The 57,671-nt window shown below is 65.2% G+C and carries 45 protein-coding genes (2 of these 45 cut by a window edge); 28 read left to right on the top strand and 17 right to left on the bottom strand.

Going from position 1 to position 57,671, the window contains the following annotated elements; translation table 11 throughout:
• The 6 genes in view from HNE05_RS15000 to HNE05_RS14975 are tightly spaced (at most 6 nt apart) and all read left to right on the top strand, a layout consistent with a single transcriptional unit that may run on beyond the window.
• Positions 1 to 2,894, top strand: partial view of a type I polyketide synthase gene (locus HNE05_RS15000; protein ID WP_173208819.1) — the 3' portion only. Its footprint begins 1,750 nt before the window's first position; only the last 2,894 of its 4,644 coding nucleotides appear in the window; its start codon lies beyond the left edge, outside the window; its stop codon occupies positions 2,892 to 2,894.
• Complete coding sequence (locus HNE05_RS14995) at positions 2,887 to 3,201, top strand: acyl carrier protein (RefSeq protein WP_173208817.1); 315 nt, start codon at positions 2,887 to 2,889, stop codon at positions 3,199 to 3,201. The genes HNE05_RS15000 and HNE05_RS14995 overlap by 8 nt, the downstream gene beginning before the upstream one ends.
• Positions 3,198 to 4,808: an alkaline phosphatase family protein gene (locus HNE05_RS14990; RefSeq protein WP_173208815.1), complete on the top strand. Its 1,611-nt coding sequence runs from the start codon at positions 3,198 to 3,200 to the stop codon at positions 4,806 to 4,808. Before HNE05_RS14995 ends, HNE05_RS14990 begins: the two co-directional genes overlap by 4 nt.
• Positions 4,809 to 4,812: 4 nt before the next feature.
• On the top strand, positions 4,813 to 5,886 hold the full coding sequence (locus HNE05_RS14985; RefSeq protein WP_173208813.1) for an alpha/beta fold hydrolase: 1,074 nt from the start codon (positions 4,813 to 4,815) through the stop codon (positions 5,884 to 5,886).
• 6 nt (positions 5,887 to 5,892) lie between these two features.
• Complete coding sequence (locus HNE05_RS14980) at positions 5,893 to 7,407, top strand: hypothetical protein (RefSeq protein WP_173208811.1); 1,515 nt, start codon at positions 5,893 to 5,895, stop codon at positions 7,405 to 7,407.
• Positions 7,404 to 9,917, top strand: coding sequence for an HlyD family secretion protein (locus tag HNE05_RS14975; RefSeq protein ID WP_173208808.1), 2,514 nt, complete (start codon positions 7,404 to 7,406; stop codon positions 9,915 to 9,917). The genes HNE05_RS14980 and HNE05_RS14975 overlap by 4 nt, the downstream gene beginning before the upstream one ends.
• A 146-nt stretch (positions 9,918 to 10,063) precedes the next feature.
• Here the strand turns inward: HNE05_RS14975 and HNE05_RS14970 are convergent, their stop codons facing one another.
• Positions 10,064 to 11,326 carry an NAD(P)/FAD-dependent oxidoreductase gene (locus HNE05_RS14970; protein WP_173208806.1) on the bottom strand — a complete coding sequence of 421 codons (1,263 nt, stop codon included), beginning with the start codon at positions 11,324 to 11,326 and terminating at the stop codon, positions 10,064 to 10,066.
• A 171-nt stretch (positions 11,327 to 11,497) separates the two neighbouring features.
• On the opposite strand from HNE05_RS14970, the gene chrA reads away from it, so the two are divergent.
• Both chrA and HNE05_RS14960 read left to right on the top strand, forming a co-directional pair.
• On the top strand, positions 11,498 to 12,853 hold the full coding sequence (chrA, locus tag HNE05_RS14965) for a chromate efflux transporter (protein WP_420827010.1): 1,356 nt from the start codon (positions 11,498 to 11,500) through the stop codon (positions 12,851 to 12,853).
• Positions 12,854 to 12,928: 75 nt separating this feature from the next.
• Entirely contained in the window at positions 12,929 to 14,506 is a 1,578-nt protein-coding gene (locus HNE05_RS14960; RefSeq protein WP_173208802.1) for a sensor domain-containing diguanylate cyclase, read from the top strand.
• Here HNE05_RS14960 and HNE05_RS14955 read toward each other — a convergent pair.
• Positions 14,503 to 15,210, bottom strand: coding sequence for an aspartate/glutamate racemase family protein (locus HNE05_RS14955; RefSeq protein ID WP_173208800.1), 708 nt, complete (start codon positions 15,208 to 15,210; stop codon positions 14,503 to 14,505). The genes HNE05_RS14960 and HNE05_RS14955 overlap by 4 nt on opposite strands.
• A 187-nt stretch (positions 15,211 to 15,397) precedes the next feature.
• On the opposite strand from HNE05_RS14955, the gene HNE05_RS14950 reads away from it, so the two are divergent.
• On the top strand, positions 15,398 to 16,285 hold the full coding sequence (locus HNE05_RS14950) for an RluA family pseudouridine synthase (RefSeq protein WP_173208798.1): 888 nt from the start codon (positions 15,398 to 15,400) through the stop codon (positions 16,283 to 16,285).
• Here HNE05_RS14950 and HNE05_RS14945 read toward each other — a convergent pair whose 3' ends face one another.
• The 4 genes from HNE05_RS14945 to HNE05_RS14930 form a co-directional block, all read right to left on the bottom strand.
• Positions 16,286 to 18,553 (bottom strand): ankyrin repeat domain-containing protein, encoded by a 2,268-nt coding sequence (locus tag HNE05_RS14945; RefSeq protein ID WP_180889164.1) that lies wholly within the window; start codon positions 18,551 to 18,553, stop codon positions 16,286 to 16,288.
• 82 nt (positions 18,554 to 18,635) lie between these two features.
• Positions 18,636 to 19,550, bottom strand: a complete 915-nt coding sequence (locus tag HNE05_RS14940; protein WP_173208794.1) for an AraC family transcriptional regulator — start codon at positions 19,548 to 19,550, stop codon at positions 18,636 to 18,638.
• A 146-nt stretch (positions 19,551 to 19,696) separates the two neighbouring features.
• Complete coding sequence (locus tag HNE05_RS14935) at positions 19,697 to 20,284, bottom strand: hypothetical protein (RefSeq protein WP_173208791.1); 588 nt, start codon at positions 20,282 to 20,284, stop codon at positions 19,697 to 19,699.
• 200 nt (positions 20,285 to 20,484) lie between these two features.
• On the bottom strand, positions 20,485 to 21,231 hold the full coding sequence (locus tag HNE05_RS14930; protein ID WP_173208789.1) for a substrate-binding periplasmic protein: 747 nt from the start codon (positions 21,229 to 21,231) through the stop codon (positions 20,485 to 20,487).
• 283 nt (positions 21,232 to 21,514) lie between these two features.
• Here HNE05_RS14930 and HNE05_RS14925 point away from each other — a divergent pair, with 283 nt between their 5' ends.
• Both HNE05_RS14925 and HNE05_RS14920 read left to right on the top strand, forming a co-directional pair.
• Complete coding sequence (locus HNE05_RS14925; protein WP_173208787.1) at positions 21,515 to 22,252, top strand: SDR family oxidoreductase; 738 nt, start codon at positions 21,515 to 21,517, stop codon at positions 22,250 to 22,252.
• A gap of 110 nt (positions 22,253 to 22,362) precedes the next feature.
• Positions 22,363 to 22,683, top strand: a complete 321-nt coding sequence (locus tag HNE05_RS14920; RefSeq protein ID WP_173208785.1) for a putative quinol monooxygenase — start codon at positions 22,363 to 22,365, stop codon at positions 22,681 to 22,683.
• On the opposite strand, the gene HNE05_RS14915 is transcribed toward HNE05_RS14920, so the two are convergent.
• The 3 genes from HNE05_RS14915 to HNE05_RS14905 all read right to left on the bottom strand — a co-directional run bounded on the left by HNE05_RS14915 (position 22,659) and on the right by HNE05_RS14905 (position 24,905).
• Positions 22,659 to 23,108, bottom strand: coding sequence for a hypothetical protein (locus tag HNE05_RS14915; RefSeq protein WP_173208783.1), 450 nt, complete (start codon positions 23,106 to 23,108; stop codon positions 22,659 to 22,661). The two genes, HNE05_RS14920 and HNE05_RS14915, sit on opposite strands and share 25 nt — an antisense overlap.
• Positions 23,109 to 23,112: 4 nt before the next feature.
• Positions 23,113 to 23,454 (bottom strand): I78 family peptidase inhibitor, encoded by a 342-nt coding sequence (locus HNE05_RS14910; protein WP_173208780.1) that lies wholly within the window; start codon positions 23,452 to 23,454, stop codon positions 23,113 to 23,115.
• 152 nt (positions 23,455 to 23,606) lie between these two features.
• Positions 23,607 to 24,905 carry an ABC1 kinase family protein gene (locus HNE05_RS14905; protein ID WP_173208778.1) on the bottom strand — a complete coding sequence of 433 codons (1,299 nt, stop codon included), beginning with the start codon at positions 24,903 to 24,905 and terminating at the stop codon, positions 23,607 to 23,609.
• A gap of 180 nt (positions 24,906 to 25,085) precedes the next feature.
• Here HNE05_RS14905 and HNE05_RS14900 point away from each other — a divergent pair, with 180 nt between their 5' ends.
• The 6 genes from HNE05_RS14900 to HNE05_RS14875 all read left to right on the top strand — a co-directional run bounded on the left by HNE05_RS14900 (position 25,086) and on the right by HNE05_RS14875 (position 31,848).
• Positions 25,086 to 25,751 (top strand): ABC transporter ATP-binding protein, encoded by a 666-nt coding sequence (locus tag HNE05_RS14900; RefSeq protein WP_173208776.1) that lies wholly within the window; start codon positions 25,086 to 25,088, stop codon positions 25,749 to 25,751.
• Positions 25,751 to 28,222 carry an FtsX-like permease family protein gene (locus HNE05_RS14895; protein ID WP_173208773.1) on the top strand — a complete coding sequence of 824 codons (2,472 nt, stop codon included), beginning with the start codon at positions 25,751 to 25,753 and terminating at the stop codon, positions 28,220 to 28,222. The genes HNE05_RS14900 and HNE05_RS14895 overlap by 1 nt, the downstream gene beginning before the upstream one ends.
• On the top strand, positions 28,212 to 29,282 hold the full coding sequence (locus HNE05_RS14890) for a lipocalin-like domain-containing protein (RefSeq protein WP_173208771.1): 1,071 nt from the start codon (positions 28,212 to 28,214) through the stop codon (positions 29,280 to 29,282). The genes HNE05_RS14895 and HNE05_RS14890 overlap by 11 nt, the downstream gene beginning before the upstream one ends.
• A gap of 124 nt (positions 29,283 to 29,406) precedes the next feature.
• Entirely contained in the window at positions 29,407 to 29,715 is a 309-nt protein-coding gene (locus tag HNE05_RS14885) for a putative quinol monooxygenase (RefSeq protein WP_173208769.1), read from the top strand.
• Between the two features lie 239 nt (positions 29,716 to 29,954).
• Complete coding sequence (locus tag HNE05_RS14880; RefSeq protein WP_173208767.1) at positions 29,955 to 31,055, top strand: NADH:flavin oxidoreductase/NADH oxidase; 1,101 nt, start codon at positions 29,955 to 29,957, stop codon at positions 31,053 to 31,055.
• A 136-nt stretch (positions 31,056 to 31,191) separates the two neighbouring features.
• Positions 31,192 to 31,848: a cupin domain-containing protein gene (locus HNE05_RS14875; protein ID WP_173208764.1), complete on the top strand. Its 657-nt coding sequence runs from the start codon at positions 31,192 to 31,194 to the stop codon at positions 31,846 to 31,848.
• Here the strand turns inward: HNE05_RS14875 and HNE05_RS14870 are convergent.
• A complete protein-coding gene (locus HNE05_RS14870) occupies positions 31,845 to 33,074 on the bottom strand; it encodes an NADH:flavin oxidoreductase/NADH oxidase family protein (protein ID WP_173208762.1) in 1,230 nt (409 codons plus the stop codon). The two genes, HNE05_RS14875 and HNE05_RS14870, sit on opposite strands and share 4 nt — an antisense overlap.
• A 77-nt stretch (positions 33,075 to 33,151) precedes the next feature.
• Here HNE05_RS14870 and HNE05_RS14865 point away from each other — a divergent pair, with 77 nt between their 5' ends.
• Positions 33,152 to 33,568, top strand: a complete 417-nt coding sequence (locus HNE05_RS14865; RefSeq protein ID WP_173208760.1) for a MerR family transcriptional regulator — start codon at positions 33,152 to 33,154, stop codon at positions 33,566 to 33,568.
• A 447-nt stretch (positions 33,569 to 34,015) separates the two neighbouring features.
• Positions 34,016 to 34,429, top strand: coding sequence for an HPF/RaiA family ribosome-associated protein (locus HNE05_RS14860; RefSeq protein WP_173208758.1), 414 nt, complete (start codon positions 34,016 to 34,018; stop codon positions 34,427 to 34,429).
• A gap of 161 nt (positions 34,430 to 34,590) precedes the next feature.
• On the opposite strand, the gene HNE05_RS14855 is transcribed toward HNE05_RS14860, so the two are convergent.
• Both HNE05_RS14855 and HNE05_RS14850 read right to left on the bottom strand, forming a co-directional pair.
• Positions 34,591 to 35,244 (bottom strand): peroxiredoxin, encoded by a 654-nt coding sequence (locus HNE05_RS14855; protein WP_173208756.1) that lies wholly within the window; start codon positions 35,242 to 35,244, stop codon positions 34,591 to 34,593.
• Positions 35,245 to 35,314: 70 nt separating this feature from the next.
• Complete coding sequence (locus HNE05_RS14850) at positions 35,315 to 36,214, bottom strand: LysR family transcriptional regulator (RefSeq protein ID WP_173208755.1); 900 nt, start codon at positions 36,212 to 36,214, stop codon at positions 35,315 to 35,317.
• Positions 36,215 to 36,333: 119 nt separating this feature from the next.
• Between HNE05_RS14850 and HNE05_RS14845 the strand changes: the two genes are divergently transcribed.
• Positions 36,334 to 37,299 carry a DMT family transporter gene (locus HNE05_RS14845; protein ID WP_173208754.1) on the top strand — a complete coding sequence of 322 codons (966 nt, stop codon included), beginning with the start codon at positions 36,334 to 36,336 and terminating at the stop codon, positions 37,297 to 37,299.
• Between the two features lie 160 nt (positions 37,300 to 37,459).
• On the opposite strand, the gene katG is transcribed toward HNE05_RS14845, so the two are convergent.
• The 3 genes from katG to HNE05_RS14830 all read right to left on the bottom strand — a co-directional run bounded on the left by katG (position 37,460) and on the right by HNE05_RS14830 (position 44,275).
• A complete protein-coding gene (katG, locus tag HNE05_RS14840) occupies positions 37,460 to 39,670 on the bottom strand; it encodes a catalase/peroxidase HPI (RefSeq protein ID WP_173208753.1) in 2,211 nt (736 codons plus the stop codon).
• Between the two features lie 314 nt (positions 39,671 to 39,984).
• On the bottom strand, positions 39,985 to 41,766 hold the full coding sequence (locus tag HNE05_RS14835) for a sensor domain-containing diguanylate cyclase (protein ID WP_173208752.1): 1,782 nt from the start codon (positions 41,764 to 41,766) through the stop codon (positions 39,985 to 39,987).
• Between the two features lie 223 nt (positions 41,767 to 41,989).
• Positions 41,990 to 44,275: a heavy metal translocating P-type ATPase gene (locus tag HNE05_RS14830; RefSeq protein ID WP_173208751.1), complete on the bottom strand. Its 2,286-nt coding sequence runs from the start codon at positions 44,273 to 44,275 to the stop codon at positions 41,990 to 41,992.
• 263 nt (positions 44,276 to 44,538) lie between these two features.
• On the opposite strand from HNE05_RS14830, the gene HNE05_RS14825 reads away from it, so the two are divergent.
• The 7 genes from HNE05_RS14825 to HNE05_RS14795 all read left to right on the top strand — a co-directional run bounded on the left by HNE05_RS14825 (position 44,539) and on the right by HNE05_RS14795 (position 55,017).
• Positions 44,539 to 44,979: a YqaA family protein gene (locus HNE05_RS14825; protein ID WP_173208750.1), complete on the top strand. Its 441-nt coding sequence runs from the start codon at positions 44,539 to 44,541 to the stop codon at positions 44,977 to 44,979.
• 174 nt (positions 44,980 to 45,153) lie between these two features.
• Positions 45,154 to 46,173 carry a hypothetical protein gene (locus HNE05_RS14820; RefSeq protein WP_240008765.1) on the top strand — a complete coding sequence of 340 codons (1,020 nt, stop codon included), beginning with the start codon at positions 45,154 to 45,156 and terminating at the stop codon, positions 46,171 to 46,173.
• Between the two features lie 540 nt (positions 46,174 to 46,713).
• On the top strand, positions 46,714 to 48,027 hold the full coding sequence (locus HNE05_RS14815; protein ID WP_173208749.1) for an NAD(P)/FAD-dependent oxidoreductase: 1,314 nt from the start codon (positions 46,714 to 46,716) through the stop codon (positions 48,025 to 48,027).
• A gap of 305 nt (positions 48,028 to 48,332) precedes the next feature.
• Complete coding sequence (locus HNE05_RS14810; RefSeq protein ID WP_173208748.1) at positions 48,333 to 48,866, top strand: hypothetical protein; 534 nt, start codon at positions 48,333 to 48,335, stop codon at positions 48,864 to 48,866.
• 158 nt (positions 48,867 to 49,024) lie between these two features.
• Positions 49,025 to 50,944, top strand: a complete 1,920-nt coding sequence (locus tag HNE05_RS14805; protein WP_173208746.1) for a DUF1302 domain-containing protein — start codon at positions 49,025 to 49,027, stop codon at positions 50,942 to 50,944.
• 31 nt (positions 50,945 to 50,975) lie between these two features.
• Positions 50,976 to 52,349, top strand: a complete 1,374-nt coding sequence (locus HNE05_RS14800) for a DUF1329 domain-containing protein (protein WP_173208744.1) — start codon at positions 50,976 to 50,978, stop codon at positions 52,347 to 52,349.
• Positions 52,350 to 52,590: 241 nt separating this feature from the next.
• Positions 52,591 to 55,017: a LuxR C-terminal-related transcriptional regulator gene (locus HNE05_RS14795; protein WP_173208742.1), complete on the top strand. Its 2,427-nt coding sequence runs from the start codon at positions 52,591 to 52,593 to the stop codon at positions 55,015 to 55,017.
• Positions 55,018 to 55,055: 38 nt separating this feature from the next.
• On the opposite strand, the gene HNE05_RS14790 is transcribed toward HNE05_RS14795, so the two are convergent.
• Both HNE05_RS14790 and HNE05_RS14785 read right to left on the bottom strand, forming a co-directional pair.
• Positions 55,056 to 55,772, bottom strand: coding sequence for a substrate-binding periplasmic protein (locus tag HNE05_RS14790; protein ID WP_173208740.1), 717 nt, complete (start codon positions 55,770 to 55,772; stop codon positions 55,056 to 55,058).
• Positions 55,773 to 56,048: 276 nt separating this feature from the next.
• Positions 56,049 to 56,978 carry a LysR family transcriptional regulator gene (locus HNE05_RS14785; protein ID WP_173208738.1) on the bottom strand — a complete coding sequence of 310 codons (930 nt, stop codon included), beginning with the start codon at positions 56,976 to 56,978 and terminating at the stop codon, positions 56,049 to 56,051.
• Positions 56,979 to 57,100: 122 nt separating this feature from the next.
• On the opposite strand from HNE05_RS14785, the gene HNE05_RS14780 reads away from it, so the two are divergent.
• On the top strand, positions 57,101 to 57,671 hold the 5' portion of the coding sequence (locus HNE05_RS14780; RefSeq protein WP_173208736.1) for a 2Fe-2S iron-sulfur cluster-binding protein. Its footprint extends 548 nt past the window's final position; the window shows 571 of its 1,119 coding nt (coding positions 1-571); it begins with the start codon at positions 57,101 to 57,103; its stop codon lies beyond the right edge, outside the window.

Raw genomic sequence — 57,671 nt, 5'->3', positions numbered from 1 at the left:
TGAACATGTTCAGCGACCTGGCCCAGCAGTTCGGCGAAGTGCGCGAGTGGTTCGATTTCTGGCAGGGCCTCTACGACGAGCAGGCCGGCTCGGGCCGCAGCGACATCCTGTTCCCGCCGCAGAGCGAGCTGAACGATGCGCTGCGCGGCCAGCTGGAGGCGCGCCTGTTTGATATGGATGTCGGCTCGGAAGCCATCTTCGTCGCCAGCCAGGCCATGTTCAGCCTGCTGCGCGCCCTGGCCGTGGAGCCGGACGTGATGCTCGGCCACAGCACCGGCGAGTCTTCGGCGCTGGCTGCTTCCGGCACCATGGCTTTCAGTGACCGCCAGCAGCTGGCCGACTTTATCCGCGAGCTGAACAAGGTCTACCGTGGCGTGCTGGATGCCGGCGACATCGCCACCGGCGCGCTGCTCACCGTCGGCGCCATGAGCCGCGCGCAGGTCGAGCAGCACATTGCCGCCAGCGGCGAGGCGGTGGTGGTGGCGATGGACAATTGCCAGAACCAGCTGGTGCTGTTCGGCAGCCAGGAAGCGATTGCCGGTTTGCTCAAGACCTTGAGCGAGGAGGGCGGCATCTGCGCCCTGCTGCCATTCGACCGTGCCTATCACACGCCGCTGTTCGCCCCGGTCAGCACGGCCTTCCTCAAGTACTACCAGGCGGTCGGCCTGCAGACGCCGAAGACCCCGCTGTATTCCTGCGCCAGCGCCGACCTGTTCCCGGCGGCGGCGGAGCAGGTCTGCGAGCTGGCGGCGGCGCAGTGGTCGAATACCGTGCGTTTTCGCGAAACCATCGCCAACATGCACCGCGATGGCGTGCGCTACTTCATCGAGGTCGGCCCGTCGGGCAACCTCACCGGTTTCGTCAACGACATCCTCGGCGGCAGCGAGTACGTCGCGCTGGCCTCCAACGCGCGCAAGCGCAGCGGCATCGAGCAGTTGTTCAGCGTGCTCGGCGCGCTGTTCGTCAACGGCAAGACGGTCGATCTGGGCAAGCTGTTCCGCGGCAGCAACTGCCGGGTGCTCGACCTTGAGCAGCCGCTGGTCGAACCCAAGCGTGGCCTGCTGATCAAGAACACCATGCCTTTCGTCCATGTGGATGCCGAGATCGCCCAGGTGCTGCGCGAAATCATGGCCCCCACGGCGGCGCAGCCTGTCGCTCTTGCGCCCGTGTCTGTGGCGGGGGCGCCGATCGCCACGCCGCTGCTCGGCGAGATCCAGCAACTGGGCACGGACAAACTCATCGCGCAATGCCCGCTGTGGTCGACCGATCGCTTCCTCGCCGACCATGTATTGTCCGGCCCGTCTTCCTACCATCAGCCCGAGCTGCAAGGCCTGGCCTGCGTGGCGATGATGGCCAGCCTGGAGATCATGGCCGAGGCATGCGCCGTGCTGGCCGGCAGCCGGGCGATCAACCTGATCGAGAATGTCCGCGCTTTCGACTGGGTCGCCCTGGATCGCGGCGAGCTGACCTTGCAGGTCGAGGCCGAGTGCCTGGACGCCCAGGCGCGCCTGTATGGCGCCAGCCTGTTCAACGCCGGCAGCAAGGTGATGAGCGCCGAGTTCCGGATCGCCGCGCCCCTGACCGGCACGCCGCTGGCGCCACTGGCGGCGGCCGAGGCCTACCGCTGGGCGGATGCCGAGCTGTACACCACCGGCATGTTCCATGGCCCGCTGTTCCAGAGTATCGCCGGCATCCACGGCTGGTCGGGCGAAGGCATCGACGCGGCGCTGGCCTCCTGCAGTCTGGAAGGTTTCATCCAGGACGGCGAGCCCTGCGACCTGGTGCTCAACCCGGTGCTGCTGGATGCCCTCGGTCAGCTGGCCGCTTTCTGGCTGGCGCAGCAGGTCGGCACCGACTTCAACAGTTTCCCCTCGCACATTGCCCGCATCGAACTGCATGCAGCGGTGCCGGCCGATATCGCTGGCGCCCAGTTGCGCGGTCGCCAGCAGCCGCAGGGCGGTGCCGAGCAGGGCCTGGGCGCACCACGGGTGTGGGATTTCGACTGCCTGCACGAGGGGCGTCTGCTGCTGCGTGCCAGCGGCTTCTCCAACATCTTCTTCCCGGTGCCCAACGCCTTCTACCAGCTGCGCCGCGAGCCCATGAACGGCTGGCTCGGCGCACCGCTGGCAAGCGGCGCGGCGACCCTGGTCAGTGCCGAAGAGGTGCTGCTGTGGCAGCTCAATTACCTGGCGGATGACTTCTGCAAGCAGTCGGCGGCGATCTTCCTGCGCATCCTCGCCCACGCCATCCTCGCCGAGGACGAGCGTCCCGAGTGGGAAGCCGTGCGTCACACGCGCAAGGCCCGCGAGTGGCTGCACGGCCGTCTGTGCCTGAAGGAAGCGACGCGCTACTACCTCTACCAGCAGACCGGCGAGCTGCTCTGCCCGGCGGATATTTTGGTGTGGCACGACGAACTCGGCGCGCCCTATGTCGACGGCTGGTGGAACGGCCAGTGGCTGGATGCACCGAGCGTGTCGCTGACCCATGACCGCCACGGCTGCCTGGCAGCGCTGGTGCCGGTCGGGCGCATCGGTGTGGATGCCGAACGCCTGGATCGTCTGCAACGACCGGAGCTGGTGGCCGGCTCGTTCAGCGCCTACGAGCAGCAGGCGCTGGAGAGCGTGGCGGGCGAGCAGCGCGGCGAGCTGATTCTGCGCACCTGGTGCGCCAAGGAAGCCGCCGCCAAGTACCTCGGTTGTGGCCTGCAGGGCGCGCCGGAGCGTTTCGAGGTGCTGTTCGGCGACGACTGGACGTTCGCCACGGTGAGTTTCGCGGGGTCTGCCGAGCAGGCGCCCGCACAAATAAGTGTGGCCCTGGAAGTGCAAGGCGATCTGTTGATCTCCCTGGCCGGGGCCGAGTTGGATTATCAGGAATTTGGAGTAGCCAATGGCTGAAGCTGTCGCAGTGGGTCTGGATAAAAGCAGTATCGAGAAGACCCTGATCCACATCGTCGAGGACCTGACCCAGGACTGGGGCATCGAGCTGGATGACGCCGTCAGCAGCCAGACCCGTCTGGTTGCCGACATGGAGTTCGCCTCGGTCGACATCATTCAGCTGATGGTGGCCATCGAAGAGCATTACAACCGCCCGAAAATGGGCTTCCAGGACCTGCTGATGAACGACGGCAGTTACGTCGATGATCTTTCCATTGGCCAGGTGATCGACTTCGTTCACGCAAAACTCACAGGAGTGCCGGCATGACCACACGTACATTGTTCATCGGGATGGATGGGTGCACCTTCACCATCCTCGACGACCTCACGGTAGAGAAGGACGGTCGTCCTGCGGTCATGCCGTTCCTCGGCGGCCTGATGGCCCGCGGCACGCGCAGCGAGCTGCGCTCCACGCCCAACCCGCTGACCCCGCCGGCCTGGGTCTCGCTGATGACCGGGCGCAGCCCGGGCAACCACGGCCTGTTGGATTTCATCCGCGCCGAGGAACGTGGCGAAGACGTGTTCTTCACCCTCTATGATTCGCGCGACAACCTGGCGGAAACCATCTGGTCGATCGCCAGCCGCCAGGAACGCCGCGTCGCCGTGCTCAACCTGCCGTTCACCGCGCCACCACCCAAGGACCTCAACGGTTTCATGGTGCCGGGCTTCATCCCGTGGCGGCACCTGCGCCGCAACACCGTGCCGGCCAACTTCTATGACCGCCTCAAGGAAGAACTGCCGGACTTCAATCCCAAGGAGCTGGCCTGGGACTTCGAGCAGGAGAAGCAGGCAGTCGACCACCTGACCGACGAAGACCGCGAGAACTGGGTGCGTTACCACCTGCCGCGCGAAAAACAGTGGTTCGAGATCGCCAAGTTCCTGCTCAAGGAAGAAGCCCCGGAGCTGATGGCCGTGATGTTCGACGGCGTCGACAAGCTGCAGCACCAGGCGTGGCTGTTCCTCGACCCGGCCCTGCAGCACGACGGTGTCAGCGACTACCACAAGCGCATGCGCGCCCTGTGCCTGGATTACTTCCGCCAGCTCGACGGGTTCATCGAAGAGCTGGTGACCATGGCCGGCCCGGATGTGCAGGTGTTCATGGCTTCCGACCACGGTTTCACCGCCACCACCGAAGTGGTGCGGATCAACGCCTGGCTGTTCGAGAAGGGCTACCTGCACTGGAAGGAAGTGCTCGATCCGGACTCCGAGGCCGCCAAGCGCCGCGAGGACAGCATGTTTGCCAACCTCGATTGGACCAAGACCACCGCCTACTGCCGCACACCGTCGAGCAACGGCATCAATATCCGTGTGGCACGCAATCCGGGCGAGACCGGGATCAAGCCGGAAGACTACGAGGCGTTCCGTGAACAGCTGATCCTCGATATCAAGGCGCTCAAGGACCCGCTCACCGGCGAGAGCATCGTCAGCGAAATCCACCTGCGCGAAGAAGTCTTCGCCGGCCCGGCGATGATGGATGCGCCGGACCTGCTGCTGGTGCTGCGCGACTTCGGCTTCGTCTCGATCAAGAACAAGCTGCCGATCGTCGAGCCGCGTGAAGAACCGGCCGGTACCCACCACCCGGATGGCATCTTCATCGCCTGCGGCCCAGGCATCCGCAAGGGTGTGAAGATCGACCGTCGGCACATCTGCGACGTCGGCGCGACCCTGCTCTACAGCCAGGGCCTGGAAGTGCCCGGTGACTTCGAGGGCAAGGTGCCGGCCGACATGTTCATCAAGCCCTGGCTGAACCAGAACCCGATCCGTATCGGCGAGTCGACCCGCGGGGTGAACAAGGACGAAAACGCCGAAGACATGGCCGACGACGAGAAGGAAAAGATCATGGCCCAGTTGCAGATGCTCGGGTACATGGAATAACGCTATGGCGATGGCCGAGGTCAATGGCATCAAGCTGCACTACCAGCAGCTGGCATGCGAGCGTGAAGGCGGCGAGGTCGAGGATGTGGTGCTGATCCACGGCCTCGCCGCCAACCTGGCATTCTGGTACATGCAGGTCGGCCATGCGCTGGCCCGCAACTACCGGGTGACCATGTATGACCTGCGCGGCCACGGTCGTTCCAGCATGAGCGCAGAGGGCTACACCCCGGCTAACCAGGCCGAGGACCTGCGCCTGCTGCTGGAACACCTGGGCATAGAACGGGCGCACTTCATCGCCCACAGCTTCGGCGGGGTGATTGCGCTGAGCCTGGCCTGTGCCCATCCGCAGCGTATTTCCAGCCTGACCATCGCCGATACCCACATCGCGGCTATCCGCAATGTGGGCAGCGACTGGCGCTATGCCGAGCATATCCAGCGCATCCTCGACGATCACGGGATCGACCTGAATACCCGTGAGCCCTATTTCGGCTACCGCCTGCTCAAAGAGGCGGCAGCCCTGCAACTGAACCGGCAGGAATTGCCCGACGCCCTGCGCGAGCTGATCAACCCCTTGATGGGCAGCTCCGGCAAACGCACCGCCGACCAGTGGGTGAAACTGCTGGAAACCACCACGGCCCAGCATGAGCTGATGGGCGACGACGGCCTGGTGGTGGAGCGCCTGCGTGAGCTGGAGTTCCCCGTGCTGGCCATCTACGGCGAGCGCTCGCAGGCGGTGACTACCGGCGAGCTGCTGCTCAGCGTGTGGCCTGCAGCGGACTTTCGTCTGGTGCGCGGCGCCGGGCATTTCTTCCCGGCTTCGCGGCCGCAGAAGCTGATCCGCTCCTTCGAGTTCTTCCTGCGCAATGCCAGCCAGGCGAATGCACGCCAGCAGCGCTCATGCGATGAACTGCAGCAGCCGTTCTTTCGCAGCGACCGTCTCTTCAGCCAGGATGACCAGTGGTTCTTCACCACCCGCGAGGGCACGGAGGAGGGGCCTTTTGCCCAGTTCGAGGAGGCTCTGGCCCATCTCGACTCCTTCATCTCGCAGATGGTCGCGCGTAAAGCGCGGGCCCGGTAATCCAGCATGTTCAGCAGTACTAGCAAAGTTCGTGTACCGGCCGGCCTGAGCCAGGACGATTTCCAGCTGATCGCCCGCAACGGCTTCGGCGACGGGATCAATGCCTACGCCCATGCCATGGCCTGGTTCAACGACTACCTGTATATCGGCACCACCCGCGGCAACTTCCCGCTGATGAAGGCGCGCCTGCCGATCAGCATGGACCCCTGGCCGGTGGAGTGCCCGGCCAACCCCTTCGACCTCGACCTGCATGCCGAAATCTGGCGCTACGATCCGCGCAAGGACGAGTGGCGGCGCGTGTTCAAGGCACCGACCATCATCGGCAGCGACGGCTCGAAGATTCCTCGCGAGCTGGGCTTTCGCGGCATGTGCGTGTACCCGGGCAGCAAGGGCCGGCCGCCGGGCCTGTTCGTCAGTACCTGGTCGCCGGCCAAAGGCCCAGGCCCGCTGCTGCTGCGCACGGAAGACGGGCTGAACTTCACGCCGACCTGCGAACCGGGCCTGATGGGCCTGCCGGTGACCACCATTCGTACCATGGTGGCCTTCAAGGGTCGTATGTACACCACGCCGGCCGGCTCGCGCGGTGGCAACCCCAACGTCTCCTCGCACTCCATCGTCTACGAGAGCGAGGCGCCGGAGGATGGCCAGTGGCAGGCAGCGAGCGACTTCGGCTTCGGCGACGATGGCAACAAGACCATCTTCGAGATGTGCGCCTTCAATGATCACCTGTACGTCGGCACCTTCAATCTCAAGGGCTTCCAGGTCTGGCGCAGCACCTGCGAGAGCAAGCCCTACCACTGGGAGCGAGTGATAGCCGACGGCGCCGACCGCGGCCCGCTGAACCAGTCGGTGCTGAGCATGTACGCGTTCAAGGGCGCGCTGTATGTCGGCAGCGCCATCCAGGGCGGCGGTATCGATCGGCAGAATGGCGTCGGCCCGGCCGCCCCGGAGCTGATCCGCATCCACCCGGACAACAGCTGGGACCTGCTGGTCGGCGATGCGCGGATGACCGCCCACGGCTGGAAGGAGCCGCTGTCCGGCTACATGCCCGGCTTCGACAACTTCTTCAACGGCTACTTCTGGCGCATGGCCGAGCACGAGGGCTGGCTGTACTTGTCGACCTTCGACTGGAGTGGCCTGCTCGGCTACGCGCGGCGTGACAGCTGGCCGGCGCCGTTCCTCAATATCGTCAACAGCGTCGGCGAGGAGTTCATCTTCAATCGCCAGTCGGGGTTCGACCTGTACCGCAGCTACGACGGCGAGAACTGGGTGCCGGTGACCACCGATGGCATGGGCAACCCCTACAACATTGGCATGCGCACCATCGTTTCCTCGCCCTACGGCCTGTTCCTCGGGGCTGCCAACCCGTTTGGTCCGAAGGTCTGGCCGCTCGGTGGCGACCGTTATATCGACAACCCGCGCGGCGGCTGCGAAGTGTTCTTCGCCCCGCGCAAAGCCATGACCTCCGCCGCGCCCAGCGCCGGGATCCGTGATCGGTCAAAAGGAAGCCCTGCGCTATGAATGGCAATATTTCGGCCAAGCAACAAACCGACCTCGGCGACGCGCGCAAGATCGCCACGCCGCAGCTGCTGCGCAAGGGCCTCACGGTGTACCTGCGCAACGGCAAGCACGAGCCGCTGTATGTGGTGCGTGACCCGTCCAGTGAGCTGCACTGGGAGTTCGAGACCCGGCAGTTCTTCGTCCTCGAGATGCTCCAGGTCGACGAGGAGTTCGACGCCCTGGCGGCCAGCTACGAGCGGCGCTTTTCCAAGCCGTTCAGCCGCGATGATCTGCAAACCCTGCTGGTCAACCTGGTCGACCAGCGCCTGCTGGGGCTAGCGGCGGCGTCCCATCCGCTGATCGAGCCCTACCGCGAGAAGCTGCAGGCCGACCTGCAGCGCCTGCTCGAGGAGAAGGTCGCCAAGTTCCGCGACAAGACCCAGGCGCCGGGGGCCTCGCACGGGGCCAAGGCAGCAGTTGCCGCACCAGCGCCCACAGCGCGTGCGGGCGCCTCGAATGATGGTAAGGGCGCCGACGCCGACAAGCTGCAGGCCGGAGTGCGCGGCTTCGCCGGCATGGATGACACCCTGAAGATCCCGGTGTTCCATCTGTTCAACCCGCGCGCCATGCTCAAGACGCTGCTGGAGTGGGTCGAGCCGCTGAAGTACATGGTCTTCGTCCTGCCGCTGCTGCTGGTGATGGCCCTGGGCATCGTTATCAGCAACTTCAGTCTGGTGCAGAGCGATGCGCTCACCAGGCTCTCCGGGCTGGGGCCGATCGTCCAGCTGCTGTTCAGCCTGTTCACTGTCAACCTGCTGTGTACCCTGACCCTGGCCCTGACCGCGCAGAAGTACCGCGGTACGGTCAACAGCCTGTCCGTGGCGCTGATGCTCGGCTTCCTGCCACGCTTCATGCCGAAGATCAGCAACCTGATCGGCCTGACGCGGCGCGAGCGCCTGTGGCTGCATGCCGGCCCGGTGCTGATGCGCGCGACCCTGTTCAGCCTCGGCACCTTCATCTGGTACCTGACTCGCTCTTCCAGTGGCTCGCTGCCCACCATCGGCCTGGCGCTGGCGGTGGTCAGTGCGGTGGCCCTGCTGCTGACCCTTAACCCGCTGTCGAAAAGCAGTGGCTACCACCTGATCGCTGTCTTGCTGGACGAGCCGCAACTGCGTGGCAAGGCGTTCAAGGCGCTGTTCGGACGGATCAAGGGCAATGCCTACCGCGAGGCCAACGACACCGCGCTGATGGCCTACGGTTTGGCCTCGCTGCTCTATTCCACCCTGCTGTTCGTGGTGGCCGTGCTGATGGTCGGCAGCTGGCTGAAGCTGAATTTCAATGGCACCGGGGTGCTGCTCTGCGTGTTGCTGGTCGGCTACCTGAGTGTGCTGACCTACCGCAAGTTCAGCTCGGCCAACGAGATGTACGAGCGTGCCCTGCAGTACGAGCGCTGGAAGCGCCGCCGCCTGCCGGAAGACGTGGAGAACAAGATCAACCTCAAGCCGGCTAACAAGCTGGTGCGCTACACCCGCCGGGTATTGCTGCTGTCGCTGCTGATTTGTCTGTTCCTGCCCTATCCCTACGAACCGGGCGGCTCCTTCGTGATCCTGCCGGTGGAGCAGCAGCAGGTCGCCACCGATATCGATGGCATCGTCACTGAAGTCCTGTTCAACGGTGGTGAGGAAGTCCAGGCCGGCCAGGTGCTGGCCCGTCTGGCCACCGGCGACTATGAAAGCCAGATGCGCATTGCCGAGGCGCGGATTGCCGAAGAACAGGCCCTGGTCGCCGAGCTGAAGGCGCGCCCGCGTGCCGAGGAAGTCGCGGTGGCCGAGCAGAGCCTGCAGATGGCGCGGACCCAGGCGCAGTTCAGCCTGTCCAACCACAAGCGCCACGCCACCCTGCTGGCCAAGGGCGGGGTGTCTGCGCAGCAGGCCGAGCAGGCCCAGCGTCAGTACGAAGTGGACATCATGGCGATCCGTGTCTCCGAGGCCAACCTGGCCCTGGTCAAGAGCGGTGCCACGCCTGACTCGATTGCCGCCGCCGAGGCCCAGGTACAGCGCTGGCGCAGCGAGCGTGAGATGTACCAGGCGAAGATCGAGCGCTCGCTGCTGCGCGCACCGATGTCCGGCAAGCTGATCACCCTGCTGCTCAAACAGAAGACCGGCAAGTACCTCGGCCCTGGCGAGACCTTTGCGGTGATCGAGAAGTCCGAGCAGGTGTTTGCCGAGATCGAGGTCCCGGAAACCGAGATCGGCTACGTGCAGGAAGGCGCGATGCTCAAGGTCAAGCCGCTGGCCTATTCCGATCGCTATTTCGACGGCAAGGTCACGCAGATTGACGCCAATGTGATCGAGAAAACCGGTGGCAAGTACGTCAAGGTGCTGACCGTGATCGAGAACGCCAAGGGCGAGCTGAAGTCAGGCATGACCGGCTACGCCAAGGTCGGCAGCGAGGAGTTGCCGGTGTGGAAGGCCTTCACCCGGGCGATCTTCCGCTTCATCGATGTCGAGCTGTGGTCGTGGATTCCGTGATGGTTCCAAGCGCCGCGCGATAGGTGTTACACGGGGGCAACAGGCGGCGTAGCCCGGATGCAATCCGGGGAAACCAGCAGCTCCGTTCCCGGATTGCATCCGGGCTACAAAAAACCGGCCAATCGGCCGGTTTTTTCATTCCTGGCTCAGGCCGTCGGGGGCGGCAGCAATTCCTTCAGCGGCTTGCTGTCATCGGCCAGCTGCGCGGCGCTGAGGACGATGCCCTCGGCGATCAGGCGCTTGGCGGCCATGAAGTCCTGCGGGCGGTTGACCGTGTCGGCGGCGATGACCTTGCCGTCCTTCAGGTAGAAGGCCGAGAAGCTGTCGCTGTCCGGCGTGCCGCGCAGCACCAGCTGCTGATAGTCCTGGGACAGGCCGACCATCTTCAGTTTCAGCTCATACTGGTCGGACCAGAACCAGGGCACCGAGGCATAGGCCTTGAGCTTGCCGTTGATCGCGGCGGCGGCGCAGCGCGACTGCTCCAGGGCGTTGGGCACCGACTCCAGGCGCAGGCGGCGGCCGAGCAGGGCGTTGGGGTGGTTGGTGCAGTCGCCGGCGGCGTAGATGTCCGGGTCCGAGGTCTGCGCGTACTCGTTGACCAGGATGCCGTTGTCCACCGCAAGGCCTGCGGCGGCGGCCAGCTCGGTATTGGCGAGCAGGCCGATGCCGACTACCACCAGGTCAGCCGGGATACGCGTGCCGTCGCTGCACAGCACGGCGCTGACGGCCTGGCCGCTGGCGTCCAGCTCCAGGTCACTGACCTGCACGTTGGTGCGGATCTGTACCCCGGCTTCGCGGTGCTTGCGCTCGTAGTAGGCCGACAGCTCGGCGGCGGTGACCCGCTGCAGCACCCGCGGCATGGCTTCCAGGACCTGCACCTGGAGACCCTGCTGCACGGCGCTGGCGGCCACTTCCAGGCCGATATAGCCGCCGCCGACTATCACCAGGCGCTTGCCCGGAGCCAGCTGGCTGCGGATCAGTTCGACATCGTCGAGGGTGCGCAGGTAGTGGAAGTTGCTGCAGGCCTCGGCAGCCTTGGCCTGGGGCACGGCCAGCGGACGCGGGCGGCCGCCGGTAGCGATGACCAGCTTGGCGTAGGCCAGGCTGCGACCATCGGCCAGTTGCACGCGCTTGTTGGCCCGGTCGATGGCTTCGACGCGCACGCCGCTGAGGATTTCCACATTGGCCTTGTCGTAGGCCGCCTGCGGGCGGATGGACAGGCTGCTCTTCTCGACACTGCCGGCCAGGTAGGCCTTGGACAGCGGTGGGCGGTGGTAGGGCAGGTGCGCTTCCTCGCCGATCAGCAGAATGCGTCCGCTCCAGCCTTCGTTGCGCAGGCTGACGGCCAGTTCGCCGCCGGCGTGGCCGGCGCCGATGATGAGGGCGGTGGAGGATGCAGCGTCTGTCATGGAGAACCTCGGGCAGCAGGGAAAGCAGATAGGCGCATAGTTTATGCATCCGCGGCGCTGGCGTCCCTGCCGAACATGCCATTTTCCCGTCCGCACCTGCCGCGTCGAGCGGCTGTCACGGCTTTGTGAGAGCATTTACGGCATCGACTGGTCTGGATGGGGGCAAGGATGATGGGAGAGGCACAAGCGGTGAGCGAGGTTGCCGACAAACCGGCCGAGGTGAGCCTGCTGCAGGCCCTGTGGTTCTGGCTCAAGCTGGGCTTCATCAGTTTCGGCGGGCCGGCCGGGCAGATTTCGCTGATGCACCAGGAACTGGTCGAGCGGCGCCGCTGGATTTCCGAGCGGCGTTTCCTGCATGCCCTCAACTACTGCATGTTGCTGCCCGGGCCCGAGGCCCAGCAACTGGCCACCTACATCGGCTGGCTGCTGCACCGCAGCTGGGGTGGGGTGATCGCCGGGGCGCTGTTCGTGCTGCCCTCGCTGTTCATCCTGATCGGTCTGTCCTGGGTCTATATCGCCTTCGGTGATGTGCCGCTGGTGGCCGGGATCTTCTACGGCATCAAGCCGGCGGTGACCGCCATCGTGGTGCAGGCGGCGCATCGCATCGGTTCACGGGCGCTGAAGAACAACTGGCTGTGGGGCATCGCCGCGGCGTCCTTTGTCGCCATCTTCGCCCTCAACCTGCCGTTCCCCTTGATCGTGCTGGGCGCCGCCGTGCTCGGTTTCCTTGGCGGGCGCCTGGCGCCGCAGCATTTCGCTGTCGGTGGCGGGCACGCGGCGGCCGGCAAGTCCTACGGCCCGGCGCTGATCGACGACGACACACCGGCGCCGGCCCATGCGCGCTTTCGCTGGTCGCGCCTGCTCGCCCTGCTGCTGCTCGGTGCCGCCCTGTGGTTGCTGCCCATGGGTCTGCTGTTCGCGCTGTATGGCTGGGACGGCACGCTGACGCAGATGGCCTGGTTCTTCACCAAGGCGGCGCTGCTGACTTTTGGTGGCGCCTATGCGGTGCTGCCCTACGTCTACCAGGGGGCGGTCAGCCACTATGGCTGGCTGAGCCCGACGCAGATGATCGACGGCCTGGCCCTGGGTGAGACCACGCCGGGGCCGCTGATCATGGTGGTGGCCTTCGTCGCGTTCGTCGGCGCCTACCTGCAGCCGGTGTTCGGCGGCGACTCGGCATTCGTCAGTGGGGCCGTGGCGGCGAGCCTGGTGACCTGGTTCACCTTCCTGCCGTCCTTCCTGTTCATTCTGATCGGCGGGCCGCTGGTGGAATCGACCCACAACGAGCTGAAGTTCACCGCCCCGCTGACCGCGATTACCGCCGCAGTGGTCGGGGTGATCCTCAACCTGGCGCTGTTCTTTGCCTACCATGTGCTGTGGCCACAGGGCTTTGCCGGGGTCTTCGACTGGCCATCGGCGTTGCTCGCGGTGGCCGCCGGGGTGGCGTTGTTCGGCTTCAAACGAGGGGTGATCGAGGTGTTGCTGGCCTGCGCCGCTGCCGGCCTGCTGGTGCATTTGCTGCGGTAGTTCGGTTGACCCGAGGCGACCTTTCCTCTATTCAAACAGTAGCGTTTCACAAACAGGAGCGGCTAGCAGCACCCCATGACTGATAAACACCGCGATACTCCCCATTGGCGCCGCTGGCTGCTCAAGCCGGCCGTGTTGCCGCTGGCGCGGGCTTTCGTGGTGCTGGTCTGCCTGTCGCTGGTGGCCACCGATGCCTGGTTGATCTGGAAAGCGCGCAGTGTGCAACTGCGTGATGCGCAGATCGAGACCTCCAATCTGGCCTCGGCGCTGGCGCGACAGGCCGCCGATAGCCTGAAGAAGGCCGACACCGTGCTGCTCGATCTGGTCGAGCGCTTGCAGGTGGATGGCACCGCTCCGGCGCAGCTGCAGCGCCTCAATGGCCTGATGCGCCAGCATGTCTTCGGCCAGGCCGAGCTGCATGGCCTGTTCGCCTATGATCGCGACGGCAACTGGCTGGTGAGCTCCTTCGGTACTATCCCTGAGGGGGCCAACAACGCCGACCGCGAGTACTTCAGCTTCCACCGCGCCCACCCGGACGACCACGGCCCGCATATCGGTCCGCCGATCCGCAGTCGTACCAACAACCAGTGGATCATCCCGGTATCGCGGCGCCTGGAGGATGCCCAGGGCAATTTCGCCGGCGTGGCGCTGGCGACCATCTCCATCGATTACCTGCTGCAGTTCTATGCCACCTTCGATATCCGCGACAACGGCGCCATCAATCTGGTGTTGAACAGCGGCATCGTGCTGGTTCGCAGCCCCTCCCGGGAATCGGCGATCGGCTCGGATATCAGTCAGGGCCAGATCTTCAGCCGCCTGTTGCCGCAGAGTCCGGCCGGTACGGCGATGCTGCCGTCGCTGCTCGATGGCGTCGAGCGGCTGTTCAGCTACCGGCAGGTTCAGGGCTATCCGCTGGTGGTGGTGGCTGCCCTGGCCAAACAGGACATCCTCGCCGATTGGCGCGCAGACACGACCCGCCAGCTGGTGGTGATCAGCCTGCTGGCCGGTCTGCTATTGCTGCTGGGTTTTTACCTGATCCGCCTGATCAAACAGGGGCAGAAGACCGAAGCCGAGCTGCTGGCCACCCGCGATGCGCTGCGTGCCTTCAACCAGCGCCTGGAAAAACAGGCGTTGGAAGATGAGCTGACTCAGTTGGGCAATCGCCGCCGCTTCATCCGCGCCCTGGACGACGAGTTCGCCCGTGCTTCGCGCTACCAGCGGCCTCTGGCGCTGGTGCTGTTCGATGTCGACTATTTCAAGCAGTACAACGATATCTACGGTCATTCCGCCGGCGATGCCTGCCTGCGTGCCGTGGCCACGTCCATTCGCGGTGGGCAGAAGCGTCCGGCAGATCTGGCGGTGCGCTATGGCGGCGAGGAATTCTGCCTGCTGTTGCCGGAAACCGACGCCGCAGGGGCGCTACAGGTGGCCGAACAGGTGCGGGCCGCGGTGGAGGCGCAGGCCATCGTGCATGCCGGCTGCCCGTGGCTGCGCCTGAGCCTGAGCGCCGGTGTGCATGTGCTGACGCCGCAAGTGGGCGATGGCCCGGAGGCGCTGGTCAAAGGCGCCGACCAGGCGCTGTATGCCGCCAAGGCCGCCGGGCGTGACCGCGTGTTGCTGTTTGACCAGGACGTCGAGCAGCTGATCGGCTAGCTCGCCCCTTGCCCTGCCAGCGCCCACTCGGCGGCCTGCTGCGCGTGCAGGTGGGTGGTGTCGAACAGGGGCACGCTGGCATCCCCGGCGCCGACCAGCAGGCCGATCTCGGTGCAGCCGAGAATCACCGCCTGCGCGCCTCGCGCCACCAGGCCGGCGATGATGCGGCGATAGATCTCTCGCGACTCTTCGCGCACCTGACCCAGGCACAGCTCCTCGTAGATGATCCGGTGCACGTCTTGGCGCTGCGGCTCGTCGGGGATCAGCACGCGGATGCCGTGGCGCTGCTCCAGGTGCTCGCGATAGAAGGCCTGCTCCATGGTGAAGCGAGTGCCAAGCAGGCCGACCGTGTGCAGTCCGGCGGCCTTGATCGCGCCGGCGGTCGGGTCGGCGATATGCAGCAGGGGAATGGCCACCGCCTGCTCGATGGCTGGCGCCACCTTGTGCATGGTGTTGGTACACAGCACCAGCAGCTCGGCGCCGGCGCGCTCCAGGGCCTGCGCCGCAGCCGCCAGCAGACGCCCGGCCTGGTCCCAGTCGCCACTCTGCTGCAGGCGCTCGATCTCGTGGAAGTCGACGCTGAACAGCACCAGTTTGGCCGAATGCAGGCCGCCCAGGCGCGCCTTCACCGCCTCATTGAGGTGGCGGTAGTAGGGGATGGTCGACTCCCAGCTCATGCCGCCGATCAGGCCAATGGTTTTCATCCTGAGTGTGCTCCCGTTGCGTGCAGGTCAGGCCATGCTGCGGCAAACGCCGCGATCGCTGTAGTGACAGTAGCCTGGCGTTTGCGGCCCTGGCTGTACCGGGCCGGCAGCGCATGACGGGTGGCCGGGCATTTGCCGCCGAACTGCGGAATAATGCGCGCCGTCGTGTTGTCAGCCGAGCCCGTCCATGTCCGCCACTGCCCCCAGCATTCGCCCGAGCATCCTGCACCTGCCGGCCGGCAGTTGGCCGACCGTGCTCGACTGCTTGTGCGCGCACTTCCCGGCGATCAGTCGCGACACCTGGCTCGATCGCATGGCCCGCGGCCGCGTGCTGGATGCCGAGCACCAGCCGATCGGCCCCGCGCATCCCTACCGTGAAGGCCTGCGCGTGCAGTACTACCGCGAAGTGCTGGCGGAAACGCGCATCCCCTTCGAGGAAAGCGTGCTGCATGTCGATGAGCATCTGGTGGTGGCGGACAAGCCGCATTTTCTCTCGGTGATGCCGGCCGGCGAGTACGTCGAGGAAACCCTGCAGGCGCGCCTGACCCGGCGCCTGGGCAATCCGCACCTGGTGCCGCTGCACCGCATCGATCGGCACACCGCCGGCCTGGTGCTGTTCTCCGCCAACCCGCAAAGCCGTGGCGCCTACCAGGCACTGTTCCGCGAGCGGCGCATCGACAAGCGCTACGAGGCAATCGCCCCGGCCTTGCCCGAACTGGAATTCCCCCTGCAACGCGCCACCCGCCTGCTCGCCAGCGAGCCGTTCTTCCGCATGCAGGAAGGCGCGGGCGAGGCGAATACCGAGACCCGCATCGAAGTCATCGAACGCAATGGCGAGCTGTGGCGCTACCGTCTGTTCCCGGTGACCGGCAAGAAGCACCAGCTGCGCGTGCATATGGCAGCGCTGGGTGCCGGCATCTGCAACGACACCTTCTACCCCGAGCTTCTCGATGCGCGCGATGCCGCGGACGATTACAGCCGCCCGCTCAAACTGCTGGCCCAGGCCCTGGGTTTCGTCGATCCACTGAGTGGCGTCGAGCGCGCTTTCGAGAGCCGGCTGAGGCTGGACTGGTAACTACTTCCGGTCATCCTGGCGTAGGGCGCAGGCCTGCCCGGCAACCTGGAAGGATTCTTCGTTCATGAACGCCGGACTCTCCAGGACGCTGAGCGTCCATTCGCCCAGCGCCAGGGTGGCAGCTGCGTAAGGGCTTATCCGCTCGTTCTTCAGTTGCCAGGCGATGTCCCCAGCGTTGAACGGGAGGGCGCTGGGGTGCAGGACATACAGGGTTTGCCGAACATAGCCGTGTTCACTCCGGCGGCCATCGCTTTGCCAGACGATGCGTACCTGCTGCTCCCCATAGGCTGCCGTGCAGTGCTTTTGCTGCCTTGAATTCAGGCGCTCCAACAGCCTGGTCTGGCGCGCTGGCGTGGCCCTCAGCGCGGCAGCCCGGTAGTAGGGGTAGAGGCTGCCGCTTTTGCAGTAGTACTTGCCGTTGTAGGACGTCCCGCCGGCAGCATCACAGACCAGGCCCTGGTTGAACCAGGCATTGGCCAGCAGCTTGGCATCCTGGCTGCTGTCGAGCAGTTGCTGGCCGGCTTCCAGGGCCGGTCCGTGTTCGCCCAGCTTGAATGCCACCAGCGACAGATTGCTGAGTATGCGGGCGTCCTGCGGCGCAGCTTCGCGGGCCAGCAGCAGGGTCTGGTAAGCCTGCAGCGAGTTGCCCTGCGCGTAGTCCTTTTCGGATTGCAGGGTCAGTTGTCTGGCACGCTGCTGCAGTTGTTCGGGCGCGGCTACTTGCAGGGCTTGCGCCAGCGCTGCGATACGCGTTGCCGGGATATGCGGATTGGGTTCCTTGGCATCGGCCGTGTTGTGGCGCCTGAGCCAGTCCAGCGGGGTGCCGATGCGGCCGTCCTGGTAGGCAGTGCTGACGCTCTGGATAAAAGGCTCCGCCCCTTTTTCTAGAAGCAGGTCAATTAGCTCCGGCGAGGCATACCGAGCCGCATAGTGCAGAGCCGTCATGTTGCGGGTACTGAGCTGGTAGGTGCATCTGTCCGTGGGCCAGATGGTGGTGGCGTTGGCATTAGCGCCTTTGGCCAGCAGCAGGCGGGCGGACTCCAGTTGGTTGTACTGCGCGGCGTACATCAGCGGTGTCTTGCCGAAGGGGTTGCGCTGGTTCGGGTCGGCACCTTGTTCGAGCAGGTAGCTCAATGCCTCGGGGTAGAGAATGGCAATGCTGAGATCGCTGACCGTGCCTCCCTGGTAGCGGATCTGTGTGATCGGGCGCTTCTCGAGAATGGCCTGGCGCAGTGCGTGTTCGCTGTCGGGGAACGGGTGATAGCCGCCGTTCCAGTGACTAGGGAAAGCCAAGCCGCTACTGACGGCTGATAGCAATGCGGCATGAGCAATCTGCCGGGTCTGTCCCTGCTGCCAACCGAAGTGGGATTGATAGAAATCGGCCAGCACCTGGGTGGTCTGAGTGAGCTGGGCTTGGTAGTTGCGTACTGCCTGGAATTCGAGTGTGCCGGTCAGCGCCCAGCGATTCAGGTTTTCGCTGTCTGTGCGGAACTGCTCCCCCAGATCCTCGGGCGAATGGGCACGGCTGTATTGACCCCACGGCCGGGAGAGTAGTGCTGAAAATGCATCAGCCCTGCTGTTTTCCCGCAGATCGCCTGGGCGCAAGGATCCGCATTCGTTGCCAGAGCCGCCGGATATCGGCCCTAGCGTGGAGCTCAGCTTACTTATTGAACTGAGCGTGGCTTGTAGTTGTTTATCGTCCGAACGTTGTGTCCGAGATGGCGCGACATTAATACGACAGATTTCCTCCCAGCTCAGATCCGCTTTGAGCTTGTGCAGGAGCAGCGTATCCAGCGGTTGCCAGTAATCCGGGGTGCTCAGAACGAATACCTGCTGGTTGGCATCGGCGAACAATCTGGGCTTGCTGCTGGGCGGTGGGGATTTGTCCAACTGCTCCTCGTCGGCCCAATAGGCATGCTCGCGTGGTATAGGGCTGGCAACGATCTGATAGTTCTCACAGCCGCCCCCACAACCGGAATGGGTGTAGGTGTTGAAATAGACCGGCTGACCGTCGAGTTGCAGGCTATTGCTGCTCGGTGACTGCTCCTGCAATCCGTCAGGCATCAGCTCATCTTTGAGCGACTGATTGCTGAAGAAAGCCTGCTCGGTGCTCCGCAGCAGATCGGCACAGACCGGGCTGTGGCTTTGCTCCAGAGTTGGCTTGAACCAGGCGTGGCTGAAATCCAGTGCTGCGGGAAGTGGGGCGCCGGTGTCGGCGAGAGACAGCGAAGAGAACAGGGCGAAGCTGAGCAGCAGGACTCGGGACATACGGCATCCTTGTCGCAAATTCATCCGGGGGTGAGCGCAACCCTAGCCTGTTTCCAGCGCCTGTGCAGTGCTTTCACTCGCCTCAACCGGCGTTGCGCAATCGGGCCAGATCGCGCAGCGGCGGGGCGCCGAACAGGCGGCTGTATTCGCGGCTGAATTGCGACGGGCTCTCGTAGCCGACCCGGTAGCCGGCCGCCGACACTTCGAGGTTTTCACAGAGCATCAGCCGCCGCGCTTCCTGCAGGCGCAGCTGCTTCTGGTATTGCAGCGGGCTCATGGCGGTGACCGCCTTGAAGCGGTGGTGCAGGGTCGAGGGGCTGAGGCTGGCGACCCGCGCCAGGTCCTCGATGCGCAGCGGTTCGTTGAAGTTCTGATTGAGCCAGTCGATGGCGCGGGTCACCCGGTGGGTCTGACTGTCGGCGTTGGCGATATCGCGCAGCACCTGGCCCTGGGGGCTGCACAGCAGGCGGTAGAGGATTTCCCGCTGCACCAGCGGGGCGAGCATGGCGATGTCGCGTGGGCTGTCGAGCAGGCGCAACAGGCGCAGCACGGCGTCCAGCAGCGGCGCATCCAGGCGCTCGACATACAGGCCACGGCCATTGCCACGGCTGGGTACGCCGACCGGACCGGCTTCGGCGATCAGCTTGCCGATCTCGCCGGGGTCGATATCCAGGCGCAGGCTCAGGTACGGCTGCTCCGGCGAGGCGAGGGTGACCTGGCCGGTGACCGGCAGGGTGACCGAAGCCACCAGGTAATGCAGCGGGTCGTAGCAGAAGGCATCATCCTCCAGACGCACAACTTTCTGGCCCTGGGCGATGATGCACAGCGCCGGACGATACAGCGTATGGGTGATAGGTGAAGGTTGGCTGCTGCGAAAGAGTGCCAGACCATTGATGGACGACTCGCTGATGCCTTCATCAGGTGCGAAGTGGGCGATCAGCTGTGCCAGTTCCTGCCGCTCGCCTTCTAAGTCTTGAGGGGTGTCAGGGCATGACATAAGGGCGATTCTCCTCGAATGGCTGCAGCTTAGGTCGAGGGGGGCGAGAAGTCTTGCGCGGCAGGCGGAGTCCGTAGGATCAGGCAAGCCTCAGGAAGGATCGTGCTAGTCGGCGGGTAACCCACCCGCTGACTAGCGTTGTTCGTTCAGGCCGTGCCGGTATTTTCAAGCTGCAGCGGCGTTTCATCGTCCTGCTTGCTCTCGGCGAAAAACATCAGAGCCAGGATGATGTCCGAGGCGATATTGAGCAGCACGGACAGATCGGAGAACAGCACGGTGGCGTTGAACAGGCCCGTTGCTCCTATCAAGTATGCAAAGGCCTTCGTGTAGCCGTTGCTGTCGGTCTTGACATTGAGGATGCGCCAGGCGACCACCATGAGCAGTATGCCTAGGGGAATTATCGGGGCCAGGGCGGCCAGGGAAGTCAGCAGTGAGGTGAGTGGGTCGAGAAAGCTGGCGACGACTCCCACGCCGTAACCCAGTAGCCCCAGGACGATAATGAAGCCAAACAGGATGTTCTGCTTGCCCAGCGCCATGCGGGTTTCTAGATAGCTTCTGAGGTACAGCATCAGCAGGACGAAAAGGGTGGCGCTGATCGACAGTGCGACGAGGTTGGCAAGCGCCAGGGCAGAGTTTTCGCTGAACACGTCGATGAGCATGAGGATCATGCTGGGGATAGCCATGACTGCCGAGGCAATTGCCAGGCATCCTGCGAGCTTGAAATTACTAAACATGCAAAGTTCCTTGTGCTGAAGTTGTAGGTTCCGGGAGCAGGTGTCTGCCCTACGGATCACTGAATTCCCTGTCTTTCCCTACTTGCGGAAGGCATGAATTGGAGGCCGACGCTACTGATTCGCCATCATTCTGTCCAGCAGGTAATGGGCAGGATCGGGCAAGTGCCCAGCCGTTCTGTGTCAGTCCGCTGCGCGCCTGGCTACTGCCCGTAGCGCTGGTACAGCGCCTGGTACTGACCGTTGCTGCGCAGCTTGTCGAGGGCTGCCTGCCAGCGCGCCACGTCATTGGGTGAGGTGTCTTTCGACAGGGCGATAAAGCCCCGGTCATGACCGAGCACCACCGGGGTGGCCCGGATATGCGCGGGGTCGACCTGGGCTTCGGCCAGCTTCTGCTGCAGGCCGCTATCGGCCGAAGCCACCAGTTGCACCCGGCCGGCGGCGAGCATGCGCAAGCAGCCGCTGTAGGAGTTGTGGCGCTTCAGTTGAGTGAAGCTCTGCTGCACCAGCAGTGCATCGTGGGAGCTGCCGTTGAGGATGCACACCGGCAGGTCGCGGGCATCGCTCAGGTGGTGGATGCCGGTAGGCGCGGCGCTGCTCTCGTAGAGGTAGTCGGTTTCCTGCAGGGTCGGGCCGACCCAGTACACCAGGCTTTCGCGCTCCGGCGTGCGGCTGAGGTTGAACAGCACCACGTGCGGTTGTTCGGTGACCAGTTTCAGCCCGCGTGCCAGCGGTACTTCGCTGATCGGCGCGGTGCTGCCCAGTTCAGCCAGCAGGGCATGCACCAGCTCCAGGTAGAAGGCGCGCTTGCCGCCGTGTTCCTTGCCATGCAGGGTGCCGCCACCGGCCACGCCTTGCTCGCCCAGGCTATGGGTATAGACCTGCCAGTGCTCGGCACTGGCGTAGCCAGGCGACAGCAGCAACAACAGGGTGATCAGGGTGACCCTCACTGCTCGGTCTCTCCTCGGGGCGGATGCGCGACGATGGGTTCAGGTGGCTGTTGTGCAGCCAGTCAGCTCAGCATGTACAGGCAAGAATACGGCCAAGTCAATATTCCTCCCGCTAGCCACGGACTGCTTGGACGTGTGCTGAGGCTATGGGCGTTTGTGCAGGATCAGGCAAGACTTCGGCAGCAATCGGATAACGTACAACGACCGCCTGCGTGCAACCTCTGGGCTGTCGCGGTGACCCACAACGGGTCATGGCCAACCCTTCCACGCAGAGGAATGCAGCATGTCCAACATCGCAGAAAAAGTCGTGATCATCACCGGCGCCAGCAGCGGCATTGGCGAGGCCACCGCCCTGTTGCTGGCGCGCCAGGGTGCCAAGGTGGTGCTCGGTGCCCGCCGCAGCGAACGCCTGGAACAACTGGTGGCGCAGATTCGCCAGCAGGGCGGTACGGCCGAGTTCCGCAGCCTGGACGTGAGCAGTCGGGAAGACGTGCAGGCCTTCGTCGACTTCACCCTGGCACGTTTCGGCCGCCTCGATGTGCTGATCAACAATGCCGGGGTGATGCCGCTGTCGCCCCTGGCCGCGCTGAAGTTCGCCGAGTGGGATCGCATGATCGACGTCAACATCCGTGGCGTGCTGCACGGCATCGGCGCGGCCTTGCCGGTGATGCAGCGCCAGCGCAGCGGCCATGTGATCAACGTGGCGTCCCTCGGCGCCTACCGGGTCGTGCCGACGGCGGCGGTGTACTGCGCGACCAAGGCCGCGGTGGTGTCGATCTCCGAAGGTCTGCGCCAGGAGGTGGGGGGTGATATCCGCGTCACCGTGGTCTCCCCTGGCGTGGTCGAGTCGGAGCTGGCCGAGAGCATTTCCGACAGCGCTACCCGCGCGATGATGGAGGAGTTCCGTCAGGTGTCGATCCCGGCCAGCGCGATTGCCGAGACGATCGCCTTCGCCATCGGCCAGCCGCCGCAGGTGGATGTCAGCGAGCTGATCGTGCGCCCCACCGCCAGCGCCTATTGAGTGCTATGCCCGGTGGCGCCGTGGTGCGCCGCCGGGCCTGCCAGAGCCTGTTTACGATCTTCTGGCTCTAATCCAGGAGATCGTAAACAGGCTCTCAGGGAGTGCCTGTGATGAACGATACAACTCTCAGCCTGGCGCAGGTTCGCGCCAGTTTTGGCCGCAGCGAAGAGCTCGGCCTGCGCCTCGGCGAGCTGGTGCTGCGTGCGCGGCACGACAGCGGCTGCCTGGGTTATGAGCTGCTGCGCGATGCGCAGCAGGACGATCTCTGGCACTTGCGCGGTTGCTGGGATTCGCCGGCAGCGCTGCACGCGCACTTGCAGCAACCCCATGTGCAACTGCTGGCACGGCTGGTGGCGTGCGGGCTGATCCGCCAGATGAGCCTAGCTACCGCGCGTGCCGAGACGGCTTATTCGCTGGGGCTGGCCTGGTAACGGTAGGCACCGCTACGGCCGTCCAGATTGATCTGAAAGCGCTGGCGCGAGCCATCGTGGCCGTTTTCGGCGATGCCGCTGATGTGCACGCCGGTCTTGCCGTCGCTGCTGCAGCGCAGCTGCTCAAGGCTCATCTCGGCGTGGTCGTTGTTGAACTCGACGAAGCCGAAGCCGCGCTCGACCTGCAGGTGGGTGCCGTCGGCAGCGGGCTGCAGCAGATCGACGAACAGCAGGTCCTGGCCATACAGGGTAAAGCGCAGCAGGCGCAGTGCCACGCTACGCTCGCCGAGCTGCCAGTCGCCGCAGTGCTGCAGCTCCTGCAGGCTGGCGAAGTGGCCGGCCGCCTCGGCGTAGCCGACCTCGCGGCCCAGGCCCAGGGCCGGCTCGACCAGGCAGGCGGAGAGGGCGCCGCACAGCCAGCGCACGGGCTTAACCGCAGCTGACCTGCAGCACCACGCCGGCATTGTCGATGTCGATGTTCAGGCGCTGCGAGTTGTAGTCCATGGTCACCGGCTGGTTCGGCCGAGTGATGCGCAGGAAGCGCGCATCGGCCTTGTCGCGCGCCTGCACCGCCATCACGTCGTCGAGTTGTTCGCCGATCAGGTCATGCACCGGGTCGGCGTCGCAGCGGCTGTCGAAGTCGGCGGTGGGCTCGCTGAGCATCGCCTTGCTGCTGTCCGGGGCCTTGTTCTGCGGCTTTTCCGGGTTGCTGCTGCAGGCTGCGAGCAGGGCGATGGCGAACAGGGCTGGGAGTTTCAATGTGCCAGTCATGGCGTCTTCCTTGTAGTGCTGTGGCGATTGCGTGGGGCGGTTCGGCCCGTCGGGCCCCGCGATTCTGGAGTATTTGTGGCCGTAGTTGAAGATCGACAGCCATTCAAGCGACACGAGCTCTGTCACGGCCGTGATCGAAACGGCAACCGACCCTAGGCCGATCTGCGCGCTGTCCAGCGGTTGATATGACGCTCCAGCAGGTCGGCCAGGGGCAGACAGGCGCCCAGGCGGTAGAGGTTCCAGTAGTGGCCTTCCAGCGTGCGGTTGACCAGCAGGGTGCCGGAGGCCGGTTGCAGGCTACCGAGGGCGGTCATCATCAGCGGGAACAGTTCCAGCAATTGCTGGTGCAGGGCGGCGCGGTGGAAGTCCCACTGCGCACCGGGTTGCAGCAGCGGGTGGAGCAGTTTGTGGATGCGTTTGTACAGGCCATGCGGGGCCGGGCTGTCGGCCTGGCGCCCGCCGAGGGCCTGGAAGGCCGGCTCCAGGGCGTCGCTGCTCGGCCCGCGCAGGGCGGCGAACAGCTGCACATAGGCATCGAGCACCACCGGTTCGAGGGGCTGCACGCTGCCGAAGTCATACACCACCAGCTCGCCGGCATCGGTCCAGGCCAGGTTGCCGGGGTGCGGGTCGGCGTGCAGCAGGCCGAGAGCGAACACCTGCTCGCCCAGCCAGTCGCACAGGCTCAGGGCCAGGCGTTCACGCACGGCGGCCGGGGCGTGGCCGACTTCGGCCATGGCGTGCCCGGTCACTTCGTGCAGCACCAGCACGCCGGGGCGGCACAGCTCGGGCACCGGCTGCGGCAGGCGCAGGCCTGGCCAGCCAGCGAAGTGCGTGCAGAAGCGCTGCAGGCTGACCTGCTCGGCCTGGTAATCCAGCTCGGCGTGGATGCTGCCGTGCAATTCGCTGTACAGCGCTTCCAGCTGTTCGGCCGGGGCGCGGAACAGGCGGCCGAGCGGCAGTAGGCGGCGCAACTGCTGCAGGTCGGCGGCGCAGATCTCGCTGATGCCCGGGTACTGGATCTTCAGCACCAGGGCCTGGCCCTGGGCATCGCGGGCGCGGTGCACCTGGCCCAGCGAGGCGGCGGCACAGGGCTGGGTTTCGATGGGCTGGAACAGCTGATGCAACCGGCCGTCGTAGAGCTGCTGCAGGTGCTCTTCCAGGGCGCTGAAGGGCAGGGCCGGCACGCGGTTCTGCAGGCGCGTCAGGGCTTGGCTGATCGGCTCGGGCAGCACGCCCTGCCATTGCGAGGCCTGCTGGCCGAGCTTGAGCACCGGGCCTTTCATCTGCCCCAGCACATCGCCGAGCAGATCGCCCACCGGCTGCCAGTCCAGACCGGTCTTGCCGGGCGTCAGGCCTTGCAGCATGAGGTTGCCGGCGATGCGCGCACCGGTGCTACCGAGGCGCAGGAAGCGGCCCAGGGCGGAAACATTCGGTGGCGATGAACGCGGCATGCTGCTGGCCTGTGGCAAGGCAAAGGCTGATCATGGGCCGACTGGTCGGCGCCGCCAAGGTGAGAATGCTTGCCGGCTGTTGCCGTCAGTAGGGGGGGCGTGCACACCAAGGTCCGGCACGGGTTCATCGGCGCCCCCTACGCTGTTATCAACCGCTATTGAGTCGGGGCACTGCTGCCGATGCTGATCGTCGAGAACCTGCACAAGTCGTTCGCCACCGCCCAGGGCAATCTGGCGGTGCTGCGTGGGGTCGATCTGCAGTTGCCTGGGGGCAGCAGCCTAGCGCTGATGGGCGAATCCGGCAGTGGCAAGAGCACGTTGCTGCACCTGGTCGCCGGCCTGGAACGGGCCGACAGCGGACGCATCCTGGTCGACGGCGTGCCGCTGGACGGGCGCCGCGAGGCCGAGCTGGCGCGCTGGCGCCGCGAAGGCATCGGCCTGGTGTTCCAGCAGTACAACCTGATCAGCAGCCTTAGCGTAGCGGCCAACCTGGCCTTCCAGGCACACCTGGCCGGCCGCCATGATCCGGCCTGGGTGGCCTACCTGGCCGAGCGCCTGGGCCTCACGCCGCTGCTGCAGCGCTACCCGGAACAGCTCTCTGGTGGCCAGCAACAGCGCGTGGCCATCGGCCGCGCCCTGGCCTCCCGCCCGTCGCTGGTGCTGGCCGACGAACCCACCGGCAGCCTGGACGAGGCGAGCAGCGAGGCGGTGCTCGACCTGCTCCTGCAACTGGTCGGCGAGGCCGGCAGCAGCCTGCTCATGGTTACCCACAGCGCCCGTCTGGCTGCCCGCCTGGAACGCAGCCTGTACCTGCACCTGGGCCGAGTCGCGGCGGCGCAGGCCTGATGGGCATGTTGCGCATCAGCCTGCAGGCGCTGCTCAGCCACTGGCGCCGCCATCCGCTGCAGTTCTTCAGCATCCTCACCGGCCTGTGGCTGGCCACCGCGCTGTGGACTGGGGTGCAGGCGCTGAACAGCCAGGCGCGGGCCGACTATGCCCGTGCCAGCGCCGTGCTGGCCGGCCCGGCGCAGGCGCAGCTGGTGGCGCGCCAGGGCCCGCGTTTCGCCCAGGCCGCCTATGTGCAGCTGCGTCGCAATGGCTGGCCGGTGTCGCCGCTGCTGGAAGGGCGCCTGCGCTTCGCCGGCGAGGAACCGCTGAGCGTGCAACTGCTCGGTATCGAGCCGCTGAGCCTGCCGCAGGGTAGCGAGGTGGGTGGGCGCCCAGCCGATGGTTTGGATATCGCCAGCTTCCTCGGCAGTCCGGGCCAGGCCTGGATTGCCGCCGACACCCTGCAACGTCTCGGTTTGCGCGTGGGCGAACAGGCGCTCACGGCGGACGGCCAGCGTCTGCCGCCGCTGCAGGTACAGGAGCAACTGGCACCGGGGGTGATCGTGGTCGATATCGGCCAGGCCCAGCGCCTGTTGCAGGCGCCGGGGCAGCTGTCGCGCCTGCTGTTGCCGGCGGATTTCGCTAAGCGCGCGCTGCCAGACGAGCTACAGGCCGTGCTGCAGCTGCAACCGGCGGCGGACGGCGACGACCTGCAGCGCCTCACCGAGAGCTTCCACCTCAACCTCACGGCCCTCGGCCTGCTGGCCTTTATCGTCGGCCTATTCATCGTGCATGCCGCCATCGGCCTGGCCCTGGAACAGCGCCGCGGCCTGCTGCGTACTTTGCGCGCCTGCGGGGTCAGCCTGGGCGGCCTGCTCGGCGCGCTGGCCATTGAGCTGGGCCTGTTCGCCCTGCTCAGCGGCCTGGCCGGGGTGGCCAGCGGTTATGCGCTGGCCAGCCTGTTGCTGGCCGATGTCGCCGCCAGCCTGCGCGGCCTGTATGGCGCCGAAGTGGCCGGCCAGCTGAGCCTGGCGCCGCAGTGGTGGCTGGCCGGGCTGGCCATCAGCCTGCTCGGTGCCTTGCTCGCTGGCGCCAGCAGCCTGCTGCGTGCGGCCAACCTGCCGTTGCTGGCGCTGGCTCAGCCGCAGGCCTGGCGCCTGGCTCAGGGCCTGTGGCTGCGGCGTCAGGCCTGGCTGGCGGCCGGGCTGCTGCTGTTGGCGCTGGCCTGCTGGCGTTTCGGCGACAGCCTGCTGACGGCCTTCGTCCTGCTCGCCGCCTTGCTCCTGGCCGCGGCGCTGCTGTTGCCGGCCTTGCTAGATGGCGCCCTGGCGCTGCTCGCCCGGCGTTGTCGCGGACCGTTGAGTGAATGGTTCGTCGCCGACAGTCGCCAGCAGCTGCCGGCCCTGGCCCTGGCGCTGATGGCCCTGCTGCTGGCGTTGGCGGCCAGCGTCGGGGTGGGCAGCATGACCGAGGGCTTTCGCCAGACCTTTACCGGCTGGCTCGACCAGCGCCTGTCAGCCGAGCTGTACCTGGCGCCGCGCGACACCGAGCAGGCCGAGCAGATCAGCACCTGGCTCGAGGCACAGCCCGGTATCGAGGCGATCCTGCCGCACTGGCGCGTTGACCTGCGCCTGCAGGGTTGGCCGGCGCAGCTGCAGGGCATCGTCGATCACCCCAGCTACCGCCAGCACTGGCCGCTGCTGGAACAGCAGGACGATGTCTGGGCGCAGCTGGCGGCGGGGCAGGGCGTGCTGCTCAGCGAGCAACTGGCGCGCCGACTCAAGCTGCGTCTGGGTGACGCGCTGACGCTGCCGGCGGCGGACGGCGAGCAACGCCTGCCGGTGCTCGGCCTGTACGCCGACTACGGCAACCCCAAGGGCCATCTGCTGGTGAATGCCGCTTGGCTGCGCCGGCACTGGCCGGATGCCAGCCTGAGCAACCTCAGCCTGCGCCTGCCGGCCGCGCGTGTCGCGCCGCTCAAGGCCGAACTGGAGCAACGCTACGAGCTGGACGGCAGCCGGCTGATCGACCAGGCCTCGCTCAAGCGCTGGTCGACCCGGGTGTTCGAGCGTACCTTCGCCGCCACCGCCGCGCTCAACAGCCTGACCCTCGGGGTGGCCGGCGTGGCGCTGTTCATCAGCCTGCTGACCCTCGGCCAGAGCCGCCTGGGCCAGCTGGCGCCGCTCTGGGCCCTGGGCCTGGGGCGGGCGCGCCTGGCCTGGCTGAGCCTGGGGCAGACGCTGCTGCTGGCCAGCCTCACCGTGCTGTTGGCCATGCCGCTGGGCCTGCTGCTGGCCTGGTGCCTGGTGGCGGTGGTCAACGTGCAGGCCTTCGGCTGGCGCCTGCCGCTGCATGTGTTCCCCGCCCAGTTGCTGCAGCTGGGCCTGCTCGGCCTGCTCACCAGCCTGCTGGCCGCCGCCGGGCCGCTGTGGCAACTGGCGCGCAGCCAGCCGGCCGATCTGTTGAGGCAATTCGCCGATGAACGCTAGAAGCCTGTTGCTGCTGGTCGCTGTGCTGCTCGGCGGTTGCGACGAGACGCCCGCGCCGAGCGCCGGTTTCGCCGGGCTCGGCCAGGATGTCGCCGGTTTCAGCGCGGTCGAGCCGGGCCGGGCGCTGCAGTTCCCGGCCGACCACGGTGCCCACCACGGCTATCGCATCGAATGGTGGTACGTCACCGCCAACCTCACCGACGAGCAGGGCCGCGAGTGGGGCGTGCAGTGGACGCTGTTTCGCTCGGCGCTGCGCCCCGGCGCCGAGCAGGCCGGCTGGGACAGCCCCAATCTGTGGCTGGGCCACGCCGGCCTGAGCGGGCCGTTCGGCCACCAGTTTGCCGAGCGCCTGGCCCGTGGCGGCATCGGCCAGGCCGGGGTGGCGGCGCAGCCGTTCCGCGCCTGGATCGACGACTGGTCGCTGCACAGCAGCGGCGGCGAGGGCCTGCAGCAGCTGCAGATGCAGGCCGCCGGCAAGGACTTTGGCTACGACCTGCAGCTGCGCGCCGACGGCCCGCTGGTGCTGCACGGCGCGCAGGGCTACAGCGAAAAGTCTGGCCAGGGCCAGGCCTCCTATTACTACAGCCAGCCGTTCTACCGGGTGCGCGGCGAGATCGAGCGCGCCGGCCAGCGCCATCGGGTCAGCGGCCAGGCCTGGCTCGACCGCGAATGGAGCAGCCAGCCCCTGGCTGCCGAGCAGCAGGGTTGGGACTGGTTTTCCCTGCACCTGGACGGCGGCGCCAAGCTGATGCTGTTCCAGGTGCGCCAGGCCGAGGGCCAACCCTATCGCGCCGGAACCTGGATCGGCGCCGACGGCCGCAGCCAAGCACTGCGCGGCGAGCAGATCCAGCTCAGCCCGCTGGCCAGCACCACCCTGGACAACGGCCGCCGGCTGCCGACCCGCTGGCGCGTGCAGGTGGCGGCCCATGGTGTGGATGTCGAGGTCGAGGCCCTGCAGCCGCAGGCCTGGATGGGCACCACGTTCCCCTACTGGGAAGGCCCGGTGCGCCTGCGTGGCAGCCCCGGTGGGCGCGGCTATCTGGAGATGACCGGCTACTGAACGGTGCTGCCCGCCGGGGCGGACTATTCAATTCATCGATACTGGTCATCAAGACGTTCGAATTATCGCCGTACGGCTCGCTCTCTAAGATGCCCCCACAGATTCCAGCCGTGGGGAAACCGTTATGCCGATTGCCTTGTTTGCCAGCCTGACTGCTCACCCCGAGCAGCGCACCGCCCTTGAACAGGCGTTGCGCCAGATGGTCGATGCCAGCCGCCGTGAGCCCGGCAACCTGCGCTACGACCTGTTCGTACGCGGCGATGACGCGGCGACCTTTGACCTGTTCGAACTCTATGCCGACGAAGCGGCGGTGGCCGCCCACCGTGCCAGCGCCCACTACCAGGCCTTCCGCGAGCAGATCGGCGACTGGCTGGCCGCGCCGGTGGAGGTGCGCAGCGCCGCTGCCCTCGACCTGGCTCCTTTCAATACCTGAGAACCTGTTTACGAACTTCTGAATTAGAGCCAGACAAGGCAAAAATGGCCGAGGAAGTGGAGTTTACGAGCTGTAAATGAGCATGACTCGTTGCACTCGCCCTTCGGGTCGCGCTGAAGCGCGTTAGCCGCAAGCGGCTTGCCGAGGCCGTTTTTAACGCCGTATGGCCGACAGTCAGGAGTTCGTGAGCAGGTTCTGAGGCGCTGTGCGCCCCTGATTCACTCTCGTGAGGATTGACGATGTCTGCTCTGTTTTCCCCGTTCCAGCTCAAGGATGTCACCCTGCGCAACCGCATCGCGGTGCCGCCCATGTGCCAGTACAGCGCCATCGACGGCGTTACCACTGACTGGCACCTGCACCATTACGCCGGCCTGGCCCGTGGCGGCGCCGGCCTGGTAATCGTCGAGGCCACCGCGGTATCCCCGGAAGGGCGCATCAGCCCCGGCTGCACCGGCCTGTGGAGTGACCAGCAGGCCGAGGGCATGGCGCGTATCGCCCAGGCGATCAAGGCCGGTGGCGCGGTGCCCGGCATCCAGATCGCCCACGCCGGGCGCAAGGCCAGCGCCAACCGTCCCTGGGAAGGTGACGACCATATCGCCGCAGGTGATGCGCGTGGCTGGCAGACCATCGCCCCGTCGGCCGTGGCCTTCGGCGCGCATCTGCCCAAGGTGCCGCAGGCCATGAGCCTGGATGACATCGCCCGGGTCAAGGCCGACTTCGTCGCCGCCGCTCGCCGCGCCCGCGATGCCGGTTTCGAATGGCTGGAGCTGCACTTCGCCCACGGTTACCTGGCACAGAGCTTCTTCAGCGCACATTCCAACCGGCGTGACGATGCCTACGGTGGCGACTTCGCCGGCCGTAGCCGTTTCCTTCTGGAAACCCTGGCGGCGGTGCGCGAAGTGTGGCCGGCCAACCTGCCGCTGACGGCGCGTTTCGGTGTGATCGAGTATGACGGTCGCGACGAGCAAACCCTGGCCGAGTCCATCGAGCTGGCCAAGGCCATGCGCCGTGGCGGCCTGGACCTGCTCAGCGTCAGCGTCGGTTTCACCATCGCTGAGAGCAACATTCCGTGGGGGCCGGCCTTCCTGGCGCCGATTGCCGAGCGCGTACGCCGTGAGGCGGAACTGCCGGTGGCGTCGTCCTGGGGCATCGATGCGCCGGCCATCGCCGAGCGCGTGGTGGCCGAGGAGCAGATGGATCTGGTGATGATCGGCCGCGCCCACCTGGCCAACCCCCACTGGCCGTTGCAGGCGGCGCAGCAGCTCGGGGTCGAGCGGCCCACCTGGGTCCTGCCGGCGCCTTATGCGCACTGGCTGGAACGCTACCAGGTCGCGCAATAAGCCCAGAGGGCCCGGCATGCCGGGCCCTTTGTGTTTAACCCGCGTTAACATGCGGCAGGAGCCTTTGCTGGGGCGGATCGATCCGTGCCGGCAAAATGCTCAAGCGCGATCCATCAACTTCAGGTTTCCAGCGCCCATGCAGATCAACGCCGACTTCAGCCAACGCGCCGTTATCCGTCCCGGCGACAGTCCCTGGGTGCCATCGCCGATGGCCGGGGTGGAGCGCATCATGCTCGACCGTATCGGCGAGGAGCTGGCGCGGGCCACGTCCATCGTGCGCTATGCCGCCGGCTCGCATTTCAGCGAGCATCAGCATCCGGGCGGCGAGGAATTCCTGGTGCTGGACGGGGTGTTCTCCGACGAGCGCGGCGACTACCCGGCTGGGACCTATGTGCGTAATCCAATCGGCAGTCAGCACGCGCCGTTCAGTCGGCAAGGCTGCACCCTCTTCGTCAAACTCATGCAATTCGCCGCCGATGATCAGCAACCGCTGGTGATCGACAGCCGCTCGGCCGCCTGGCTACCGGGGCTGGTGCCGGGCCTGCAGGTGCTGCCGCTGCATCAGCACGGCAGCGAACATGTGGCGTTGGTGCGCTGGGCGGCGGGCACGCGCTTCAACCGTCATCGGCACTGGGGCGGCGAGGAAATCCTGGTGCTCGAAGGTACCTTCCAGGACGAATTCGGCGACTACCCGGCCGGCAGCTGGCTGCGCAGCCCGCACCTGTCCGAACACACACCGTTCAGCGATGCGGGCTGTCTGATCTGGGTGAAGACCGGGCATCTATCGGCTTAGCTGGCCGCCATCAAGCGCTTGTACAGGCGGGTGCGCCGTGCGGTTTTCAGCTGTTCCGCGAGCAGCGCACGCAGTGGCGACACGTTGGGCTTGGGCTGGCCGCCATGGCTGAGGCGGTGCATCTGGAACTTCACCATGGCCATGTAGGCCAGCGAGGCCAGGGCCTTGTGCTTCCAGCGGATCGGCGCCAGCTCGGCGCTGATTTGCCGCTCGCCGGCCTGCCAGCGGCGTGGCAGGTTCGGCTCGATGGCCAGGGCGGTGGCGATGCCGGCCATGGCCACGCCGCTTTGCAGCACCTGCTCGACCACCGGCAGGCGGCGGATGCCTCCGGTGACCATCAGCGGCATCGTGGCGGCTTCGGCGATCTCTCCGGCGAATTCGAGGAAGTAGGCTTCGCGCGCCAGGGTGCGGCCGTCGCGGGCATCGCCCTGCATGGCCGGCGCCTCGTAGCTGCCGCCGGACAGTTCAACCAGATCGACCTGCAGCTCGCCGAGCATCTGCACCACGCGCTTGGCGTCGGCGCCGTCGAAGCCGCCGCGCTGGAAGTCTGCCGAGTTGAGCTTGACCGCCACGCAGAAGCCCGGCGCCACCACGGCGCGCACCGCCTTGACCACTTCCAGTAGCAGACGCGCGCGGTTCTCCAGCGGGCCACCCCAGCTGTCCGTGCGCTTGTTGCTGATGGGCGAGAGGAACTGGCTGAGCAGGTAACCGTGCGCGGCGTGAATCTGTACGCCGCTGAAGCCGGCCTGTTCGGCCAGTTGCGCGGTACGCGCGAAGCGCTGGATCAGCGCACCGATTTCCTCGTCGCCGAGCGCCTTGGGCAGTGGGAACAGCTTCGACAGGCCGCCCAGCTCCAGGGCCACGGCCGAGGGCGCAACGGTCTGCTGGCCGAGGTTGGCCTGCATCTGCCGGCCGGGGTGGTTGATCTGCATCCAGAACTGCGCACCCTGGGCGCGGCCGATGCGTGCCCACTCGCGGAACTTGTCCAGTTGGCGTTCGTCTTCCAGCACCACGCCGCCGGGGCCGGTCATGGCGCGGCGGTCGACCATCACGTTGCCGGTCAGCAGCAATCCGGCGCCGCCTTCGGCCCAGGCCTGGTACAGGCGCAGCAGCTCGGCGGACGGACCCTGGCTGGCATCGGCCAGGTTCTCTTCCATCGCCGCCTTGGCGATGCGGTTGGGGATGACGGTGCCGTTGGGCAGTTGCAGGGATTGGAAGGTGGTCATGGCGTACTCCGGGGTAGCAGATGGAGCAAGCCTAAGGTTAAAGTCAACTTTAAGGTCAATAGCCCGGAGCACAACTCATGAAAATCGGTGAACTGGCCAGCCGCACCGGCCTGGCGCCCTCGCGTATCCGTTTCTACGAGGCCAGCGGGCTGATTGCCGCCCAGCGCCAGGCCAACGGCTACCGTGAGTACCCGGAGCAGACGGTGCAGACCCTCGGTCTTATCGCCTGCGCCCAGCAGTCCGGTTTCAGCCTGGAGGAAATCCGTCGTCTGTTGCCGGGCACCGAGCAGCAGGGTTGGGCCCACGCCGAACTGCTGGCCAGCCTGCAGCGCAAGGTCGGCGAGATCGAGGCCATGCAGCAGCGCCTGGCACAGAACAAGGCGCAGCTGCTCAGCATCATCGCCAGCATCGAGAGCAAACCGGAAGGCATGCAGTGCACGGAAAACGCCGAGCGGGTGCTGGCTAGCCTGCGGGACGCCCGGCCGGGCGAGTAGCAGGCTGTTGAAGAACTACCTGCGTTGCCATCGCTGCGTTAAGAGCAGGCTCAGAATGCTCATTTAGGACATCTAAACTGCGCTTCTTCGCCTGCTCTTGCCTTGCGCTGGCTGCCTCGCCAACGTTTTTCAACGGCCTGCTAGGCGGACAATTGCCGACACAGTCTCGGCCCCTTTATGAATACGCCGCGTTTGCCTGGCCGGCGCGACTGTAGTAAGACTTAGGCAAGGACTGAATTCAACCAGCCTTGGCCCACGTGCCAGGGTTGCTTCGATGTGTTGTGGCAGAGCAGGGGGGATGGGCGGTCCAGCCGTTCGCTAACGTGCAGACCTTTTCGCTGCAAGCCCTTGCAGCAGCAGGCGCCACCATGGGAGATGTGTCACACAGCCTGAGCCTTTGCAGTCGCAGTACCTCGAAACAACACCCCAGTAAAACGAGGAAGCCCTATGCAAGTTCAAGTTCACACGAACCAGATTGAAGGCAGTGCTCGGCTTCAGGAGTGGGTCAGCTCCGCCGTATTGGACAAACTCGATCACTTCGACGAGTTTCTCACCCGCGTGGTCGTCCATATCAGCGATGAAAATGCACACAAGGCCGGCGCCGACGACAAGCGCTGCCACATCGAGGCCCGCCCGAAAGGCCATCAACCTATCTCCGTCACCCACAAGTCCGATGAAATGGGCATCGCCGTGGATGGTGCCGTCGAGAAAATGCGTCACGCCCTGGAGCATCTGTCTGGCCGTCTGGAAACCAAGGTGGTCTCCACCGGGCGCATCGGCGAACCCGGCGAAGTAGTCCTCACCGATGCCTTGCTGGAGGAAGAATTCCTGGCCAAGCAGGAGGAGCTGGACCGCGGCTAGGTGGCGATTGCCCCCTCACTGCAATGTGAGCGAACCCGGTAATCCGTAATAGAAAAACCGCCCGATTGGGCGGTTTTTTATTGTTCAGCGTGTATGTCTGAAAAGTGCCTGGGCGCGGCTGCACTCGCCAGCCCGCCATTTCCTCCAGGGCTGGGACTGCCTTACTTCGGTGCCGGGGTGGTGCGCAGGTAAGGCAGCTTGATGTCGATGCTGCCGTACTTCTCACGGGCCTGCTCGTCATTGAGCGCCAGGGCCACGATGACATCCTGGCCCACGGCCCAGTTGGCAGGGGTGGCCAGCGGCACGTTGTAGGTCAGCTGCAAGGCGTCCAGCGCGCGCAACACTTCGGCAAAGTTGCGCCCGACCGACATGGGGTAGGTCATGGACAGTTTGAGCTTCTTGTCCGGGCCGATGATGAACACCGAGCGCACGGTGGCGGTATCCGCTGCGGTACGGCCATCCGGCAGGTAGGCCTCGGCGGGCAACATGTCGAACGCCTTGGAGACGACCAGTCCTTCATCGGCAATGATCGGGAAGCCCGCCGTGGCACCGCAGAAACCTTCGATATCTCCTTTCCATTGCTTGTGCGCGGCGACCCCATCCACCGACACGCCGATCACCTGGGTGCCACGTTTCGCCCACTCGCTCGCCAGTTGGGCGACCGCGCCGAATTCGGTGGTGCACACCGGGGTGAAGTCCTTGGGGTGGGAAAACAGAATGGCCCAACCGGAGCCGATCCAGTCGTGGAAGCTGATGGGGCCCTGATCGGTATCGGCGGTGAAATCCGGTACGAGGTCGTTGATGCGCAGTGCCATGGTGATTCCCTCCAGAAAGATGACGCGTTGCAGTCCTGGCAGAGCTTAGTACGGATAGGCGTGGGTGCTGCTAAGGCAGGTCTGCACCGCTGCCGGTCAGGCAGGCCACCAGGTCGGCGGCAAAGCGTGACAGTTGCTCGCGTTTGCGCACGCAGACTTTCAGGTCGCGCTGGGCCCAGGGCTCTTCCAGCTCGATGACGGCCAGCGGCTCGCGGGGCGGGCCATCGGCCAGGGCGCTGCGCGGCACCAGGCCCAGGCCCACCCCGGCGCTGACCATGCGGCACACCGCCTCGAAGCTGCGCACCTGGATGCGTACTTCGAGGTGCCGGCCCAGTGCGGCGGCGGCGTTCATGGTGAAGGTGTGAATGGCCGAGCCGGAATGCAGCATCACGAAGGGGTAGTCCAGCACTGCGGCGAAGGGCGTGCGGGTGCGTTGGGCAATCGGGTGGTCGGCAGGCGCGATCAACACCAGCCGGTCGGCCCGGTAGGGCAGCAGTTCGACTTCCGCGCCTTCTATCGATTCGGCGACCACGCCGACTTCCACCTCGCCGCGCGCTACGGCCATGACCACTTCCGGACTGGTGTGCTCCTCCAGGGAAATGCTCACCTGCGGGTGGCGTTTCAAGAAGGCCGCCAGGCTGTCCGGCAGGAAGGCATGGGTGGCGTGGGTGTTGGCCCACAGGCTGACATGCCCGCGCACCCCTTTGGCGTAGGGCGTGAGGTCGGCATGCATCTGCTCGAGTTGGGCGAACACCTGGCGTGCATGGCGCAGCAGTGCATCGCCGGCGCGGGTCAGGCTTACCCCGCGCGGCTCGCGAACCAACAGGGGCGTGCCGATCGACGCTTCCAGCAGGCGCATGCGATGGCTGGCCGAGGAGGCCGCCAGGTGCACGCGCTCGGCGCCACGGGTCAGGTTGCGGGCTTCGGCAATCGCCACGAAGAGGCGCAGGTCGGTCAGGTCGTAGTGCATAGTGAATAGTGCATAGCGTTGGTCATATCCGAACGATGCGTTATGGAAAGCCCAATTTAACCTGGATTCAATTGCCGTGATCATTCGTCCAGATAAAACTCTGCAGGACTTACTCCGCCATGCCCTGGAATATCTGGTCCGCCGAACGCCTCGGTATCGTGCTGGCCGTGCTGGCCGCGTTTGGTTTCTCCTTCAAGGCGATTTTCGTCAAGCTGGCCTATGCCGCAGCCCCCGTCGACGCGGTCACGCTGCTGACCCTGCGCATGACCTTTGCCTTGCCGATCGCCCTCTGGGCCGTGCTCTGGCTGTGCCGCGCGGCCACGCCGCTGACGCGCAAGGATGGCGCGCTACTGCTCGCGCTCGGCCTGCTGGGCTACTACGGGGCGAGCATCCTCGACTTCGTCGGCCTGCAGTACATCTCCGCCGCGCTCGAGCGCCTGATCCTGTTCATCTACCCGACCATGACCGTGCTGATCGGTGTCCTGGCGCTGGGCAAGCGCCTGGAGAAACGCCAGGTGGCGGCCCTGCTGCTGTCCTATGCCGGCATTGGCCTGGCGTTTGCCCATGATCTCGACGTGGCCGGTGATATCCGTGCGGTGCTGATCGGCAGTGCCTTCGTCTTCGCCTCGGCGCTGTCCTACGCGCTGTACAGTGCCGGTGCCGAGGTCGCCATCCAGCGTCTGGGGACCATCCGTTTTGCCGCCCTGGCGATCATCGTCTCGACCCTGGCCACGCAGCTGCACTTCGTCGCCAGCCAACCCTTTGCTGCGCTGAACCAGCCCGTGCCGGTGTATGCCTATGCGGCGGCGATGGCGATCTTCTCCACGGTATTGCCGGTGTTCTGGCAATCGGCGGCGATCCAGCGTATCGGTGCGGCGCGCACGGTGCTGATTGGCACGCTGGGGCCGATCCTGACGATCTTCTTCGGCTGGCTGTTATTGCGCGAGTCGGTTTCCCTGGCGCAACTGCTGGGGGCTGGCCTGGTGCTGGCGGGGGTGCTGCTGGTCAGCCAAAAGCGCTGGTTCAGGCGGCAGGAAGTTGTCGCCGAGGATCAAGCAAAGCCGCAAGCAAGTGCAGTGTCGTAAGCGTTTTCAAGCGCCACAGCGGTACAGAGAAGGCGGGGAGAGTTATGGGGCTGGTGTGGGCTAAACGCTGCGGGCTGCTGCAGCCGTGACCTGGCCCGGGATTGCCCCGGGTCAGGTCTTGGCCAGGTGTGCCAGGCCGCTCAAAGCCTGGCTTGCAGCGTTACGCCAGGTCGAAGCGATCGAGGGTCATCACCTTGTCCCAGGCGGCGACGAAGTCATGGACGAACTTCGCCTGTGCATCGCTGGTGGCATAGACCTCGGCGAGCGCGCGCAACTGCGAGTTCGAACCGAAGACCAGGTCGACCACCGTGCCGGTCCACTGCAGATCACCGCTCTTGCGATCACGCCCTTCCAACACGCCTGCGGCGCTGGCCGACTTCTGCCACTTGGTGCGCATGTCGAGCAGGTTGACGAAGAAGTCGTTGCTCAGGGTTTCCGGGCGCTTGGTGAACACGCCATGCTGGGCTTGGCCAACGTTGGCGTTGAGGGCGCGCAGACCGCCGATCAGCACGGTCATTTCCGGGGCGGTGAGACCCAGCAACTGCGCCTTGTCGATCAGCAACTCGGCCGCCACCGCTTCCAGCCCTGGCTGGGCATAGTTGCGGAAGCCATCGGCCTTCGGCTCCAGTACCGCGAACGATTCGACGTCGGTCTGCGCCTGGGTGGCGTCCGTGCGGCCCGCAGTGAAGGGCGCCGTGACGCTGACGCCGGCCTTCTTCGCCGCCGCTTCGACGGCTGCGCAGCCGCCCAGCACGATCAGGTCGGCCAGCGAGACTTTCTTGCCACCGGCTGCCGAGGCATTGAAGTCCTTCTGCACGCTTTCCAGGGCCGCGAGAACCTTGGCCAGTTCAGTTGGCTGGTTGGCGGGCCAGTCCTTCTGGGGTGCCAGGCGAATGCGTGCGCCATTGGCCCCGCCGCGCTTGTCGCTGCCGCGGAAGGTGGAAGCCGAGGCCCAGGCCGTGCTGACCAGTTGGGCGATGGACAGGCCGCTGGCGAGGATCTTGGCCTTCAGGGCGGCGATGTCCTGGGCATCGACCAGCGGATGATCGACGGCGGGCACCGGGTCCTGCCAGATCAGCTCTTCCTGGGGTACCAGTTTGCCCAGGTAACGGGCGCGCGGGCCCATGTCACGGTGGGTCAGCTTGAACCAGGCGCGGGCGAAGGCGTCGGCGAACTCCTGCGGGTTCTGGTGGAAGCGTCGCGAGATCTTTTCATAGGCCGGGTCCATGCGCAGCGACAGGTCGGCGGTGGTCATCATTGGCGGGTGCTTCTTCGACGGGTCGTGGGCGTCGGGAATCATGTGCTCCGGCTTGACGTCCTTGGCCACCCACTGGTGGGCACCGGCCGGGCTCTTGGTCAGCTCCCACTCGTAACCGAACAGCATGTCGAAGTAGCCCATGTCCCATTTCGTCGGGTTGGGTTTCCACGCGCCTTCGATCCCGCTGGTGATGGTGTGCACGCCTTTGCCGCTGCCGAACTTGTTGATCCAGCCAAAGCCCTGTTCCTCGATCGCCGCGGCTTCCGGCTCTGGCCCGACCAGAGCCGCATCGCCAGCGCCGTGGGCCTTGCCGAAGGTGTGGCCGCCGGCGACCAGCGCCACGGTTTCTTCGTCGTTCATGGCCATGCGCGCGAAGGTCTCGCGCACGTCGCGGCCGGAGGCCAGCGGGTCGGGGTTGCCGTCCGGGCCTTGCGGGTTGACGTAGATCAGGCCCATTTGCACGGCAGCCAGCGGGTTGGCCAGGTTGCGATCACCGGAGTAGCGGCTGTTGGGCTGGTCGCTGGTGGCCAGCCATTCGGTCTCGGCACCCCAGTTGACGTCTTCTTCCGGCGCCCAGATATCGCTGCGCCCGCCGCCGAAGCCGAAGGTCTTGAAACCCATGGACTCCAGCGCGACGTTGCCGGCGAGGACGAACAGGTCGGCCCAGGAGAGTTTGCGCCCGTACTTCTGTTTGATCGGCCACAGCAGACGGCGGGCCTTGTCCAGGTTGCCGTTGTCTGGCCAGCTATTGAGCGGGGCGAAGCGCTGGTTGCCGGTGCCGGCGCCGCCACGGCCGTCGGCGATACGGTAGGTGCCGGCTGCGTGCCAGGCCATGCGGATCATCAGGCCGCCGTAGTGGCCCCAGTCGGCTGGCCACCAGTCCTGGGAATTGGTCATCAGGGCGGTGAGGTCGCGGACTACGGCGTCCAGGTCGAGGCTCTTGAATTCCTCGGCGTAGTTGAAGTCCGCATCCATCGGGTCGGACAGCGAGGAGTGCTGGTGCAGGATCTTCAGGTTGAGTTGGTTAGGCCACCAGTTTGCATTCGACTGGGCGCCAGCGACGGTGGGGCTGCCAGCACCGCCCGAGAATGGGCACTTTGCTTCGTTCGACATGAATTCATTCCTTTTGTTGTTTGCACCTAACTACCCGGATGAGTCTTGACCCTGCCTACCGAGCTATCAAATAGGTTTTGGGTATGGCACTGATAGTAGTCAGGGAATACCGAACTCATGGGTAAGGCCGGTATTCGAGAAAGGAATTACAGGTCTGCGGCTTAGGGTTATTCACGATCGTGCTGACCACGAAAAATGCGTGAAGGGGCCACACAGCTTTGCACCGGGGCGCCCATTGCGGAGGGTGCGCCATGCGCAGCGGAGTGCCGGTTATAGGGCGCACAGCGCACCCTGGGGGAGATCGTGAACGGCTTTTAGTGCGCCGCTTCCGAATGGCATTCGATGCGGTTGCGACCGCTGCGCTTGGCGCGGTACAGCGCTATGTCGCTGCGCGACAGCGCGGCTTCGGGGGTCGGATCGCCGGCGTTGATGGCGGCAATGCCGACGCTGACCGCCAGGGGGATCTGTTCACCGGCATGAACCAGGGGCGTTCTCGCCAGTTCGCTGCGAATACGTTCACCGAAACTCATGGCCTGGGCGATATCGGTATCGCTCAGCAGCACGGCGAACTCTTCACCGCCCATCCGTCCGGCAGCGTCGGTCTTGCGCAGCTGCGCGCGGAGGATCGCCGCGAAATGGCGCAGCGCTTGGTCGCCGACGAAGTGGCCCCAGCGATCATTGATGTCCTTGAAATGGTCGAGGTCGAACATCAGCAGCGTCGCGCAGTGCCCGGCGGTTCGCTGCACCCGGGACAGCTCGGTTTCGAGCTGCAGCATGAAGCTGCGGCGGTTGCACAGCTGGGTCAGGAAGTCCGTGGTGGCGAACTCCTGCAGCTCGGCTTCGATCAGCTTGTGCTCGGTGATATCGGCAATGAAGCCATGCCACAGCACGCTGCCGTCTTCCAGCTGTCTGGGGCAGGCATCGCCCTGGCGCCAGAAGGTGCCTTGCTGCGGCAACTGCACCCGGTACTCCAGGTGCCAGGGCGTCAGGTTGGTGGCGGAGATGGCGAGGGAGGAGAGGTACAAGGCCCAATCCTCCGGGTGAATGATCTCGTGCAGCAGGTCCGGGTTTGCCAGCAGTTGCTCCGGGCTGAGGCCGTAGATCGTGCGTACCCCGCCGCTGGCATAGGTAAAGCAAGACCTGCCATCTGCCAGGCGCTGGTACTGGAAGGCCATGCCGGGGATTTCATTGGTCAGGTCGGTCATCAGGCTGGCGGTCTGCTGCGCCTGCTCCGACAGGGCGCGCATGGCGCTGATGTCCGTGGTGGTACCGATCATACGCAGGGGTTGGCCGGCCACATCGCGCTCGACCACCTTGCCGCGGCTGCATACCCACTTGTAGCTACCGTCACGACACTGCAGGCGGTGTTCGACTTCGTACGCCTCGGTGTGCTGCTCGAGATGCGCCTGGATGCTCGCCTGGACATAGGTCAGGTCGGCGGGGTGGACGCGTGTATAGCTTTCCTCGATGCGGTTGCCGACTTCGTGCTCGGCATACCCCAGCAAGGCTTTCCAGCCCGAGGAGTAGTGAATTTCCCCGGTGGCGACATTGCGATCCCAGATCCCGGTGCCGCTGCCGGTAATCGCCAGAGCCATGCGCCGTTCGTTCTCGCGCAACAGATCCACCTGCTGTTGCCAATCCGCATCGGCGGCTTCGCGGGCGAGCAGTTGCGCCGCCAGTTGGGCAAGTTCGTGCAGAGTCTGTTGCTGGGCCATGTTCAACTCGCGGGGTTGATCGTGCAGCAGATAGAGGATGCCGAGCACTTCACCGGCCGGCGCTCGTAGTGGGCAGGCCAGCAGAAAGCGTATATGGGGTGCCGCGGCGAGCAGGTCGAGATCGCGTAGGCGCTCATCGCACTGCACATCGGGTACTACGAGCAGTGCATCGGTGCAGCGCCAGGGGGCCTCGAGATGACCGAGGCTGACGGCATGTTCGAGTGCAGCACCTACGCAGGTGCGTATCCGCGGCTGATCCTCGGCGCCTGCGATCACCAGCGCCGACATCACGCCGACATGTTGCCTGGCCAGCCGGACCAGGCCATCGAATAGCTCATCGTTGGCGCTTTCGGGCGCCCTGATAGAACTCAGTGACTGCATCGGGACTCTGCTTCGCCAGGATTGAGAAACGCCGCCCAGCAGGTTCGGCCATACAGATTTGCAGTCTAACCATACTGGCACGCTGCCGTCATATTCCCATGCGCACGGGCCGCCGCTGCGATGATGCATTTATGTCGGTGGATCACGCTTGCATGAGTTAATTGAAGATGTTGATTCCCACAATTGTCCATCTGCGCTGGGATTTGCCTGTTTTACCTGCTCACTACCGCCTGTCCAGATTGTGGTAAAGCTCATCTTCCTGGGCGAAATGCAGGGCCAGCACGGTGTCCAGGCGCTGCAGCATGGCCTGGATATCTTCCGTGGAGGGCGCTGTGCTGCTGGCAGAAAAGTCGGCGTTCATCCGCGCCAGCAGTTTCACCAGGCGGAAGATCTCGCGGTGGGTGTGGCTCATCGCCGCCAGTGGGTCATCGCCCTTGAGGTGCCGGGCCAGCAGGGGGTAGAGCTGGTCCTCGTCGTTCTGCTCGTGGGGCACCAGTTTTTCCTCGAGCAGGCGCACCAGGCTGTCCAGCGCGGTGCGCGCCTGTTCGGTGGTCTGCTTGGGTAATTGCCGGGCCAGCGTGCGTACCGCCTCGAGTGGCTGGGCAAGGTCGTCATGCTCGCGCTTGAGGCGGTCGATGCGCTCACCTTCCAGCGCCTTGCCTGCCCCGTTGTGCAAGCCACCGCCCAGGGCGCGCAGCGCGTTGAGGATGACGGCGACGTCGATGCCTTCCTGCAGGATCGCCCCGGCCAGTGGCGGCAGGTAGCCAAGGGCGGCCAGGAGCATGGCCAGCAGCGACAAACCCATGCCGACCAGCACGCCCTGGCGGGCAATCCGTTGCGAACGCCGGGCGATCTGCAGGGCTTCGGCCACGCGGTCGAGGCGGTCGACCAGCAGCACCACGCCGGCCGCCTCGGAAGACGCCGTCGCGCCACTGGCGCCCAGGGCAATGCCCACATCTGCGGCGGCCAGGGCCGGGGCATCATTGATGCCGTCACCGACCATCAGGGTCTTGCCCTGTTCACGGCCTTGCAGCACGGCCGCGACCTTGGCTGCCGGGTCCAGCCCGGCGCGCACTTCATCGACGCCGGCGGCGAGGCCGATCATCTGCGCGGTTTCAGGCCGGTCACCGGTGAGCATGATGATCTTGTGGATGCCGGCGCGGCGCAGCAGGCGCAGGGCGTGGGGTGACTCCATGCGCAGGGGATCGGCAAACAGCACGGCGCCGGCCAGGGTCTGATCCACGCCGATGAAGCTGCCGCCGGCCGCCTGGTAGTCCATACGGCGCAACACGGACTGCGCCCAGGCATCGGTCTCGGCGCCTGGGCTGACGAACTCCAGCGCCCCGATACGCACTTCATGGCCATCGACCTCGCCTTGCAGGCCCGCGCCCGGTTGCTCGCGCACCTGTTGCGGCGTGCCGAGGGGCCGCGTGCCTTTTTGCGCGGCCTGGACGATCGCCGCCGAGATCGGGTGGGGCGAGGCCTGGGCCAGTGAACCGGCCAGGTACAGCAGTTTTTCCTGGCTCTGCACGCCGGCGCTTTCCACCGCCTGAATTCGGGCATGGCCCGTGGTCAGGGTGCCGGTCTTGTCGAGGAAGAGAATCTGCGCCGCGGCCAGGGCTTCCAGGGTGGCGCCGTCCTTGATCAGGATGCCGCGGTGCGCACTGCGGGAAATGCCGGCCATGATGGCAATCGGCACGGCGAGGATCAGCGGGCAGGGCGTGGCGACCACCAGCACGGCGAGGGCGCGGATCGGGTCGCCACTGAGCAGCCAGGCCGCGCCGGCAATCAGCAGGGTCAGCGGCACCAGAGCGAGGGCATAGCGGTCGGCCAGACGCACGAAGGGTGCGCGTGACTGGCGCGCGGCCTCGGCCATGCGCACGATGCCGGCGTAGGTGCTCTGCTCGGCGGTGTGGCTGGCGCGCAGCTCGAACGGTGCGCCGACATTGACCCCACCACTGCGCAGCGTGGCACCCGCGGCATAACTCACCGGCAAGGACTCGCCGGTGAGGGCGGACTCATCGACACTGGCATTGGCGCTGAGCAGTTCACCATCGACTGCCAGCACCTCGCCCATGCGCAGCAGCAGGCGATCGCCCAGCGCCACCTGTTCGACCGGGATCTGCACCAGTTGGCCGTCTTGCAGGCGCCAGGCAAAGCGTGGCGCACGGTTGATCAGGCGCTTTAGCTCGCGCTCGGCACGCTGTGAGGTGAAGTACTCGAGGGTTCTGCCGCTGGCGAGCATGACCGCGATGACCGCTGCCACCAGCGCTTGCCCCAGCAGTACCGCGCCGAGGATCGACAGCAGGGCGATCAGGTCGACGCCCAGCTCGCGGCGCAGCAGACGCAGGATGATTTCGACCAGCAACAGGGCGGCGACCAGCAGGGCGCTGCCGCTCCACAGCTGGCTGGCCAGCAGCCCATGGTCGAGCAGGTGCGCCACGCCGCCAGCCAGCAAGGCCAGAATTGTGAGCCCCAGCAGGCCGGGGTTGAGCCAGCTGTTGTTCATGGGCTGACAGCCCTGTCGTCGCGCATGCTGTGCTCCCTGTGATGCCCCTGTTGCGAGCCGGCTGGGGCTTGAGCGCCTGCCCATAGAATAGGTGGGTTTGCACGCCTCACTGCGCTGGCCGGTCAACCCATGGCCGATTCGGCTCCTGGTGGGTGCGCCGGGCTGGCTAGGCCGACGTATCTTCGTCATCATCCGCCGCCTTGCGGTTGGCGGTCATGGCGACAGCCCACGGCTTTGTCCCTGTCCTTGCTGAGCCGACGCACATGCTGGAACTGTCTGCCTACTCCGGTCTGTTTCTCGCGGCATTTGCCGCGGCCACGCTGTTGCCGGCGCAGTCGGAGGCGCTGCTGGTCGCGTTGCTGCTCAGCGAACAGTACCCGGCCTGGTTGCTGCTGGCCGTGGCGAGTAGCGGCAATGTGCTGGGCTCGCTGCTGAACTGGTGGCTGGGTCGCTGCGTCGAGCGCTTTCGCCAGCGGCGCTGGTTCCCGGTCAGTGCCAGTCAGCTGGAGAAGGCCCAGCAGGCTTATCAGCGTTATGGCCGCTGGTCGCTGCTGTTGAGCTGGGTGCCGATCATCGGTGACCCGCTCACCGTGGTTGCGGGCGTCATGCGCGAGCCCTGGTGGCGCTTTCTGCTGATTGTCACGCTGGCCAAGGTCGGCCGTTATCTGGTGCTTTTGCTGGCCACCCTGGGCTGGCTCGGCTGACGGCCGGTAGGCGGGCTAACCCTATACTCAACACACCAGAGTCGGACGTGCTGGACGTTCCGTTGGAGCGGGGGCGGGCCAGGCTGCGCAGGTGCCATCTGCAGCTTGCCAGAGGAGAGGCGCGGCCTGTCGTGGGCTGCGAGGCGGTTACGCGCTATGTGCAGTGCAGGGGACTTGGCTGTCAGCTGGGCGCCAGCGCTGGGGCGACGGCTATGGCGGCCGACGCTGCAGGCCCTGTTCGTCGCCTGGCTGGTGACGCTGGGCGGTTGCGCCAGCGATCCACCGGTGCCGGTCTCCGCCAGCACCTGGCGCCAGGTCGACCGCGACATCGCCAGGGCATCGCAGGCCGCCGCCGAGCAGGCCAGGGAGCATGCCCTGTTGTCCATGCAGCACTGGATGGATCAGGTCTACCGGCAGACCGAGGACGCGTTCATTCCCTGGTTTTCCGGCTACTGGACCCAGCAATGGCTGAGCATGAAGGTGTCCTGGTACAAGCTCAGCGCGGGTGGCGACAAGGACCCGACCGTCAGCCGCCTGGCGCTGTACCTGCAGGAGCAGTACCAGGAGCGCGTGCTGGAGCCGGTGGCCGAAGAGGATGACCCGGATCAGATCATGGAGCGCAGCACCCGGCTCTATGTGCAGGAACTCGACCAGCGGCTGCAGGGCATTGCGCAGCGCCATGCAGTGCCGCAGGAACAGTTCGATCAGCGCTTGCAGGCGGTTCCCGCCATCACCCAGGCGCCCGGCGCGTCGCTCTATGAGCTGCTGCAAGCCGACCCGCTGAAACGGCTGCCCGCCTATGTCGGCCTGATCGAACGCATCCGTGCCGTGCCCGGCGGTCTGGGCGACTGGTCGACGGACCCCGGCATTGCCTCGGTGGCGCAGCGCACCAGTGAGCGACTGGTGGATGAACTGACCACCAGCAGCGCGGCCAGCGCCGTCGGCGCCATGGTCGGGCGGGTGGCCGGCACCACGCTGTCCCTGGGCGTGGCGATTTTCACGGCCATTGCCCGCGCGAACGAGCGCCCTGAAACCGAGGCGCAACTACGCCGCAATCTCCAGAGCGCCTTCGAAGCGGAATGGCAGGAGCTGATGCGCAATACCGATCGCGGCGTGCTGGCCGGGGTGCATCAGCTGTCCTGGCAGATCGATAGCGGGCTGGCGGTACCGTTCCGCTACCAGTCGCCGCGTTAGCCGGCAGTTGCAGAACCGGCTGTTGCAGAACTGCCTGCGTGGCCATCGCGGTGTTTACAACAGCCTGTTAGCGACAGGGGCAGGTTTGTTTAGTGATGCTGAATCTGAATGTGTAAAAAATCCGATTTAACCAACGCTAGCCGGCGTGCGAGTCTCCTTGTCCATGATTTCCCCGATCCGTCTTTGCCGCCATGTACCTCGCTTGGGCCTGTTCAAGGCCGGGGCTCGGTACGCTGCCGATCGGGCCAATTCGCTGCTTCCTGAAATTCTCGCCTTCTGGGCCCTCTGGCATTGCCGTCACGCGCGCCCACCGGATGGTCTGCCCCCCGCGTGAGCCAGAGGGCTGCGCCCATTGCCGATTCGCTTGCCAGCCAACCAGGGCTGGTGCTGCTAACTGATCCAGGCCGGATTGATTGACGTAGCCCGGAGGCAATCCGGGGTCAACGCCCGGTCTTTCCCGGATTGCATCCGGGCTACTTACCCGTTATCCCGCGGAAAGGGTTTCGCGCCTTTCCACGCCCTATCCACAAGGAACACCGCATGAACGCCGCCATCCAGCCCGTGATCCCTGCCGCCGAGCGCTGCAAGTCGTACTACACCGCCACCCTCAACGAGGAGACCGACTACCCGACCCTGCAGGGCCAGGTCAGTGTCGACGTGGTGATCATCGGCGGTGGCTTCACTGGCGTGGCCAGTGCGGTGGAACTGGCCGAGCGTGGCCTCAAGGTAGCTATCGTCGAGTCGCACAAGATCGGCTGGGGCGCCACCGGACGCAACGGCGGCCAGGTCACCGGCAGCCTGTCCGGTGATGAGGCGATGCGTACGCAGATGCGCAACAGCATCGGCGAGGAAGTCGACGACTTCATCTGGCACCTGCGCTGGCGCGGTCACGAAATCATCCAGAGCCGGGTCGAGAAGTACGGCATCCAGTGCGACCTGCGCCACGGCCACCTGCATGCGGCGATGAAACCGGTGCACATGAGCGAGCTGGAAAGCACCTACGCCGAAGCTCAGCGCCGCGGCATGGGCGATGCAGTGACCCTGCTGGATCGCGAAGGCGTGCGTGCCCACCTGGGCAGCGACCTGTATCTGGGCGCACTGAAGAACACCCGCAACCTGCACCTGCACCCGCTCAACCTGTGCATCGGCGAGGCCAAGGCCGCCGCCAGTCTGGGCGCGCTGATCTTCGAACATTCCGAGGTGCTGGAAATCGTCCACGGCGCCAATCCGGCGGTGATCACTGCCCAGGGCCGCATCGACGCCAAGCAGGTGCTGCTGGCCGGCGACGTGTATCACAAGCTGGAACCTAAAAAGCTCAAGGGCAAGATCTTCCCGGCCATGGGTGGCATCGTCACCACCAAGCCGCTGGGCGAGCTGGCCAAAGAGCTCAACCCGCAGAACCTGGCCGTGTACGACTGCCGCTTCGTGCTCGATTACTACCGCATGACCGCCGACGGCCGCCTGCTGTTCGGTGGTGGCGCCAACTATTCCGGGCGCGACTCGCGCGATATCGCTGGCGAACTGCGCCCATGCATCGAGCGCACCTTCCCGCAGCTCAAGGGCGTGGATATCGAGTTCCAGTGGAGCTGCGCCATGGGCATCGTGATGAACCGCATTCCGCAGCTGGGCAAGCTGTCGGGCAACGTCTGGTACTGCCAGGGCTACTCCGGCCACGGCATCGCCACCACCCACATCATGGGCGAGATCATGGCCAAGGCCCTGACCGGTAGCCTCGGCCAGTTCGACACCTTCGCCAGCTGCAAGCACATCAAGGTGCCGCTGGGTGACGTGTTCGGCAACCCGATGCTGGCTGTGGGCATGTGGTACTACGGGCTGCTGGAAAAGCTGCGCTAAGAACCTGTCTAGGATCTCTTGATCGTCGGCCATGCTGCGTTGCAATTGGGCTCGGAAAGCGGCTTTTCGCTAACGCGCTTTGGCGCGGCCCGGAGGGCGAGCGAAGCGAGTACTGCTCATTTACACCTCGTAAACTCCGCGTCCTCGCTCAATTGCGCCTTGCCTGGCTCTAGCTCAAAAGACCCTAAACAGGTTCTGAGATTGGCGTAGGGCGGGTGAAACCCGCGTTATATCGCGCGGGTTTTCACCCGCCCTGCGTCGTCCCTGTATCCTAGGCGCCCACTCCAGGCGCCAGGACTCTCCCCATGCAAGCCCAACTCCTCGAACTCATCACCCTGATCAGCTCCGGCTGCATGACCGACGAGGAGATCGCGCGCATCGCCGACGAGGCGGCCCAGGCCTATACCGACCCTGCCGCCTTCCTCGCCGCCAACCCGGACATCAACTACGACGACAGCTTCCCCATCCCTCTGGGCGAGTGGGTGGTGATCGGCAGCCTGCCGGAAACCGTGCTGTTCCAGGCCGATAGCTACGAGGAACTGCTGCAACACATCATCGAGTCCTTCGGCCCGGACGTACCCTTCAACATCAAGCCCAAGCAACTGGCCAAGGTCGAGCCGCTGAAAGCCCTCAACCGTATCCAGGTGCAGCTCTCCAGCATGTACAAGGAGAAGGGCGGTTATGTGCTCATTGACCTCAGCGAGCCGCTGGACGATGAGCTGCAGTGCGTGCTCGTCTACACCAACGACCTGCCGCGGGTCATGGAGTTGGCAGTGGCCGTGGGCATCTACGCCGCGCCGGCCTATGAGGCGTTGAAGGCGGCGCAGAGCGAAGACTGACGCTTTCCCGCAAGGCTTTCCCAGAGCCCCTTGCCGAGCCCCTCGGCAAGGGGCTCATTCTTTAGGATGACTGTGAATATCACTACTTTGTCCGTTACCCCGTTGGAGTGGATTGATTAGTTTCTGCCCCGTCCGAAACACCCAACAGGGGAAAGCCTATGACTACAAGAACAATAGGGCGCGCAGATTTCCGACTGCATGCGCTGGCTGCTGCGGTAGCGCTGAGTTGTGCTGCCGAAGTACAGGCGGTTAGCTTCAATATTGGTGAGGTCGAGGGGCAGCTCGACTCCTCTCTCTCCGTAGGTGCTAGCTGGTCCACAAAAAGTGCCGACCCTGATCTGATAGGGGTCAACAACGGCGGCCAAGGCCTGTCGCAGACCACCGATGATGGCCGCCTGAACTTCAAGAAGGGCGAGACCTTCTCGAAGATCTTCAAGGGCATCCACGACCTCGAACTGAAGTATGGCGACACCGGCGTGTTCGCGCGCGGCAAATACTGGTACGACTTCGAGCTGAAAGACGAGCAGCGCCTGTTCAAAGACATCGACGATCACAACCGTAAGGAAGGTGCCCAGTCATCCGGTGCGGAAATCCTCGACGCCTTCGTTTATCACAACTACGCCATCGCCGATCAGCCGGGCTCCGTGCGTCTGGGCAAGCAGGTGGTGAGCTGGGGTGAAAGTACCTTCATCCAGAACAGCATCAACGCTATCAATCCGGTCGACGTTTCCGCGTTCCGCCGTCCTGGTGCCGAGGTCAAGGAAGGCCTGATCCCGGTCAACATGTTCTACGTCTCGCAGAGCCTGACCGACAACCTGTCGATGGAAGCCTTCTATCAGCTGGAGTGGGAACAGACCGTAGTCGACAACTGCGGCACCTTCTTCTCCCAGGTTGACGTGGCGGCGGATGGCTGTGATGACAACCTGCGCCTGCTGTCCAACAACGTCGCCCGGGTCAGCGGCGTGCTGAACCCCATTCTGGTGGGGCGCGGTCTGGATCCGCTAGACGTCAACTCAGAAGGTAACCTGGTGGCTCGTGGTGATGACCGCGATGCTCGCGACGACGGTCAATGGGGCCTGGCGTTCCGCTACTTCTCCGAGCCGCTGGATACCGAGTTCGGCGCCTACGCCATGAACTACCACAGCCGTGCACCGATTCTCAGTGCTTCTGCCCCCGGCCAGGATGTGTATGACGTTGCCAACGGTATCCTGCCAATTCTTAACGGTTCCGCCTCTGCGCTGGCGATTGCCGGGAGCTCCAGCTACTTCATGGAGTACCCGGAAGATATCCGTCTGTACGGCCTGAGCTTCTCCACTACGTTGTCCACTGGTACGGCGTGGAGTGGTGAGGTCAGCTATCGGCCCAACGCCCCGGTCGCGCTCAACACCACCGACGTTCTCTTCTCGGCTGTTCGTCCGCTGACCAATCCAGGCTTCGCCAACCCCTATGCTGACGCTTCGGTGCTGGATGGGGCTGCGGGCGCCATTCGTCACGGCTATAACCGCAAGGAAGTGACCCAGGTTCAGACCACCTTCACTCACTTCATCGATCAGGTGATGGGTGCCAGCCGTCTGACCCTGGTGGGCGAAGTCGGTGCGACCTTTGTGGGTGGTCTGGAGCACAACAGCGAGGCTCGCTACGGTCGTGATCCGGTGTTTGGTCCAGGTGAGCTGCCAAACGGCACCTGCGAGCTGCTCAACGACGTGACCTTGGGTAACGCCGTGATTGGCGGTCAGCCGAATACCGACTTCTCCAACGCATCCAAAGACTGCAACGACGACGGTTTCACTACCCACAGCTCTTGGGGCTATCGCGCCCGTGCGATCTGGGATTACCCGGATGTGTTCGCCGGTGTGAACCTGCGTCCGAGCGTGGCCTGGTCGCATGACGTCGACGGTTACTCGCCAGGCCCGGGTGCCAACTTCGAAGAGGGTCGCAAGGGCGTCAGCCTGGCCCTGGAAGCCGAGTATCAGAACACCTACACGGCCAACCTGTCCTACACCGACTTCTTCGGTGGTGACTACAGCACCGCCACTGACCGTGACTTCGTAGCACTCAGCTTCGGCGCGAACTTCTAAGCGCTCGGGACCTTTGAGGAAAGACATGCAAATGAAAACAACAAAATTCCTGCTGCAATCCGGTGCTCTGGCTCTGTCGCTACTGGCTAGCAGCGTGATGGCTGCCGTATCGGCTGATGAAGCGGCTAAGCTGGGCACCAGCCTGACCCCGGTCGGTGCGGAAAAAGCTGGTAATGCCGACGGCAGCATTCCGGAGTGGACCGGCGGTCTGCCTGTCAATGCCGGCGCGGTGGATGCCAAGGGCTTCCTCGCCGACCCGTTCGCCAACGAGCAGCCGCTATTCACCATCACCGCGGCCAATGTCGAGCAGTACAAGGACAAGCTATCCGCCGGCCAGCTGGCGATGTTCAAGCGCTACCCGGACAGCTACAAGATCCCGGTGTACCCGAGCCACCGCAGCGCGGCGCTGCCGGATGAGATCTACGCGGCGGCCAAGACCAGCGCGCTCAAGACCGAAGGTCTCGACGGTGGCAACGGGCTCAAGGGTTTCGGCGACAGCCGCTACTACGCCTTCCCGATCCCGAAGAGTGGCGTCGAGGTGGTGTGGAACCACAGCACCCGCTACCGCGGTGGCAACCTCAAGCGCCTGATGACCCGCGTACAACCGCAGGAGAACGGCGCCTACACCGTGATCCAGTTCGAGGACGAGATCGCCTTTCCAGGCAACCTGCCCGATATGGACCCAGCCAAAGCGCAGAACATCCTGTTCTACTTCATCCAGCGAGTGACCGCACCGTCGCGTCTGGCCGGTAACGTGCTGCTGGTGCACGAGACCATCGACCAGGTCAAAGAGCCGCGCATGGCCTGGTTGTACAACGCCGGTCAGCGTCGCGTACGGCGTGCTCCACAGGTGGCGTACGACGGCCCGGCTACCGCTGCCGACGGCCTGTCCACCGCGGACAACTACGACATGTTCAACGGCGCCCCGGATCGCTACACCTGGGAGCTGGTGGGCAAGAAGGAGATGTACATCCCCTACAACAGCTACAAGCTGGACTCGCCCAGCCTGAAGTATGACGACATCGTCAAGGCCGGCCATATCAACCAGGACCTGACCCGCTACGAGTTGCACCGCGTGTGGGAAGTGGTGGCCAAGCTGAAGAGCGGCGAACGGCATATCTACGCCAGCCGCCACATGTACTTCGACGAAGACAGCTGGCAGCTGGCGCTGGTCGACCACTACGACGGTCGCGGTCAGCTGTGGCGTGTCGGCGAGGGCCATGCCCAGCAGTACTACCACAAGCAGGTGCCCGGCTATACCGTCGAAGTGCTGTATGACGTGATCGCCGGTCGTTACTCGCTACTGGGCCTGAAGAACGAGGAGAAGCACAGCTTCGAGTTCGGCGCCAAGGCCTCTACTTCCAACTACACCCCGGCTGCCCTGCGTCAGACTGGCGTGCGCTGATCCAGCCGCTTCACCGTAACTCCATGGTTTTAGGCGGCCCCTGGGCCGCCTTTTTTCTTTCTGAATTTGCCTAGCGACGCCAAGCTCTGCAAGGATGAATCACCCTAGAACAATAAAGTCGAGTGCCCCCATGGCGCCATCCTCGCCCCTCTTCCCCCGGGCAGCTGACCTACCCAGGCTGCCGCCAGGCCATCTGCCTCGCCCGCGCCTGCGCGACTCTCTCTTGCAGGCCGACTGCCGTTTGCGCCTGCTCTGCGCGCCGGCCGGCAGTGGCAAGAGCGTGCTGCTCGGCGAATGTGCCAGGCAGTGTCCCGTCGACACTCGACTCGTCTATCTCGACCTGCGTGGCCGGGGCATCGGTGCCAGCGCCTTGCTGCAGCACCTGGGCGATGCCCTCGGTCTGCCATGCGCCGATGCGGCCAGTCTCGATCAGCACCTGCAGGAACTGCAGCAGCCGTTGTGGCTGATGCTCGACGACTACCCGCGCTTCCCTGACGCGGCGCTGGACCAGGTGTTGAACCAGCTGATTCTCGAAGCGCCAGCGCGGGTGCACTGGTGGGTTGCCAGCCGGCGCCGGCCGAAGATGCAGTTGGCCCGACTGCTGCTGGACGGTGAGCTGTTCGAGCTGGGCAGTGCCGAACTGGCCTTCAGTGAAAGCGAAGTAAGTGAGTTGCTGCAGCAACTCGGCCATCAATGGCCGCGCCCGCAGGTGCGCCAGTTGCTGGAGCAGACGCGTGGCTGGTGCGCCGGCCTGCGCCTGCGCCTGCTCGGCTGCAAACCGGGCCAAGCACTGCCGGCCGACGCAGGAATAGGCCTGCAGCTGGACTACCTGAAGCGTGAAGTGCTGGACGAGTTGCCCAGTGATTGGCAGCTGGCGCTCTTCACCCTGGCGCAGTTCTCCAGCTTCGACCACGAGCTGTGCGAGCAACTGCTCGGCGTCGGCGAGGGTATGCAGATGCTGGCCCAGCTGCGCGACTGTGGTTTGTTCATCGAGCCGGTCGCGGCGGACGAACGCCTGCTGCGGGTGCAGCCGACGCTGGCGCCGCTGCTCGCCGGACAGCTGCCCGGCAGCATGACCAAGGCCCTGTTTCGCAAGGCCTGCCAGTGGTACGCGAGCCGCGAGGAAATCCGTCCGGCCCTGGAATACGCGCTCAAGGCCGACCAGCAAGAGGTGGCTGCCAGTCTGATGCAGCACTACACCGAGGATCGCCTGCTGCGCGGCCGTGATCTGGCCCTGCTGCTGGAGTGGTGTCGCGAGCTGCCGACGACCCTGCGCTGCAGCACGCCGCGCCTGGCCTTGCTCAATGCCTGGGCCCTGTTGCTCAGCGGTCATCTCGACGAAGGCGAGGTGTACATCGCGGCGCTGGAGCGTTTCCTGCCCCAGCCCAGCGCGCGTCGCCAGCAGGAGCTGATCGCCCAGTGGAAGGCTCTGGCCGGCAAGCTCGCCTTCCATCGCGGCGACGCCGAGCGAGCGCGACTGCTGGTGACGGAGGCCATCGCCGAGCTACCCGAGCGGGCCTGGAGTCAGCGCCTGCTGTGCTACCTGCTGCAGATCGAACTGGTGCTGATCGATGGCGACTTCGAGCGGGCCCAGGCGCTTAACCGGGCGGCCATCAAGCAGGCCCGTGAGCACGCCAGCCTGGCCTTCGAGAGCCTGATGGCACTGGAACACGCCAAACTGCTGGAAATCCGTGGCGAGCTGTTGCGTGCGGAAAGCCTGCTGAGCCGCCTGCACACCGAACTGAGCAATGCCTGGGGCGACGAGCCCAGCCCCATGCACGGGCGCAGCCTGCTGCGGCGTGCCGGCCTGTTGTTGCAGCGTGGCAGCTACCAGGAGGCCGAGGCGGTGTTCGGTGCCGGCGTGCAGGAGTGCCAGGCGTGTTCCGACCCGGCAGCGGTCTGGGGCCTACTGGGTTTGGCCGAGCTCGATGCGCTGCATGGTGACAGCACCGGTGCTTTCGCCCGTATCGCCGATGCCGAGCGGCTGATGCAGTACGGCCATATCAATGTGCAGCTGTATCAGGGGCTGCTGCTGGCGACCAGAGCGCGTCTGTGGCTGGCCCAGGGCCGTCACGCCCAGGCCGAGAAGGCGCTGCGTGCATTGCTGGCGGGATTGCCGGCATTGCCGCCGTTCGGTGCTCCGGAGTTGAACGTGCGCCTGCGCTTGTTGCTGGCCCAGGCCCAGCTGGCCGGCGGCGAGGTGCGCGAAGCATTGGACAGCCTGACGGCCATGCACGTCCAGGCGCTGGCCGAAGGGCGCCGACCCCTGGCCTGCGAGATCGGTTTCAGCCTGGCCGAAGGATGGTATGCCTGGAACAAGCCGGCGCAGGCCAAACAGGTGCTGTTGGATGCCCTGGCCATGGCCCGGCAGATGGGCCTGGCCAGCGTCGAGCGGGCTTTCAGTCAGCGCAGCCCAGCGCTGATGCGCTGGGCCGGCAAGATTGGTTCCAGCGTGGAGGAGAGCGAGCCGGCAGCCCTGCTCAGCCGCCGCGAACTGGACGTGCTGCGCCTGATCGCCCAGGGGCTGTCCAACCAACAGATCGCCGAGTCCCTGTTCATCTCCCTGCACACGGTGAAGACCCACGCCCAGCGCATCAACTTCAAGCTCGGTGTGGAGCGCCGCACCCAGGCCGTGGTACGGGCCAAGGAGCTGGGGCTGACCGATTGAATTGCAGTCGAGCAAGGGGCTGGTCAGCAGGGCGCGAGTCAGGGCTTCTGATTGGCCGACTGCTGCAGTATCTGGCTGTAAACCCCATTACTGCGAATCACCCGCAGACCTTCGTCGAAGTTGGCGATCAGCTCGCGGGCCTGAGGGTGTTTGCGCGAAACGATGAGAAAGTTCAGATCGGTTGCTATCACACTGCCTACCGGGCCGATCCGGTGCTGCAGTTGCAGTCCGTCTAGCAGATTCTGCCCCACCATGCGGTTGACTGCCGTCAGATCTACCCGGCCGGCGTCGATCATGCGCATGCAGTTCAGCATGTCCGAGGGCCGTTCCAGCTGCAGCCGGAAGCGCTCGATCTGCTGTTGCAGTTGGCCGATATCCCAGCCATCGGGGATACACAGTCGCATGCCCTGCCAATTGCGCTCATCCACGCTGGTGCCGTCGAGCCGGGCGAAGAAGCGGATCTGATCCTGGTAGAGCGGCTGCGAGTAGAGGAATTGCTGCTGACGCTCGTCATTCATGGCCCAGGGGAAGGAGGCGGCATATTGCCCCGCCGCCGTTTGCGCGGCGGCACGGCGCCAGGGCATGAAGAACAGCGTGGTCTGATAGCCCGCCGCCTGGAAGGCCGCCCGGACTATCTGGCTGCTCAACCCCTGGCCGGGCAGAGCCTCACCGACATAGGGCGGGAACTCGCCGGTCGCCAGCAGCAATTGCTCCGCCCATACCGGCTGGGCCTGGAGCAGGCACAGAAGCAGCAAGCAGGGCCGCACCTTATGCTGCCACTGAAAAAGAGGGTTCATTCGATAGATCCGTTTACCTGCGCCTGCAGGGTTGCAGCACAGGCGCCGAAGGGGCACGCCACGCGTGGCAAGCAGGCTTCACCTATAGAGTTATAGCCCTGAATTCGGTGCCCGGACCAAGGTCGCCTTTTTTGCGTTGAGGCGGCTAAACGCACCAGCTGCCGGTGCGAACGCTAGACGGAGAGCACAACAGCGGTTCTTTGGTGTGGCCATGCCGCTGAACCAGCCCGCTGTTCAGGATCTTGCCTGGATAAACTCCGCGGGTTGATGGGCAACGGTTTCACGCAAGGCATCCACCACGCTTCTGGCGCTCGGCGAGAGCGTCCGCCCCTGTAAGTGCACGATATCGATATCGGTGAAGAGTGACTCGGTACCGCCGAACCTTAGCTCCCTGAGCCTACCCGCGGCCAGCTCATGGACGAGCGATGCCCGGGGGGCGAGCAGAATCAGGTCATCACTCAGGGTTTGCTCTTTCAGCAGGGTGAAGTTGTCGCATTGCAGCGCAATGGGCAGCGGTTGCGCCGTGCTCAGGCCCAGGAATGTCTTGAGGCCGGCCTGCACCGGTGCCGGCATGGAATTGCCGACGAAGCCGTACTCGAGAAGATCTGCAGGGCTGTAGTGGGCACGCTCGAGCAGCGGGTGTTGCGCACGGCAGAAGAAGCCGCCCGGTTGCCGACACAGCGGCATGATGACCAGGTCATGCTGGGCACCGATTTCCCGGGTGTCGGCAACGAAGAACTCGATGTCCTCCGCACGCAGATGCAGCAGCAGATAACGCCAGTTGTTGCTGTCCACCCTTAGCGCTATACCCGGGTGCTGTCGACGCAATCTAGCCAAGGTTGCCTGCAGCAGGCTGTTGGTGGGTGAGGGGCCGGCACCGAAGGCGACATGCCCGCCACTGCCGTCGCGCAGCTGGGCCATGTTCAGTTCCAGCGTGCGCATCTGGAAGAGAATGCCCTTGGCCTGCTGCAAGAACGCCTCGCCCGCCGTGGTCGTGGCGACGTTGCGCTTGTCCCGATCGAATAGCAGAAAGCCCAGTTGCGCCTCCAGGCTCTGGATGGCCCGGCTCAAGGCCGGCTGGCTCAGGTGCAGCTTTTCCGCGGCCCGGGCGAAGTTGAGCTCCTGGGCGAGGGCAGTGGCATAGCGCAGGTGTTTGATATCCATGGGCGTGGCGCTCCTACTAATGTCATAACGTCATTATCATGATGATAATAATGCATTGGATGCATTAAAAGTGACTGCATAGACTCGCGGCTACCTACCAAACCATCCTCGATGGGGCCGCCATGCTTGCCGATTTGTCTGAACTTCCCGTTGCTACGGGCTTTACCCTGAATGTTGCCGGCACCGACCTGCTGGCCGTGGCCAAGGCCGGCGACTCGTTGCTAAGCGCAGCTCTGCGGGGCGGCGTACGGATTCCCCATCTGTGCCGGGCCGGCGAATGTGGCTCCTGTCGCTGCCGCCTGGTAACCGGCCAGGTGCGGCTCAAGCGCGACATCTCTCAGCACGTCGACCATCAGGCGCTACGCCAAGGCTACTTGTTGGCCTGTCAGAGCGAGGCGCTGAGCGACCTGACCTTGGAGATTCCGGGGCAATCACCCTGCGCCGAGGGCGCTGGGGTCAAGGCTCTGCACGGACAGATCAGATCGGTTACTGCCCTGAGCCACGATATCCGCCAACTGGTCGTCGAACTCGACTCGCCGCTTCACTACCGCGCCGGCCAATACGCACAACTGAGCGTGCCGGGCCATGCCGACCTCGCCAGCGCGCCGCGTTGCTACTCCTTTAGCTCCGCGCCCTCGGCGCACGGGTGCACGCAAGTGGCGTTCTATGTGCGCCACGTACCCGGTGGCCTGT

The sequence above is a fragment of the Pseudomonas campi genome, assembly GCF_013200955.2.
GTDB lineage: Bacteria > Pseudomonadota > Gammaproteobacteria > Pseudomonadales > Pseudomonadaceae > Aquipseudomonas > Aquipseudomonas campi.
This window is presented reverse-complemented; position numbering and strand designations above follow the sequence as displayed.

Coding starts and splice junctions, on each gene's coding strand:
- HNE05_RS14995 (WP_173208817.1), top strand. CDS start 2,887: ATGGCTGAAGCTGTCGCAGTGGGTCTGGATAAAAGCAGTATCGAGAAG.
- HNE05_RS14990 (WP_173208815.1), top strand. CDS start 3,198: ATGACCACACGTACATTGTTCATCGGGATGGATGGGTGCACCTTCACC.
- HNE05_RS14985 (WP_173208813.1), top strand. CDS start 4,813: ATGGCGATGGCCGAGGTCAATGGCATCAAGCTGCACTACCAGCAGCTG.
- HNE05_RS14980 (WP_173208811.1), top strand. CDS start 5,893: ATGTTCAGCAGTACTAGCAAAGTTCGTGTACCGGCCGGCCTGAGCCAG.
- HNE05_RS14975 (WP_173208808.1), top strand. CDS start 7,404: ATGAATGGCAATATTTCGGCCAAGCAACAAACCGACCTCGGCGACGCG.
- HNE05_RS14970 (WP_173208806.1), bottom strand. CDS start 11,326: ATGACAGACGCTGCATCCTCCACCGCCCTCATCATCGGCGCCGGCCAC.
- chrA (WP_420827010.1), top strand. CDS start 11,498: ATGGGAGAGGCACAAGCGGTGAGCGAGGTTGCCGACAAACCGGCCGAG.
- HNE05_RS14960 (WP_173208802.1), top strand. CDS start 12,929: ATGACTGATAAACACCGCGATACTCCCCATTGGCGCCGCTGGCTGCTC.
- HNE05_RS14955 (WP_173208800.1), bottom strand. CDS start 15,210: ATGAAAACCATTGGCCTGATCGGCGGCATGAGCTGGGAGTCGACCATC.
- HNE05_RS14950 (WP_173208798.1), top strand. CDS start 15,398: ATGTCCGCCACTGCCCCCAGCATTCGCCCGAGCATCCTGCACCTGCCG.
- HNE05_RS14945 (WP_180889164.1), bottom strand. CDS start 18,553: ATGTCCCGAGTCCTGCTGCTCAGCTTCGCCCTGTTCTCTTCGCTGTCT.
- HNE05_RS14940 (WP_173208794.1), bottom strand. CDS start 19,550: ATGTCATGCCCTGACACCCCTCAAGACTTAGAAGGCGAGCGGCAGGAA.
- HNE05_RS14935 (WP_173208791.1), bottom strand. CDS start 20,284: ATGTTTAGTAATTTCAAGCTCGCAGGATGCCTGGCAATTGCCTCGGCA.
- HNE05_RS14925 (WP_173208787.1), top strand. CDS start 21,515: ATGTCCAACATCGCAGAAAAAGTCGTGATCATCACCGGCGCCAGCAGC.
- HNE05_RS14920 (WP_173208785.1), top strand. CDS start 22,363: ATGAACGATACAACTCTCAGCCTGGCGCAGGTTCGCGCCAGTTTTGGC.
- HNE05_RS14910 (WP_173208780.1), bottom strand. CDS start 23,454: ATGACTGGCACATTGAAACTCCCAGCCCTGTTCGCCATCGCCCTGCTC.
- HNE05_RS14905 (WP_173208778.1), bottom strand. CDS start 24,905: ATGCCGCGTTCATCGCCACCGAATGTTTCCGCCCTGGGCCGCTTCCTG.
- HNE05_RS14900 (WP_173208776.1), top strand. CDS start 25,086: ATGCTGATCGTCGAGAACCTGCACAAGTCGTTCGCCACCGCCCAGGGC.
- HNE05_RS14895 (WP_173208773.1), top strand. CDS start 25,751: ATGGGCATGTTGCGCATCAGCCTGCAGGCGCTGCTCAGCCACTGGCGC.
- HNE05_RS14890 (WP_173208771.1), top strand. CDS start 28,212: ATGAACGCTAGAAGCCTGTTGCTGCTGGTCGCTGTGCTGCTCGGCGGT.
- HNE05_RS14885 (WP_173208769.1), top strand. CDS start 29,407: ATGCCGATTGCCTTGTTTGCCAGCCTGACTGCTCACCCCGAGCAGCGC.
- HNE05_RS14880 (WP_173208767.1), top strand. CDS start 29,955: ATGTCTGCTCTGTTTTCCCCGTTCCAGCTCAAGGATGTCACCCTGCGC.
- HNE05_RS14875 (WP_173208764.1), top strand. CDS start 31,192: ATGCAGATCAACGCCGACTTCAGCCAACGCGCCGTTATCCGTCCCGGC.
- HNE05_RS14870 (WP_173208762.1), bottom strand. CDS start 33,074: ATGACCACCTTCCAATCCCTGCAACTGCCCAACGGCACCGTCATCCCC.
- HNE05_RS14865 (WP_173208760.1), top strand. CDS start 33,152: ATGAAAATCGGTGAACTGGCCAGCCGCACCGGCCTGGCGCCCTCGCGT.
- HNE05_RS14860 (WP_173208758.1), top strand. CDS start 34,016: ATGCAAGTTCAAGTTCACACGAACCAGATTGAAGGCAGTGCTCGGCTT.
- HNE05_RS14855 (WP_173208756.1), bottom strand. CDS start 35,244: ATGGCACTGCGCATCAACGACCTCGTACCGGATTTCACCGCCGATACC.
- HNE05_RS14850 (WP_173208755.1), bottom strand. CDS start 36,214: ATGCACTACGACCTGACCGACCTGCGCCTCTTCGTGGCGATTGCCGAA.
- HNE05_RS14845 (WP_173208754.1), top strand. CDS start 36,334: ATGCCCTGGAATATCTGGTCCGCCGAACGCCTCGGTATCGTGCTGGCC.
- katG (WP_173208753.1), bottom strand. CDS start 39,670: ATGTCGAACGAAGCAAAGTGCCCATTCTCGGGCGGTGCTGGCAGCCCC.
- HNE05_RS14835 (WP_173208752.1), bottom strand. CDS start 41,766: ATGCAGTCACTGAGTTCTATCAGGGCGCCCGAAAGCGCCAACGATGAG.
- HNE05_RS14830 (WP_173208751.1), bottom strand. CDS start 44,275: ATGAACAACAGCTGGCTCAACCCCGGCCTGCTGGGGCTCACAATTCTG.
- HNE05_RS14825 (WP_173208750.1), top strand. CDS start 44,539: ATGCTGGAACTGTCTGCCTACTCCGGTCTGTTTCTCGCGGCATTTGCC.
- HNE05_RS14815 (WP_173208749.1), top strand. CDS start 46,714: ATGAACGCCGCCATCCAGCCCGTGATCCCTGCCGCCGAGCGCTGCAAG.
- HNE05_RS14810 (WP_173208748.1), top strand. CDS start 48,333: ATGCAAGCCCAACTCCTCGAACTCATCACCCTGATCAGCTCCGGCTGC.
- HNE05_RS14805 (WP_173208746.1), top strand. CDS start 49,025: ATGACTACAAGAACAATAGGGCGCGCAGATTTCCGACTGCATGCGCTG.
- HNE05_RS14800 (WP_173208744.1), top strand. CDS start 50,976: ATGAAAACAACAAAATTCCTGCTGCAATCCGGTGCTCTGGCTCTGTCG.
- HNE05_RS14785 (WP_173208738.1), bottom strand. CDS start 56,978: ATGGATATCAAACACCTGCGCTATGCCACTGCCCTCGCCCAGGAGCTC.